This window comes from Sporosarcina koreensis (genome assembly GCF_001531445.1).
GTDB classification, from domain to species: Bacteria; Bacillota; Bacilli; order Bacillales_A; family Planococcaceae; genus Sporosarcina; species Sporosarcina koreensis_C.
Window position 1 is genome coordinate 115,343 of sequence record NZ_LQYA01000004.1, and the last position, 43,233, is coordinate 158,575.

Here is a 43,233-nt window from a genome sequence, read left to right on the forward strand (position 1 = left end):
CGAATAATTTTAGCGTCTGCTGGATGAAATGGACGCCGACTTCAAGGACAAAGCCGCCTTGCTCTCGCCCGCCGACCCAGTCATTTTTCTGCCAAGCACGCGGCCATGCCGGAAAATGCATCGAAAGCTGGAGGCGGCGCAACTTACCAATGTAGTTTTCGTTGATTAGCTCAGCAAATTTCGAGGCCGCTTGGCCATAATTCAGTGGAAAATTCATGGCATGCACGACGCACGCTTCTTTCACAGCATCCGCCATCTCCCTCGCCTCTTCCAGCGAGTTCGCCAACGGTTTTTCACAAAGAATATGTTTTTTCGCCTCAATGGCATCCATCACGATGGCGTGGTGGAATTTCGGCGGCACCGCTACGTAGACGAGATCCACCTGTGTGTTGGCAAGCAGCTGTTTATAATCCGTATAGGCTTCTACGTTGCCCAATTGTTCGGATGTTTTCTTCGCAAGTGATTCATTCCGGTCGCAAACCGCAGTTATCACGACTTCATCATGCTCAGTAAATTGCTTGATCAACCTTTGACCAATGGCTCCTAGGCCGATGATGCCGATATGTATCATAGTAATTCCCCCTTTTTTCTATCGTTTAATAGGCGAGGCAGGCTGTCATTTATTCATTGCCAGAGAGAGAATGGGCCCTTGTGCGAAAGAATGGATCCTGACGCGAAAACGAGAACTTCTCACCTATCTATCCGGTAAATCCCTTTCCGATCCCGCAACCGGCAGCCGTTCCGCTCAAAAATACTGATCATATGACGATTTGCTTCATCGGTGCTGCCGACATAAATCGACGCGCCAATTTCCTTCAGCACGCTTAATGAAATCCGATGAAGGACAGTTCCATATCCCTTCCCTCTCCATTCCGGCACGACGCCGAAATAAAACAGGCGCCCCTCATCGACAGTGCCTTGCTCAATAATGGGGATGCTCAATCCGATAGGCTCGCCTGATTTCCGGAAGATGAAACAAGATGCCCTCCATTCAGAACCAAGTTCATTTTCGAGCGACTCCATCACTTGCTCGATTGTGAATAGCTTGTTTTTATTCGCGGATCCACTGCGGCAACGCTCGTACAGCTCCGCAAAATCCGAATTTGGCATTTCACTATCTGTTAAAGCTTCCGATGTAATTTCAGGGTCATCGGTAAAACTTTCATCCAACGCCCGGGTATATTCCACGATCGTTGAAATCTTGCGGAAGCCCTGTTCCAACAACCATTCTTCATTCGTAGCATCCATTAAAAGAGACAAATACTCAACTTGATTGTCCCGCCAATCGCCAAGTAAACTCTTAAAAGCATCTCTATATTCCAGCTCGGATACTCCCTCTACTTTCACTTGGTCAACAAGCCAATACTCTTGATCCTTCTTGATTGTGTTAAATAAATTCACATTGCCACCCCCTAATTAGTCCTCTTCCAACCAGCCCAATGAGTAATAAATATTGCAAAGGCCGTCATGATACCCCCAACCTACCCCGTCACTTTCTTCCACGACTTTGAATAGGCGATCACTAAAAAGGCCATATAAATGTTTATCATCCTCGCACGCTTCCACTACTTTTTCGTACATCGAGAGCATGCTATTGTAAAATGGGAGGTCAATATCCCCGTATGTATTCGTAAATTCCGTCCCAAGCTCTACGTAATAGAGCATTAAACCTGTCGCTCCCTCAGCATCTCCTGTTATTTTCTTATATTCGCTTATCGTCTTCTTCGCAACGGACAGGCGCAGTTTCACATAACCTTTAGTAGGGAAAAATTCATTAGTAACCTCTTCCGCCGCCTTTTCGTACAGCTCCTCAATCGCCGCCTCGCCATTAATTTTAACAGCAAAATAATCTTGTACCGGCTTATTGGCTTTAAAGAGTTCCGTAATGATTCCAACTAACTCCTTATGCTCCAAATCCTAAACATACCTTTTTACATCTGTCACTTTCACCATTATTGTCCGTTCCTTTCTTTTTAGGGTATTTCTAATTTAATTTATTCGATGAAAACATACCAATCCCTTCTTTTTCAAAAAAGCAGCCTCCTATCGTCTAGGTCCGACTGCTGCACTTTACCTATAACCATCCTATTTCAGTTTAGTTGCATCCACAACGTACAACGAATAAAAATCGGTGCCTTCCACGTTAACAACTAATGATCCTTCAGGCGTAAACCTTGGCTTCACAAGGCGTTCCTGTATATGATCCAACACCGGCAACGCATGTGCTTGATTATTTTCGATCCTATAAAGTTTGATAGTACGGGAATCCTTCACCGGGACATCGAGCGCAAGAATGTCTTCGAACACGGCATACGCAAAAAACTTTGGCGTCTCCACTATGTAGAACTGTCCATCCGTCAAGTCTACATAGCCCAAGACCGGCCCCGTATCCCCTTCATTAAAAAGCTCGGCAAACACCTTATTTCCTGAAATGGAGAGATTAATTGCGTTTTCGTATGGAAATGAGTACTCGCCTATTTGACGCTGCGATTTAAGATCATGCACTGTAAATTTAAATTGTGAAGAATCGGATTCTCCGTAATCTGTGATGATGAATTTCCCTGTTGCTCCCCTTGTATATTCTAATTTTAACCTTTGCGAATGCAAATCAATTAGCTGGGTCTGCTCAAGCGTCTTCAAGTCCAGTTGTGTGAACCATATATTCCCCTGACTTACAGATGTATAGTTCAGCTGATCCCCATCAATCTGCATACCATGCAATTCATCGGGAATGTTTCGGACTTCCCCGTTCAACCGATTCAATATTGAATAACCCTCTATATCATCCTGCTTCCAAACGATCCAACGCTCATTTGCCGCGACATTATATCCCGATATATTCGCATCCTCTTCTCGTTCTACTAGGATCTCTTTTATTTTAGATTCCGTATTATACGCATAGATTCTATACCCATCCGTGAAAATCATTTCCTTCGTTTTATCCACATAAATCGCAGTAATCAATGTAGCAAGATTCTCGCCAAGTATGGAAACTTTATGGACAACTTCGGAAGGCATTGATTCTACAATTGCCTTCTCTCCCATCTCATGCTGGATATACGGCACCGCAAGGAATCCGGCAATCCCGACAACGGCAACCGCGGATATTAGCGGCTTCAAGGCGGGCTTCCTCGTAGGCGATCCTTTTTCGAGCCGGCGATGCGCTTCCGCCACAATCGCCCTCTTCCGCTCATCCCTTAACCTCACCTGTTCAGGAATCGATTGGTCCAAGCTTTTTCGTATGTGCTCATGCATAATCATTCCCCTCCTCGAAGGCTATGCGCGCCAGTTTTCTTCCTCTCGCAAGCCTTGTTTTGACAGTATTCACTGGACAGTCCAACACATTTGCAATTTCTGCGACGGACAGTTCGGAATAATAATGAAGCCAAATGACTTCCCGATACTTCAGCGGCAGCCCCTCAATCAGTTTCGCAACATGATCATCTGATTCCTTTTGGATTATCTCGCATTCAGGCGTATCCTTGTTGATTAGCAAATGACCGAATAGATTTGAGATTTCCATTTTCCTATAGGCCCAGCTTTTGAAATAGTTATGGCACTCGTTGATGGCAACCCTGTATAAATATGTTTTAATGGACGAGCGGCCCTCGAATTTATCGAGATTCAAATAATAGCGGATGAACACTTCCTGAACGATATCTTCCGCCTTCTTTTCATCTTTCACAATGGCGTATGTAAGCCGCATCAAGTAATCCCCATAGGAATTCATGGCAGTTAAAAGTAATCGGTCCCGTTCCTGTTTCTCCACCCCTCCGCCTCCCTTCCCTACTTGTTAGACAAAGCAAATGATGAAACGGTTTCATTTTCTGTCATCTTTCATTCTAACGTTAAGATTTCAATGGATATTTTTAACTTTAACATGTTTGTTTGGGCAGCAGACACCCGGGTATGAATAAAAGGATCATCTCTTTCGTTATGTTAGGCAGGTGTTCTTCATGTTCGGACTTTCTGATTTAGCTTCGCTGATCATCTCCGTCTTCATCATTCTGCCAGTCGTCACATTTCTAAGGGAATCCGGTTACCTTATCGCGAGTGTTATTTTTGGCGTCAAAAATCCAAGGCTGACGATCGGATCGGGTCCCCGTTTTAAAAAAATCGGCATATTTGATATACGGAAATATTATCATTTGTATAGCTGGTTTTCTTTTGATTCTCTGAAAAGGGATGGAAAGTTTGCGTATATATGCATTTACGCGGGCCCCATCCTCATCAATTTGGTTGTGGCGTTTGCCATTAATGCGTTACTGGCGAATGGTTTCCTTGAGGACTACAGGATCTTCTGGGAACGCTTCATTTTTTATGTATTCTACTATGTACTTTTGGATATTGTCCCGATGTTCACCCTGAACGGCAAGCCGAACAACGGGATGATCTTATACGAAATGCTGCGCTATGGGAAACGTATCGATTATAATAACGATCCTTTCATTCCCGCTACGACTGATGTGGAAGAAGAGGTTCAAGAGCAAATGGAAAAAATCGAGGAAATGATTGAGGAAGAAAATAAGAGTGACAGCCACCCTCGCTCGTAGGTTGACTGTCACTCTTATTAGTCCTCGTCTTTTTCAGCTAATTTCCGTTCCCTTGTGAAGTCCGGTTCATCGCCAAATTCTGTATTGAAGTTAGGATTAGAGATTTGCCGGCGGGTCGTTACGACTTCCCTGTCTTCATCCGGACTGAATAAAATTGCCAAACAGATTAGACCGCTAATCGCTACAAGGGCATAAACCACCCTTGCCATAAATGCATCCTGTCCGCCAAATAAAGAGGCAACCAAGTCAAACTGGAAAAAAGCAATCAGGCCCCAATTCAATGCTCCAATGATAACCAATGCCAATGCAATCCGTCGAACTGCTCCCATTTCATACTCCTCCTCATGTTAACAATTACTATTATCTTTTGCTAAATGAGGATTTTCATACATCCCAGAAACATTTTTGCTTCTTCAGATGAATAAAACTTTCGTATGGACTATCCGTACATGAAAGAATAAAGGAGTGTGTAACGTGAACAATAAGCCTGTCTTGGATATCCCGAAAACATTATTCGAAAAATTGCTGGATAGTATTACAGCAATCGTCTATTTGGCCGGCATCGTCTACACAATCGTCATTTGGAGCCAGCTTCCTGATCAAGTGCCTGCGCATTACAACGCCGCTGGTGACGTGAATCGATGGGGATCCAAATGGGAGCTCATCCTGTTGCCTGTCATCGCTGCCCTCCTGGCTGTTTTCATGTCCTTTCTGGAAAAGCATCCCGAGTGGCATAATTATATGAAGCTGAATGAGAACAACATCGAATTCCAATATAAAAATTCACGGATGCTATTGAATGTCCTAAAAAATGAATGCGTCCTCCTATTCGTCTTTCTTACGTACAGTACAGAGCAAGTCGCATTAGGGAACATCGACTCACTAGGCATTGTCTTCCTACCTGTTTTTCTTATTATCATTTTCGGGTCGATGGCATTCTTCATTGCCCGTTCATTAAAATAAATATTGTCTTTCCATAGTTTTTTAGCAAAGGGCATATCAATTTAAAATTGACTTTCTCATGTTGATACAGAAATCCTACCAAGCATAACGCTTGGTTTTTTCGTTACTTTTTGATAAAATTGAGAGGTGAGCATTTTTATAAGAAGTTTGATTAAAAATATGCCTAAGGGCTGAAGGAGTGAGCGATTCACAATAAGGAGCTGGAATCTATGACAACAGAACAAACTACTTTGCAACAAGACACTGGTGTTGAGGTCGTCCGGGATTATTCTTTGGACCGTGTACCTCGTGAGGATCGAACGAAAGGCTGGCTTAGCATTACCAACATTACATTTGGCATCGCTACAGCTATTTTTTACTTCCAGATGGGAAGCGTGATGGCTCTCCAATTCGGGGCTCCGAACGCCCTCATTTCCGCTGGCTACGCAATCATCGTAGCAGGCTTGCTCGGTACAGTCATCGTCTATTTATCGGCCAAGTCGGGAATGAATGTGAACCTATTATCCCGGGGCGGCGGCTTCGGCTATATAGGAGCATCGTTGACTTCTCTCATTTACGCATCGAATTTCATTATGTATTGTGCGTTTGAAGGCCTGATTCTCATATCGGCCGTCCACCATTTTCTCCCTTCCTTTCCGAAATGGGTTTTAATCCTCGTATTTGGACTCATTGTTATTCCTCTTAATTGGTTTGGTATTCAACAACTGGACAAGCTGCAAAAATGGTCATTACCGATTTTTCTTCTTTTCTTGATTACTGCAATTGTTGTTTCCTTCATCAAACCTGCTATTTATACGGGTCCTGTTTTCTCTTATATGCCGGAAGGAGTACAGCTTGGCGGGACTGCGCTGCTGTTCTGCATCGGTATGCATAATGGGATTATGGGCTTGACCGCTCTTCTCGCTTCTGATTATGCCCGTTTTTTACGCCCTAAAGATATCAAAATCGGATCTTTAGCAATCGGGTTCATTCCTCAAATTTTTTGTTACGGCGTTATGGGAGGATTAGGTATCTGGTTCGGTGTCCGTTACTTGGAATCGGATCCAGGCGTTTATATTGTACTGCTGCTCGGAATCGGCGGTGCGTTATTTACCATGTTGACGCAATTGCGTATTAATGTCACAAATATTTATAGTAGTTCACTCTCCTTATCAAACTTCTTTGAAAATATCTTCCGTTTCACCCCCGGCCGACGGTTTTGGGTCGTTGTCTCCGCGTTGACGGCGATTGCTCTAATGCTTGGCGGCATTGTAGACCACCTCACTACGGTCATGACATTCCAAGGCGTCTTCCTGTTTGCATGGGCGTCCATCTTAGTGACGGATGCGCTCGTCGTCAAAAAATGGTTGAAGATTGGACCGAATTATTATGTCGCGACACAAGATTATTTATATAAATGGAATCCTGTCGGTGTTGTTTCCCTCCTGGTTTCAAGTGTAATCGGCACAATTGCCGCACTTGGCTATATGGGAGTATTCCTCCAATCGACAGCTGCGTTTTTCGCTGCTGTGCTCGCCGCTATTTTGACGGTCATCATGGCGGTACTGACAAAAGGGAAATATTATTTACTGCAGGAACCAACTCATATTGTCGAAGAAGACAAACTGAAACGATGAATGATAAAAGCCATGCCCGATTGCCAACGGGCATGGTTTTTTTATGAAATTCTGATTCATCATAAATTCCGGAATGGCAATGAATGTTGGGAAATGATCGATTAACATAACGCCTTATCAAGCTAGAAAGAGGTTGATGGCATCCCCCTGCTCTCCTTATGGATCGGTTGGAGCGAATCAGCATTCATCAGGATGACGGATGAAGAGTTGCATACAGAGTATTAGAGGCGTATGGGGGAATAAATCTTTGGAAAGTAGAAAAACGTGCAAAAACAGCCAATTCAACATTGGCTGCGCTTGTCCAAGGTAATAATCAGCTGTTCATCATGGATCTACATGGCAAAAATTTTCCCACGGTTTGCAGGGACCTATCCAATCAGCTGAAGCAGTGCCTACACCTGACAAAGTAACTGAAAGAATCAATGCAGAAAAAGTAAGAAAAAATTTCTTTTTCAAATTAGCACCTCCTTTTAAAATATTGTAATAATTATAACATCAGTTGTTTGAGTGATGAAAGGAGACTAAGGTACGGAAAAATCTTTATAATTCGACAAAATTCTATCATATTTTCAAAGTAATAAAAAAACAAATGGGCAAAATGTCTTTTCAACGGGGAGGGGAACTATGAGCCCTAGAGAGAATTGCCATAATTGTGGTTTAGAAAATGGTAAGAAAGAGAGTAATTCAATCATTTTGAGCCGCGAATACGGCAATGAAAAATGCTATTACTGTCACGATTGCAAAACAAGTTTAGGTACGCATAATAACAGCAAACAGCTTGACATAATACGTAACAAAAGATATTCAGATTTTACGAAAAGTGCGCTACAATATTTTCGATATACCTTTGGTCAGTAGATGAAAAAAGCCATTCCTGTTATAAAAATAACAGGAATGACTCTTTCACCTTATTCAAACGCTGGAATTGCGGTTTCGTCATAGTTCTCTTCTAAAAACTTACGTACTTCCGGACTTGTCATTGCATCAGCCAACTTTTGAATCGGCTCCCAGTCCTTGTTGTCCTCGCGTGCTACTAATGTGATTGCAAAATCATTTTCGACGCCTTCTGTAAGCAATGCGTCGCTTTTCGGTGTCAATCCGAGCGGAGCCGCGTAAGCAGGTGTCATGACAACTGCATCCGCATCATCGTACATGCGCGCAAGCATGAGCAAATCGACTTCCTCGAACTTAAAGTTTTTCGGATTGTCGACGATATCCGCTTGCGTATAATACGTGTCCGTCTTTTCCCCTAATGTAATGATTTCGTGTTGTGCAAGCAATGACAACGAACGGTCAATATTGGAAACGTCGTTCGCCATTGCGATGACAGCACCTTCCGGCAGTTCTTCCATAGAGCTGAAGTCTTTCGAATAAACACCGTAATTGGCAAAATAGATCGGTGTGATCGGAACTAAGTTTGCGTCATTATTACGGTTGAATTCCTCCATGTACGGCACGTGCTGGAAGAAGTTTGCATCTACTTCTTTCGCTGTAAGCGCACTGTTCGGCTGCACATTGTCGCCTAATACAACAATTTCAAGATCGATGCCTTCCTCCGCAAGCTTCGGTTTCACAAGCTCAAGGATTTCCGTCATCGGTGGAATCAAAGAAGCGACTTTCATCGTCACTGCTTCGTCTTTCTCTTGTACGTTAGCAGGGGTATCCGCTGCTTTATCTTTGCCGCAGCCTGCCAATAAAACCATCAGCAATGCCGTCAGCAACAGTAGTTTTCTCATTTTGTTTCCTCCTGTTATCGTTTATCTATCATTCTTGATACAGTCGTCCCGGTAAATTGGATGAACTGCACCAGTATGACCATTATGATAATCATGTACATCATCAAATCCGTCTTGAATTGCTGGTAACCATACCGGATTGCAAAGTCGCCGATACCGCCGCCTCCAACAACACCCATGATCGTCGAATAGGAAATGAAACTGATGATCGACGTCGTTAACCCTAACACGAGTCCGGAGCGGGCTTCGACATATAGGAATTTAAAGATGACTTGCCTGACCGAAGCCCCCATAGCAATCGCCGCCTCTATTACACCTTTTGGCACGTCGAGCAACGATTGTTCAACGAGCCGGGAATAATGCGCGATGGCGATGATGGATAATGGCACGGTTGCAGCTGTCGTCCCAATGGCAGTTCCGATGAGCATCCTTGTGAACGGGATGAGGAAGACGACCAATAATAGGAATGGGAACGAACGGATGATATTTACGAATAAATTCAAAACCGAAAAGACGATACGGTTCTCATATATTTGCCCTTTCCTGCACAAAAAGAGCCATGTGCCAACTGGAAGTCCGATTATTACGGCCGCAGCAATCGAAACGCCGACCATGATGAAAGTTTCCTCGATCGAACTCAAGATCTCGGCTTGATATTGAAGTAAAATATCAGGCATGACCCATTTCACCGTCCTTTGTTAGCTGTTCCACAAAGAAACTAGGGCTGTTCTCAATGATGCCAATCCCTTTCGGCTCAATGGAAACCGTCTCGAAGACTTGTCCTTCGTTCATAACAGTGACGCGGCTGCAAATGCTTTTGATCACATCCATCTCGTGACTGACAATGACAATCGTAACTCCGAAGGTCCGGTTAATGTCTTGCAATACAGTTAGAAGCTCAGCAGACGTATTCGGGTCGAGTGAAGATGTCGGTTCATCACATAGCAAAACTTGCGGATTGTTTGCCAATGCCCTCGCGATCGCCACACGCTGCTTTTGTCCGCCGCTCAATTGCGCTGGGTATTTATCCATGAAACTCGAAAGGCCGACAAACTGAAGACACTCCTTCACACGTTCACTGCGCCCTTTCCTCGGAAACTTCGCCAGTTTCAATGAAACAGCAACGTTTTCAAACACCGTTTTATTCGCGACCAAGTTAAAATGCTGGAAGATCATACCGATCGATTTCCTAGCTTGCCGAAGTTGTTTGCCGTTCAAATTTGTCAACGTTTGACCATTGACCTCCACTTCTCCTTCATCCGGGACTTCCAATAAATTCATAAGCCGCAACAGCGTCGACTTTCCAGCCCCGCTTGCCCCGATGATGCCGTGGATTTCGCCTTTTTTTATCGATAAGGAGACTGATTGAATAGCCTGAAAACGCAAGAAACTTTTACTCACATTATGTAATGTAATCATAAAAAAATCCCCTTTCTATCATTTGAAGGGTGATTGCGACGCTATTTATTATAACCCAATCTGACTAGGTTGTCATTTTAGGATATTTTTAACAATTCGAAAGTGAAACCTTTTTTGGTTCCATTCGACAAATGACACATAAAGAGCAAAGACTTCAGGAGGTCATCATGAGAAAAATCAGCATTGTATTGGTAACAGTCGTTTTAATGATTATGGTCGGTTGTACAAAACAATCCGATAGCGGCAATAATGAAACAACAAACGCGTCATTCGATTCAATCGTAAACGCTATTAAAGAACAAATGGCCAAGGATTTAAAAGAAGCTGGGATCGAAGAGGAAGTGCTAGTGGACGGCAACATTATGAACTACTTTCACACTAACCTAACGGCAAGTGAGGAAAGCGACCCTGCTATTCCGGTCTGGCTTGAGAAGATGCAATTGCAGCAAGAGGACATTGCAAACGGCACCGTCATTGCTGCAATGATGAGTGTTAATGCGGATGAAATCATTGTTCTGGATGCTAAGGAAGAATCAAAAGTGGATTCATTAAAGGCTTCGCTCGAAAAAGAACTGCAGGCACAGGAGCAAACATGGAGCCAATACTTGCCGGATCAATATGAAAAAGTGAAACAGAATGTAATTAAAACGAAGGGTAAGTATTTGATTTATATCACCTACTCCAACCCAGAACAAATTGAAAAGGTTTTTGACGATCAATTCTAAGTAGAGTGTTCGTCACCCATGGAATTTTAAAAGCGTGTCTCGGGCTTCCTTACATAGCCTGGGATCCGCTTTTCCCTAATAGAGGTGCCATATGGTTTTTAGTAGTTTAACCTTTCTATTCTTCTTTCTTCCGCTCGCTTTATTGCTGTACTATAGCTGCCCCAAAAGAATGAAAAATATCGTATTATTGGCGGTCAGCCTGTTCTTTTACGCATGGGGTGAGCCTATCTATATTTTCCTGATGATTTTTTCGGCAGGAATTGACTATGTCCATGGACTTATAATCCATAAAAATCGAATGAGTCGACCATCTCTTGCAAATATAGCTCTTCTTTCATCTATGGTCGTTAATATTGCAATCCTTTCCTTTTTCAAATATGCGGATTTCCTTGTAGAGAATGTGAACCTGCTCTTCGGAACAGCGATCATGCCACTCGATTTACCGCTGCCGATCGGGATCTCATTTTACACATTCCAGACGATGTCTTATTCCATTGACATCTACCGGGGAAAGGTGGAGCCGCAGAAAAACCCGCTCACTTTAGCCCTTTATGTAACTCTATTTCCGCAATTGATCGCCGGTCCCATTGTTCGGTACGAAACGATTGCGAAGGAACTCTCCAACCGTAGATTCCAACTGGATCAGTTTGCAGAAGGTGTCCGTTTTTTCATTGTCGGGCTCGGGAAGAAAGTGCTTATAGCGAATTCCATCGGAGGGCTATGGTTCACTATTCAAGGTCAGGAGCTTAGCGATTTGTCCATGTTGACGGTATGGTTAGGTATCATCGCGTTCTCCTTTCAAATTTACTTTGACTTCAGTGGATATTCGGATATGGCGATTGGGTTAGGGAAGATGTTCGGTTTCAATTTCCCCGTCAACTTCAACTATCCTTACATTTCAAAAAGCGTGACAGAATTTTGGAGACGATGGCATATTACTTTAGGTTCCTGGTTCCGCGATTACGTCTATTTCCCGCTTGGTGGAAGTCGTAATGGAACATGGCGCACTATACGGAACTTGCTGATCGTTTGGGGGATTACCGGTCTTTGGCATGGAGCGAGCTGGAATTTTGTTTTATGGGGGCTCTATTTCGGTTTCCTCATAGGCATTGAAAAACTAGGTCTGTTGAAACTGCTAGAGAAAATGCATCCTTTCTTCCAGCATGCCTATTTACTAGTGATCATTCTATTCGGTTGGGTTTTATTCGTTTTCGATGATCTTCACAAGGGGGTTGCTTACATAAAGGTCATGGTAGGGGCAACGACGAATAAACTCTATGACATGCAAGCCCTCTATTTTCTATATACACATGGAGTCCTACTTGTCATCGCTGTCATTGCTTCTACGCCTTTGCTTAAGCATTTGAAGGGGAAAATCAAACGAGCGTTCCCTGCTTCATTTCAAAGAAAAGCCGTTGAGCTGCTGTCGATCGGTTGCCTCATCATTCTATTGGTCGTATCCACCGCTTATTTAGTCAATGGCAGTTATAATCCATTCCTATATTTCCGTTTTTGAGGAAATGAAAGGTTGAGTTTCATGAAGGTAATGAACCGAATACTTATCGGGCTGTTTGCCGTATTTATTGGCGGAATTTCTATCTTGCACCCTCTCACGAAGGACATCTATTTCTCCGAGTCCGAGAACCGCGTGCTCGCTCAAATGCCGAAGTTCACGTGGAAGCAATTGGCGTCCGGAAATTTCACTAAAGAATTCGAGTCGTATGTAAGCGATCAATTCATTAAAAAGGGGTTCTGGACGGGAACGAAATCCGTTGTTGAAAAAGCAGTCGGAAAGCGGGAGAATAACGGTGTTTATTTCGGAAAAGACGGGTATTTGTTTGAACGCTTTGAAAAGCCTGGCGAGCAATTGAATTCCAATGTTGACTACATGAATCGCTTCTCAGGTAAAATAAAAGGCGCAAATACATTTCTCATGCTAGTTCCCACTTCAATTGAAATGTACCCCGAGAAGTTGCCGCGCTTTGCTTATACTGAAAGTGAGAAATATTGGATGGACGTTATTCAACAGCTGCTCAACCCTTCTACAACTTGGCTTAATGCATACAATCCTTTATGGGAAGCGAAAGATGAGCCTATTTACTTCCGAACGGACCATCATTGGACAACGCATGGCGCATTTATTGCCTATCAAAATGCCGCGAACGCGATGGGTTTTCAAGCTTTTATGAAAGAGGATTTCACGATTGAAACGGTTTCTAAAAATTTCTTTGGAACCTATGATGCGAAAGCGAATGATTTTACGGTGAAAGCCGACAAGATTGAAATGTATGTACCGAAATTCGACGTTTCCTATCGTGTTGAATTCAATGATGACACCCAAGTGATGGATTCGCTATATGCACATGATTTTTTGCAAAAACGGGATCAATATTCCTTTTTCCTCAACGGGAACCATGGAAAAGTCGTTATCAATTCATCTGTGAAGAATGGGCGGAAACTTCTGGTTGTCAAAGACTCGTATGCTCATGCACTCGTGCCATTTTTGGCGAATCATTATGAGGAAATCCATATGATTGATTTGCGGTATTATCATGAGAAACTTGATAACTATATTGAGAAGGAGACGATTAGCGACGTCTTGTTTCTATATAATATCGCCACTTTTTCAGAGGATCCGAATTTAATTTGGCTTAATCAATAGCTAGCAAACCATTGTGAATTCAGGGAAGCTAAAAATGAGCTGACGGAGGGAATTCAATTCTCCTCTGTCAGCTCTTTCTTATTATTCCTCTTTTTTAGGCTCTTCTTCTACGATCAATGTATCATCTACGTTCGGTACTTCACGGTCTACTCCCAGAGCGGCATCTTGCTCCGTCTCTCCAGTTTCAACAACAACGGATTCCTCTTCCAACTGAATTGCTTCTTCAGTAGATGATTCTGGCACATCCGTAACAAGTCCGAGCGCCTGCGCGGTTGTTGCATGGATTTCCTTTAAGAGCTCAGGGTTGTTGACGAGTGACACGCCATAAGAAGGAATCATTTCTTTGAGTTTCGGCTCCCACTCTTTTATTCGTTGCGGGAAGCATCTATTAATTATTTCAAGCATGACGTGAACAGCAGTGGAAGCACCCGGAGAAGCGCCAAGCAATGCGGCGATCGAACCGTTCGCACCGCTGACGACTTCCGTACCGAATTGAAGCGTCCCTTTACCGCCTGCTTCCGTATCTTTTATGACTTGAACACGTTGGCCGGCTACGACAATATCCCAATCCGTAGCTTTAGCGCTCGGAATGAAGTCACGTAGCTCTTCTATCCGCTGTTCTTTTGATAACATCAGTTGCTGGATCAAGTATTTCGTCAATGACATTTCCTTCGCGCCTGCCGCCAACATCGTAAAAACGTTGCTCGGTTTGACTGAAGTAATCAAATCCATATTGGACCCCGTCTTCAGGAACTTCGGTGAGAAGCCGGCAAACGGTCCGAATAGCAATGATTTTTGATTATCAATATATCTCGTATCAAGATGCGGAACCGACATTGGCGGCGCACCTACAGAAGCTTTGCCGTATACTTTCGCATGATGTTGCTCGACAATTTCCGGATTTTTGCACACTAAAAAGAGCCCGCTCACCGGGAATCCTCCAATATGTTTTCCTTCAGGGATGCCTGATTTTTGCAGGAGATGCAAACTTCCTCCGCCAGCACCGATAAATACGAATTTCGCAGTATGTTGTTCAACAGCTCCGCTATCAAGATTTTTCACTTTCAATTCCCAAGATCCGTCGGCTGTTTGTTTTAAATTATTCACACTGTGGTTATAGTTTATATCGACATTATTATTCTGCAAATGGTCAAATAACATGCGTGTCAACGCACCAAAATTGACATCCGTTCCGGTATCAATCTTTGTCGCTGCAAGTGGTTCATTCACAGTCCGGTCTTTCATCATAAGCGGAAGCCATTCTTTCAGCTGATCCGGATCATCTGAAAACTCCATCCCTTGGAATAAAGGATTATTGGAAAGCGCTTCAAAACGCTTTTTCAAAAACTCTACGTTGTCTTTCCCATGCACATAACTCATATGAGGCAATGGCATGATGAAATCCTCAGGATTATGGATCAATTGGTTGTTCACGAGATAAGACCAAAATTGCATGGAAAGCTGGAACTGTTCGTTGACTTTGATTGCCTTGCTAATATCTAAAGTTCCATCAGGCTTTTCATTCGTGTAGTTAAGTTCGCACAGGGCAGCATGCCCCGTTCCGGCATTATTCCACTCATTCGAGCTTTCTTCACCAGCGCCTGGGAGTTTCTCAAACACTGTAATCTTCCAGTCCGGTGCCAATTCCTTCAACATTGTCCCCAAAGTTGCACTCATGATTCCGGCGCCAATTAAGATGACGTCTGTTTTTGTTTCTCCGTTGCTCATTTTTATCATCCTTATACCCTGATTTTGCAGAAAGGATGTAGACGCTCCTTCTTAGGCGTCACAGCAAGACAAGACGCGATCTAGGAACACACCTTTTCTGTACAATTATTACCTTCTTGTAGTGTATCACAATTATTTCATGTTTAAAATATCTACTGCCTTTATGTCAATCTGATTGGAGGTAGTAGATGAGAAGGCAATAAGGGTATCCGAAAGATGTGAGAACTGCAAATTCACCAATTTGCACTGTCATTTCATCATTTGCTGCACCAATTCTTTATTCCGCGATTTGAACAAATCATTATGCGACGAGACCATCCCGTATTCATTCGCCCCTGGTTCGATAAATAGCTTCGCCCTGTTCACAGCGTTAGCGGCATCTTGAAACGCACCAGCAATTAAATTGACCTTGCCCTTATAAGATATAATATCTCCCGCCCCATACAAACCTTCTATGGAGGATTCGCTAAAGGTATTGCCGGCAATATAATAACCTTCCGACATATCAATATTCAATTCGCTGTCTTTCAGTAATGCTGCATCCTGTTCAAATCCGTGATTAATGACGATGTCATCAATCGGCAAATGCAAAATCTCGCCGGTTTCATGATTCGTCAATTCTACTTTTTCAATTACTTCGTGGTTGCTGCTGGCAATCAATTTCGTAATGGATGTATTTGAAAAACAAATTGCAGAGCTGTTCATCAGCTGCGTTGCTTGGGCTTCATGGCCTTTCATTTTATCTTTTCGATACGTTACATATACTTTTTCAGCAATCGGCTCCAGCTCATTCGCCCAATCGATTGCCGTATTGCCGCCGCCAGATATAAGCACAGTTTTATCTTTGAAATGCATCAATGACTTTACGGTATAATGCAAATTTGATAACTCATACCGTTCGGCTCCTTCAATTTCTAGTTTTTGCGGCTTTAATATACCGCTACCAATCGAAACAATAACCGTTTTCGAATAATGCTTCTCTCCCGATCCGCACTGTAAGACAAAGAGACCTTCTTCCTTCGAAATCGATTCCACTTTCTCATTCAGCACGACTGTAGGATCAAACGTTAACCCTTGCACAACAAGCTGCTCAATGAGTTTCGCTCCCGAAATTGGCGTCTGTCCACCAATATCCCAAATAATTTTTTCAGGGTAAATATGAACTTTGCCTCCTAGCTGAGGTTGAAATTCGATAATCTTTGTTTTCATTTCCCTTAGTCCACTGTAGAACGCAGAGTAAAGCCCCGACGGTCCGCCGCCTATTATTGTAACGTCAAATATTTCCCGCATTTGCACACTCTCCAGCCATCTCTATTTTTATTACAATAACTGCACAATCATCATCAAAATACATTGGAATAAATCCTTCTCCTACAAGGATATTCTAATTGATAACGATTATCAATATCAATTATTATCATTTTTAACTGTTTAGCTGATGTTGTTTCTTCAAAAAATTATTGACATCACAGGACGTTGAATTTATAGTTGTAATGAAAATGAGAATCATTATCAGTTACCCAATACCCTATAGCGAGGAGGCATATCATGGTTCGCCTATTTACAAACCAACTGAATATTGGTTACGGAGAACAGTTAATTGTGAAAAATCTTAGCGTGAACATTCCTGACAAGAAAATCACTGCAATTATCGGAGCGAACGGCTGCGGAAAGTCCACTTTATTAAAAGCCATTACACGCATCGTTTCCCAGCAATCCGGGACAGTTGTGTTGGATGGAAAAGACATTTTGAAAGAAAACACGAAGGTACTTGCAAAAAAAATGGCGACGTTGCCGCAAACGCCTGAAAGCGCAAGCGGTTTGACTGTCGGCGAGCTTGTGTCTTACGGACGCTTTCCGTATCAGAAAGGCTTTGGCCGTTTAACGAAAAAAGATTACGAGATTATTGACTGGGCACTTGAAGTGACAGGAACAGCCGATTATAAGTTTCGACCGGTGGATGCCTTGTCCGGTGGGCAGCGTCAAAGGGTTTGGATAGCCATGGCACTCGCTCAGGAAACAGATATTATTTTCTTGGATGAACCGACGACCTATTTGGACTTGGCCCACCAGTTGGAAGTATTGGAACTGCTGCAAAAACTGAACGTTGAACAAGAGCGAACGATTGTAATGGTTCTGCATGATTTGAATCATGCTGCCCGTTTTGCGGACTACTTGATCGCCTTAAAGGATGGGGAAATAGTCAAAGTCGGCACTTGCGAGGAAGTCATCACATGTGATGTGTTGGAGAAAGTTTTTCAAATCGATGCCGAAATCGGCAGAGATCCACGAACTAACAAACCGATGTGCATAACATATAACTTATCAAAAGGAGAAACTCATAATGAAAAAAATGCTATTCCCGATTGTTCTGCTCTTCGTGCTGCTTATTAGTGCTTGCGGCAATAAAGCATCTGAAGATACGAATGATGCTGCTGATACACCGAAGGAGACTGCTTCAGACACGGTTACATATGAATCGGAAACCGGTCCTGTGGAAGTGCCGGCACATCCGAAACGCGTCGTATTGCTTTCCGGCTTTACCGGTAACGTTATTTCCCTTGGAGTTCCTGTTGTTGGTGTAGATACTTGGTCTAAAAACAATCCAACTTTTAAGGATGAATTAAAAGACGTCGCTGAAATTTCTGACGAAAATTTAGAAAAAATAATTGAGCTTGATCCAGATTTAATCATCGGCCTGTCGAACATTAAGAACATCGACAAATTACAAAAGATCGCTCCAACAGTGACATATACATGGGGCAAATTGGACTACTTGGAACAGCATATTGAAATCGGAAAGCTATTAGGAAAAGAACAAGAAGCCCGGGATTGGGTCGATGACTTCCAAAAACGTGCCCAAGCCATCGGGGATGAAGTACGAACAAAAATCGGTGAAAATGCCACTGTATCCGTTTTCGAAATTTACGATAAGGAACTGTACGTATTCGGCGATAATTGGGCCCGCGGAACTGAAATCTTATATCAGACGATGAAACTTAAAATGCCGGAAAAAGTGAAAGAGATGGCGTTGGAATCAGGTTATTATACAGTTTCCACTGAAGTGATTCCTGAATTCGCAGGCGATTATATTGTCATGAGTAAATATGCCGAAGCGGATACTTCTTTCGAACAAACCGAAACATATAAAAACATTCCCGCTGTGAAAAACAATCATGTATTTACTATGGAAGGCAATGGGGCTTCCTTCAGTGACCCTGTGACATTAGAGAACCAGTTAGCTTTCTTCAAAGAATCTTTTTTAGGAAAATAATGATCCATTCATTGAGGAATTCTTATGAAAGAAAAGAGAAGATCAGAAAATGACAACTTTAAAGAGATGGCAGACAACTCCATTTATCTATAAAATCGCAATCGCTTTACTAGCGCTCGCAAGTATGTTCATAGTTGCCTGCTCATTCGGCGCAGCTGAAACAACTTTCAGGGATGTTTGGCTCGCCCTGTTTTCTAATGTGAAAAATGATGCGACAGTAATGCTTCGGGAAATCCGATTCCCTAGAGAAGTTGCAGCGATTTTCGTCGGCGCTGGGCTGTCTGTTTCAGGCGCTATTATGCAAGGCTTGACGAGAAACCCTCTTGCCGACCCGGGATTATTAGGACTTACTGCAGGAGCGAGCGCTGCGCTTGCAGCAACGATTGCCTTTATGCCATCGGCGAATTATATTATGGTGACCATCGCATGTTTCATTGGCGCAGCTATAGGGACCGTTATGGTGTTTAGTATCGGTGCCATGAAAAAAGGCGGCTTTTCCCCTTTGCGAATCGTATTAGCCGGAGCTGCCGTTTCTGCATTTCTATTTGCAATATCCGAAGGAATTGGGCTTTACTTCAAAATCTCTAAGAGCGTCTCCATGTGGACAGCCGGTGGAATGATCGGAACTTCATGGAATCAGCTCCAAGTACTCATTCCTATTATTGCAATCGGCATAGCGGGCGCGTTGATGCTCTCCAGACAGCTAACGATCCTCAGTTTAAATGAAGAAGTCGCGGTAGGCTTAGGGCAAAAGATTACACAGGTAAAAATGATCCTATTTGTCATTATCGTCATCTTAGCAGGGGCATCTGTCGCTCTTGTCGGAAATATGGCGTTCATAGGTTTAATGGTTCCGCATATCGTCCGGGCAATCGTCGGAACGGATTACCGTTTCATCATCCCGATGTCGGCTATTATCGGCGCTATCTTCATGTTGTTAGCAGATACCGTCGGGCGGACGATTCATGCCCCTTATGAAACACCTGTTGCAGCCATCGTGGCAACTGTTGGCCTGCCATTCTTCCTGATTATTGTTCGTAAAGGAGGTAATCTGTTCTCATGATCCAACCTTCCTTACGCAAAAAGCAACGTCTATTGTTCGGTATTCTCTCCTTCCTTATCCTGCTTACAATCGTGATAGGCATGGGGATCGGTCACGCTTCACTATCTTATGATCGATTGTTGCCGACACTTACGGGAGACGGGACGTTCAAAGAAGAATTTGTCCTATTTTCGATTCGCATGCCAAGAATAATCATCACAGTATTGGCTGGCATGATGTTGGCGCTATCCGGTGCCATTTTACAAGGGATTACGAGGAATGATTTAGCGGACCCCGGTATTATAGGCATTAACTCTGGAGCAGGGGTTGCAGTGGCGGTATTCTTTCTCTTTTCCCCAATTGAGCCCGGGGCTTTTGTCTATATGATTCCTATCGTCGCCTTTATTGGCGCATTCCTCACTGCTTGTCTGATTTATGTTTTTTCCTATGATAAGACGACAGGTCTCGCACCTGTCCGATTAGTGCTTGTCGGTATCGGATTTTCCATGGCGCTTGCCGGGTCGATGATTGTACTGATCTCATCGGCGGAAAAGGAAAAAGTGGACTTTATAGCGAAATGGCTTGCAGGGAGTATTTGGGGAACGGATTGGCCGTTCATTTTGGCGCTCCTTCCGTGGCTGCTCATTCTGCTTCCATTCACATTGTACAAAGCCCATCGTTTAAATCTATTAGGGCTTAGTGAGCCTGTTGCAATCGGTGTCGGAGTTTCGATTGAAAGAGAACGCATTATCCTGCTCTTGACGGCAGTCGCCTTGGCAGCTGCCGCAGTATCGGTGACTGGCGGCATTTCGTTCATCGGATTAATGTCTCCCCATATCGCTAAGGCAATTGTCGGTCCGAGACATCAGCTGTTTCTGCCCATTGCCATTCTCATTGGAGGCTGGCTTTTACTGATTGCCGATATAATCGGAAATAACCTGATTGAACCGAACGGTATACCCGCAGGAATTATGGTAGCTCTAATCGGCGCTCCATACTTTATGTATTTATTGTTGAAGAAATAATAACAACAGGACCGTTCCGAATGGGGCAGTCCTGTTTTCGGCTTTCTATTCAAGACATTGACTTTGCATCATTTGAATCGTTTTTTGCACGGGTACCTTTACAATCGGCGAGTCACGTTTTGGAGATGACCAAACGACTGCCATGCCTGGGTAATCATGCTCATAATCTGCAATTATAAGTGGGACTCCTTCCCCGTTCATAACATATGGATCGTTTTTCACGGTATAGTCAGGGCCGATGGTAATCGCCAAATTTTCCATAACGGAGTTACGGATGGCATCCATGTTGTTTGTGGTGAATAAGATATGCAAGGGGCCGAATTGGGCGGAGAAGTCATTAATAAATTCCCACATACGGTCATCATTATAGATGACAAGCGACTGTTTCCGGATTTCCTCTGATGTAATTGATTCGGCAAAAGCTAATGGGGAGTGCTTGTTTACGACAGCTACCATTTTTCCTCGCAATACAACTTCCAATTCAATCTCTTTATCACGCTTTTCCGTTCCCTCTCTCGTTAGTCCAATCAAGCCAATATCAAGTTTATCCTGTTTAATATCATCCACTATTGCTTGGGAGGATTTTTCAGTGACCTGAATTTGGATATTCGGATAGTCTGCCTTATAGGACGACAATATTTTCGGTAGATACATGGCAGTTCCCGGAACGGTTCCGATCCGTAATTCGCCAGTAATATTGTCGGCATATGCATCGGCTTCTTCCTTTATTTCCCGTAGCTTCTCCAAAGCTTCCATTGCTTTTTTGATAATCTGCTTTCCTGCTTCTGTTGGTGTTGCCCCCATCCTTGATCGTTGTAAAATTTTCACACTCAATTCAACCTCAAGATTTGTAATGGATTGGCTGAGGGCAGATTGAGATATATGCAATTTTTTGGAGGCCTCTGTGAGGGAGCCAGATTTGGCAACTTCAATCACATACTCCAATTGTTCAATCTTCATATGAACTCCTTTCCATTAGTGAAACTTATGACAATATCATTTTAATTAAGTATACATAAAAGATTATCATTCGTATAATGTAATCAGAATATTTAACCTTCACAAACATTAAATTGAAGGATAGGACTATCGTGATGAAGCAGGTTGAAGAGATTATTAAAAGGACTGGGAGAGGATTCAAATGACAAGGTATTTGAAAGAGTTTTTCGGGGATATTCATGTTTTGATTATGACTGTGCTATTGATTGCAGGATTCGTATTTATTGCGCAGGACATGGGTAAATGGACAACTTGGTTGGCCTTAATCCTTGGGTTGCTCACCTATACTGCTGCAGAGTATTTCAATCATCGGTTCATTTTCCATATGAAGACGCCCCAAAATCCGTTACTGCTGAAGTTCATCAAACGAATTCATTTTGATCATCACGTCGATCCACGCAATTTGAAACTGTTGTTTTTACCTGTATGGTATAGCCTGCCGCAAATCGTTGTTGTTGCAATCATTGTTTACGCCATTTTCGGCAATATGACCGTGACGATTGCTTATGCATGCGGGATTGCCGCAATGCTTCTATATTATGAATGGGCTCATTACGCGGCTCACCAGCCGATCAATCCGAAAACGCCCTGGGGAAAGCGCATGAAAAAAATGCACCTCTGGCATCATTTCCAAAATGAAGACTACTGGTACGGCGTCACCAATCCCGTCTATGATAAACTGTTAGGCACATACCGCGACCAAAAAGAAGTCGAAAAAAGCAAAACCGCCCGCAACCTAGAGAAGCGCACGTGAATTGTTTGGGTGCCTGTGCAAGGAGCATTTATGACAATTCTACTTCATGAATGAATATGCAGATTAGAGAAAACCTGGCTTCGGAGTGAGTGGGTTTTCTTTTTTCCGCATGCAATTGTAGTGCATAATCTGAATAGTTTGCTGCACAGGCACCAAAATGATTAGGTGTTATAATAGAGGCACAGCTTTATAGAAGTCAGGAGATGTGAAAATGAAATATGATATGTTTTTATTCGACTTGGATGATACATTGATGGATTTCGGGGAGACGGAAAAACATGCGTTTATGAATGTATTCACTACACACGGTTTACCGAACGCATTGGCCGATTTTAGGGATACATACCGGGCAGTCAGCACGGTGCTTTGGGAAGATTTGGAGCAAGGCAGAATTACGCTTGCGGAGCTGAAAACGGAGCGGTTCAAAAGGTTGTTCCTTGAACATGGCCTTGAAATGGATGCCGAACAGTTCGGCCAAATGTACCTTGATTATTTAGGGAAGGAAGTCCATTTGATCGACGGGGTTACTTCAATGCTTCATTCTCTGAAGGGCGCAAGGATTGCAGTATTGACGAACGGCTTTAAAGAAGTTCAATTGGCCCGCATCGCCGCTTCCGGTCTAGCCGACACATTTGAAGCGATCTTCACGTCTGAAGAGATTGGTTTCCAAAAGCCACAAACCGAAATTTTCGAGCATGTATTCAAGCAGCTGCAAATCAAAGACAAATCACGTGTCTTGATGGTCGGCGACTCGCTATCGTCAGACATCCGCGGCGGCAATAACTTCGGCATTGACACATGTTGGTATAATCCGAAACGAAAAGAGAATAACGGCTTGGTCCAGCCTACATTTGAAATTCATGATTGGAATGAATTCCAATCCATAGGTGCTCAAACGATCGCGTCCAGTTAAGGGATGCGATCGTTTTTTTGATTACTGTAAATAGGACTGCACAGACACGGTGGCGAAAAGTCCACTCTCCTTCACGAAATTCTTGAGGATGCTCACATGCGAGCCGCCAACGATGAAGAGAATGCGTTCGTCCGGTGCAGTGGCCAAATCCGATAAGTTTGAAAATAGGATGAGGTTGCGTTGATACCACCAGATCAACCAGTCCATGCCGACGTATTGTTCGGTGTCTTTGATACGCGCCATATTCACATAGCTGCGATGAAGTTGGTCGACTACATCTGGCTGGTTGTAATAAAGGAGTAGATTATTGATACTCTTTCCGGCTGTCGTAAACTCAAGTTGGTATAACGGCTTGAATAATTCTTCATACAACTTGGGCTGATGCTCTTTCGCCCACTCAGTAACTTCACTGATCTCTCTCTGTAGTGCACCCTGTTCCATCCAATCCACAGCGTAAACTTCCTGATGCCCCATCTCTTTTGCCAGTCTGTATCCTATCTGATCTATTTCGTTCTCTTGCAACTGATAATCTCCCTTTAGATAGCGTGTGAATTCCTCATTGAGAGTTCCATTCCGCTTCTTCTCTGCTTCTAAAGCGATTTTCGTAGGTTTGAAATCTTTTAGGCGGTTGACTACCTCTACGATCTCTTTCTGTCTTTGTGGTGACAGCATGCTGTCCTTTTCTACTTCAATCATATCTGCAGTGGTGCCCATGTGAAATGTTCCCAAAATCATAATTTTAGGCTTGCTTTGCATTCGAATTTCCCCCTTTTGTATGCTAGATTTCCCACTTATTGTCCTCTTTATTTTTCATGGTGTCCAGCAATTCTGAAATTATCGATCATTTCTATAAGCAAATCTCAACAACTCAAAATAAAAATATGAGAACATTCTCAGTTTGGTACGATGTATTTAGTGTAAAGGCCTTTACGGGAGACGAAGGAGTTGATGGTATGAAGATTACACCTGAAAACTTTATTAAACATTTTAAAAGAGGAAACGAAGTTGCGCTAGAGTTTGTTATTGATGAATACAGCGGGATTGTGAAAGCGATCATCTACAATTCATTGCAATCCTATAATGATTCGTTTGTCTTAGAGGAATGCATCAGTGATACATTCCTAGGCGCCTTTGAGAATGCCAAGCAATTTTCAGGGGGGCAGGAGGACTTTAGGAAATGGATTTGCACAATCGCGAAATTCAAAGCGATCGATGCACAGCGGAAATTAGGCAATCAACCCATTGCCACAGAATTTGAAGCAGACATCATGACGGTCAGATCGGCAGAAGATGAGTTTCTCGTACAAGCATCAAGCGATGAGTTGCTTCGCATGATGGCAAAATTGCGGCAAGTCGATCGCGATATTTTTACAATGAAGTACTTTTTGAATATGGGTAATAAAGAAATCGCCGACAACCTCGGGATGACCAAAGCATCTGTAGACAATCGACTGTATCGAGGGAAAAAAAGATTGATGGAATTGGGAGGGGCCTTGACTTGAAAACACTTTATAAGCAATTTGACAGACAAAAATTGAACATTGACCAGGACATTCAGCCGATGGAAGTGACTGACCTTGAAAAGGCGAACATTAAACGAGCAGTCATGAGAGGCAGGAAGAGGAAAAATCATTTACCAAGGAATCTATCTGTTGCCGCAGCCTTTTTCATCGCTTCAGGGATAACGTTAGGCGCAGCTTTTCCTACCTTGGCGGCTAAACTGCCGATTGTCGGGAACTTCTTTGAGTTATTCGTGGACGACGATAATTACGTGTTTGAGAAGTTTGATTCGTTTTCGACGGATATTGGGGTGACGAAAGAGAGTAATGGCATCCGTGTAACTGTAACAGACGCGGTGTATGACGGAGAAAATATCGCCATAGCCTACACAATTGAAGGTGAACAAGAATTTGGAACAAAACCAATCTTGGAAGGTGCTTTTCACGCCGAAGAGTTTGGCGATAGTTATGAGCATTATGGATTCCATCCGGAGTACATTACTAAGAAAATTAGTGATACTGAATATGCAGGGTTGTTTATTTACCAGCTGATTGAAGGTCCTAAACCTGACGAGATTCATGCAACTTGGAAGGGCGATAGCATCTTGGATGTATGGAATGTTAAAAATGAATTCCCCGGGGATTGGACATTCAATCTGACTTTACAGGCACTTAATGGTGAAGAGACGAAAAGTTTTACAGACGCTGGCATTACCTCAGAAGCCGATGGAGTCCATGTTGCGCTTACGAAGATGACAAAAACACCTATAACCACGACTCTTTATCTTTCGGAAAATGTTGACGTACGTACCGCTGCGTTGGAGGATGAAGAATGGCGTGGAGCGCTACTCACTTATGTCGTGACAGACGATCTGGGCAATGAATACAATGCAATCCATTATAAAGACACGGGCCATAGCACGGATTTCCGAAAGGAGCACAGAAGTGTGCCAAGAATTACGACGACAACATTCCATGAGGATGCCACATCCATTACGATAACGCCGTATGTAAATGTCTATAAGTTCATAAATGACGAGGACGTAAACGAAGGACCGCTTGAACTCGCCAAGGAGCCGTATGCGATCGAGTCGATGGTATTTGATTTGAAGTAATAATAAGGTTGGTGCAATGCCTGTCTCTAGCATTGCACCTTTTTTATCTGTTAAAGGGCTCTTAGTGTAATCTTCTTGCCTGCTCGACTAGAAAAAGCTTTGTTCTCATTCGTCGCGCGTGAAACAACATGCGTGGTTCCAAGGTCCCGAAATGACGATACATCTTGGAAATGATCGATAGCAATAAGATCGGTCCCTCAAGAGAGCCTACCGTCTTCGCAAAAGCCTCATTTTCAACGCTTCAAAGAGGTAAAACACAGTTTAAATACTCTTTAAAAAGAACATCGAGCTAACGTATCAAAAGACCGCACTAAACGAATTGCAGCTAAACAGGCAACAAACAAATCATTAAGCTACTTCCACAAGACTCCTGCTACTGGTGGTCTTGCTTTTCATTTTCTGGGCTGGACACTTCTACAAAGTTTAGGTGACTCGCTTGGTACATTTCATCTCGATATTCATAAACGATTAAAACGTCTCCAATGAAGCCCGCCGGAGAAATTTGCGCTCCGATTTTGGCAATAAACCGATTGTCACTCACCTCAAATGTAATGATATTCCCAAAGTAAATATTATCGAATAAGTTAGGATTAATTCCAAGCCGCTCAATATCCATTGTAAAGTGCCGGTCGTCAATACTTATCTGTGCTTCTGTCTTAGTCAATGTCGTCCTAACAGTTTTCTTTATGATTGCCAATGGATTATCAACGAGAACCTCCATTGGAACCTCCATAATTTCCTTGCCAATCGTTTTCTTTTCAATATGAAAAACATGGGCTTCTTGCTCCAAAACACCAGTTCCATATCCTTTAGTCAATATAATAATAAGGTCTTTCTTGTCATCATCATTAATATCTTCACATATTATTTTTGGGGAAAAGGCAGGATTTGTATCGTTTATCCAAAAAGGTCTGGAAAGAACGGCTCCGTTATATTCAATTTTGAAGTCTTGGTATACATCATTTATTTTTCTAGCATAGACGACAATACTTTCTTCACTTGACTTGGAAATAATTTTATATCCTTCAATCATGTCTGCTTTAGCGGGGGTAATGAATAATAGAAAAACTGCGACGATGACAACGTATCTCGCTATTTAGTATTTCCTAAGTTGTCACTTCTAACCGACGATGCGCACACCGAATATCTCCACAATAAATCGCTTGTTGAAATAAAAGAAATTTGAAATAATTATTAGTGCGCTAGGGTCTATAAATTATGATTTCAAACTAAAGGGGGAATCAATTTGAATAGAATAATGGGAAACGTAGTGGGATTTGAGTTAAGTAGTCAAGAACCTGAAAAAGCGGCGGAATTTTATTCAACCGTTTTCGGCTGGGAAATTGCTGAGCCTCATTGGGATTACTGGGCTATCTCGACTCATGAAAGAGAAAATGGAGGAATCAATGGGGGAATTGGAAAAGGTCCAAATGATTTTCCTCACGGGACACGGATACAGATCGCAGTAGACGCAATTGACGACGCAATTTCTAAAGCAAAAGAAAATGGCGCTATGGTCGTTCGGGACAAAATGGAGTTCGATGAATTTTACCTTGCCTATTTAGTGGATCCTACAGGAGTTGGCTTTGGACTAATTCAAAAGAAATGAGCTTGAAAAAACAGACGAAGAAAACAACGTTTTTCCCTCGTCTGTCTCTCATGCTCACTAGAAAAGCTGTTCTTCCACGACACTTACCTTCTCTATAATCAAAGGCAATTCCGCCAAATCATCAATGATAAAATCAGCATCCACCGCGCTCCATTGAAAATCCTTTTTCCAAACCCCAATCATTCCGACACTTTTAGCAGCTTCCACGTCATTTACAGGATGATCCCCTACAAATATGCTTACATTAGGTGAAACATTTAACCGCTCCAATGCTCTTTCAAATATTTGCGGATCAGGTTTTTGGATGCCTTCCCTTTCAGACACTAAAATGGCGTCAAAATAGTTTTCAATGCCCAGCGCTACTATATTGTCCATCTGAAACTGCCCTCGGCCATTCGTAATCATCCCTAGCTTCAATTTTTTTCTTTTTAGTGTCTCCAGCATTTCAATGAGATTAGCAAAAGGGACACAGTTATTCTTGAATTCACCAATATAATCCTGAAGCAGCTCTTCCCACGTTATACCATTAATTTCAAACTCATCGACCAGCTGTTGATAAACTTTATCTTTCCATACATAACCGCGGTTATCCAAATCGATGAATCTTGCTGCAAACCTCTCCCTTGGAATATGGCCTACAAATTTGTGCAACCTGTCATATTGCTTGTCGATGAATAGTTTGACCGATTCATCTCGATTCAACAATGTCCCGTCTAAGTCAAAGATCGCTGCTTTAATCATTGCTTTCCCCTAAACTTTTTTTAGGAATGCTTAAGATCTTCCACTCTTTATCCCTAATTTGCTTTCCGATGTAAAGAATCTGCCCTACGTGATAACCAATATGAGCAACTTCCGTTTGAATTGCTTGAAGAACACTAAGAGGCTGTTGTCTCAAGGTAACTGATCTTACTAAATCCTCCGCTTTAAGGTTTTCAATCGTATTAAAAAGTAATGTCCAACCTTCATTCCAAATTTGCATCAGATGCTCTTTGGATTCATTCCCCTCTATAAATTCTCTATCTCTTTTCCGATAAGTCTTTTCACCATCCGTAGTCAAAAAATCGACCCACCGGGAATGCATATTTCCGCTTAGATGCTTTATGAGGATTGCAATATTATTAGACTCGCCACTCGGCTTCCAGTGTAATTCGTCTTCAGACAATTGCTGCATTCCATCTTCAGCACGTTTTTTAAAATGTCTAAACTGCTCGATTGTAATTCTGAGATACTCCTCTTCAAACCTGCTCATAATGTCCCCCTCAAATAACTCCGAACTTTTCCAACGCAAAAGCAATACCATCTTCACTGGATTTTTTCGTAACGAAATCGGCAACCATTTTTAATCTTTCATGTCCATTCTCCATTGCAATACCTAACCCGACCAGTTCTAACATATCAATGTCGTTTTCTCCATCACCAAATGCGATGGCTTCACTCTTATCAACATTAAAATACTCCAACACTTTAATGATTGCTAAAGACTTTGATATGTCTTCCTGCAATACATTTAAAATAAATGGGTGCCACCTTTTAAATGTTAAATGAGGAAACCTTTCAACATATCTTTCAACGGTATTGTCATTTGCAAATAGACACATTAAAAATAACTCTTCCTCAAAAATTTGTTGATTGACGTCGGGATAATCATTCAATGATAATGTTTCCTTCAACGCTTGTAATATATTTTCATTTTTAATCCCATTCATACTAAAACCCTCGGAGTAGAACGACAATACATCGTTATACAAAGACGCGAACTCAACAACATCTCGGACTATTCTTCTATCCATCGGTACTTTATGTATAATTTTTTTATTATGTTTAACGTAGGCTCCATTTGCGGTAATGAAAGTATCAATTCCTAACGTTTCTATTTCAGTGCACATAGATAATGGTCTGCCTGTTGCAGCGACAACTTTTATTCCTTTATCGTGTAACTCTTTAATCGCTTCTTTTGTACTGTTTGAAATGCTCCCGTCCTCGAAGTTTGTAATCGTTCCATCCACATCAAAAAACACAATCTTATAACCCATTCGAAACAACCTTTCAAGTTAATTCGCGAAAAAATTCAACATAACTAAATTTTATCATATAATTGAAATTTGAAACCACTATTGTTGTAGAATTAATTCTTAAAGGAGCGAGTGCATTGCTAGATATGTTTTTATACAATTGGCAAGTAAGAGCTGACTGGTTTACATGGTGTGAATCACTTTCTGAAGAGGAGCTACAAGCCGAAAGAATTGGCGGTATGGGGAGTATCCTAAAAACTCTATCTCATGTGATTGATTGTGAATTAATATGGGTGAATAATATGCTTGAAAAGCCCGTTGTTTATGCTGAAAAGGATACTACCTCCAATTTGCATGATGTAATAAGGTATTCAAACTTCATGAAAGAAAAAACCATGAACTTCCTCCGGGATTGGACTGTTGACTCTGAGAACAAAATAGTCGAGATAACTAGTAGGAACGGCAATACCTATTCATTTACATACGGCAAGATCATCCGCCATATTATCTCCCATGAAATCCATCATATTGGTCAACTATCTATTTGGTCGAGAGAAATCGGTATAAAACCAGTCTCATCGGATTTGATTTTCAGATCATATTTATAACAGAACAGGCTCCCCTTTAATGAAATCTTAAAGCGAGAGCCTGATTTGTTCTGGTGCCTGTGCAAGACACATTTATGCCAATTCACAAGAATGAATAATAATGTCGAATTAGGACTGCTAAATGTTTATACTATGCAATTCGCCATCCACACATATGCAGTATTAGTGTATAATCTGAACAGTTTGTTGCACAGGCACCGAAAAATACTGAAAATCAGGACTTCACAAACTGGACGGATTGCATAAGCAATTTCCAACACATTACCGCGATGAACAATAAGAGAGTGCTGAACAATATGGAAACCGGGATGCTTAACATGGTTGGCACTGAGCCATAATCCCAAATATCCATCCGGAAACCGACACCAAATGTTCTTGCAATCCCTCCAATGAATGAAATGATCGCACATACGAACAAACCAACCGATAATACGCTTAATACTGGACAGGCGAACATACATATAAGACCTTTATAAATTTTTTTCATTTTCACTTTCCCCCTTTTTATGAATAGATCCAATCGTCGCCCCCGGATAAATGGTCAAATCCTTTGTGTAATGGACCTCTTTTATATGGCAGCCCTTTCCCACATAAACTGTTTCACCCACTATTAGGTCAGCAACAGTATGCTCAAGGCGGATGACATCCCCTTCGATCCGTAAACATCTCAAGCTCTTCTTCCCCATACCAAAAAAATTCAAATAAGAGACTACATGACTGCCGATTGTTATTTCTTTCGCTCCACTTATTTTCTGAATGTGGCTCGTGGACGTCATGACAATATCAATGAATTGCGCATCCAGTTCTTCCTTTATAGTTACATGCCCCTTTGCCTGAAACGTCTTTGTTTTCACAGACTTTTTCACTTGAAGGGAACCGGAAGAATTGACCTGTTCCGCTACCAACATATTCATAGTGGCACTGCCCAAATTTGTCATCGTCTTCGTTGTACATTTGCCCTTCACGAGACAAGTTCCCGAGTTTTTAAATACATCGGTACAGACAGACTGCATGAATATAGATTGGCCTACACTTGTAAACATTTCGGCAGAAATATCTCTGTCATATTTGGCGTATCCCTTTACATTGATTTTTTCTTCCAATATCCATACTCCTTTCTATTATTAATCTTAATTATTAAGGTAACTTAACAATTGGATATAAGTTCACCTACCTTCATACCAATTAAAAAATCAGTTCTCCTTCTGATTCAAGTCCTTTTCGATGATGGACTTCAGATTTTTGAATGTATTTTTCATATGTAAAACATCTTCAAAATCCAATTGAGAATAGTATTTCTCAATTATAGTTTGATCGATCCGATCTCTTGCCTCGAAATATCGGAACCCTTCTTCGCCTAACAAAACCATAATTTCTCTTCGATTATTCGGATTGATCTCCCGGCGGACATAATTCTTTTTATCAAGCTTACTAATAATTTGACTAACGGCGCTGGAAGTCACTTTCATCAAATCAGCAAGTTCACTGACAGTCAATATATTGTGCTTATGTAGTATTTCCAGCAACACAGCTTGCTTCGATGTAATTTCATTGTCTATTTGGGACTCATACTTCTGCATCAGCGTTAAGTTTATCTCGTATACCGTCCGATTCAGTTCCTTGACTGTTCTTATCAAATCTAAATCTTTATTCATTTAATGTAACCACCTTTATAATTTAGACGACTTAATTATATAGGTTACTTCAGGTTAAAACAACCCGGTTTGAAAAATTGTTTCGATGCCTGTGCATGACACATTTATGACAATTCAATAGTATGAATAATAATGCTGAATTCAAAAACAAAATGTTTATACTATCTAATTCGTAATCCCCGCTTATACAATTGTAGTGTATAAACTGAATAGTTTGCTGCACAGGCACCGAAAATATTCTGAAAATTTATCAATTGTCCCGGTTGATGATGTAATGTAAGAGGTGTTTCAGGTAGGTTGTTTTGTGTTGCATCTGTTGCAGTGTTTCCATTGCGGTGCAGTAGTGGTCCCACATCGCTTTTCGGGCGCCGTCAATGCCGAGGATTGAGACGAAGGTTGAGTTATTGTTTTCGAGATCCTTTCCGGCTGGCTTTCCAAGCGTTGCCAAGTCACTTTCTACGTCGAGCAAGTCATCCTTGATTTGAAAGGCGATGCCGGCATGATAGGCAAATGACTTCAAAGCTTCCAGTTCCTCTTCCTGCTTCCCCGCTAGAATTGCGGGCATGACGAGGGATGCCTCGAAAGCTATACCCGTTTTGTAAAAGCACATTGTATTTAACTGTTCCAATGTCAATGGCTTGCCTTTGGAATTCAAGTCCATCGCCTGGCCTTTACACATATCTGCTGTCTTTCCAGCCGAATATTGGATTAAGCGGAGCACGGCTTTCGGATCAAACTGGTCGAGTGATGCTTGCTCCTGAACCGCTTTCTGGGTCAAATAAAGCCCGGTTAATTCCGCCACAGCCGTATTATATATGTGATGCAACGTAGGACGCCCCCTTCGGAAAGACGAATTGTCTTGCGATGGCAAGTCATCGAAAATGAGGGACGCTGTATGCATATATTCCAATGATTTCAGTAAGGGTACGATCGCAGACGTATCCAATCCGTATTCATGTACGCCCATAATCCATGTAACAATCGGTCTAATCCGCTTTCCATCACCTTGCAAGCTATAATTTGCAGCATCGATAATTGGATCTTCCCAAATAGAAGCATCATCGTTCTCATGGATATGTAAAGCGTCGTTAATCTGACCACGAACGGTTGTAACCGTGTCCAAAAAGGCTTCCCGCTCTTTCTCTTCTTCTTTCATATTGGCAATGATATGATCTCGGAGCAGTTTATCAAAGAATTCAACATCATCCGCTTTTCGGACCATCTTTTGGATGAGTTGATCGAATTTAGAGTTTCCGGTGGCAAATAACTCCATCACGTCATTGTATTTTTTGTCTCCCATACGTTCTTTAAAGCGTTTCAAACCGTTTATCGCACGGTTCAACATCACTTCACATGTCTTCGGATCCGAGTGATACACGTTATGAATCAAGTTCGAGATGACCGTCCAATACAACTCAAATGGGTTTATGAGATCCGGACGCGTTTGATGGTATTTCATATAGTAGGTGTACGGAGTGACCGCGCCAGCCTCCAAGTCATCAAACATATCCGCGAAATCGTCGGCCAGCTGATTGTAAATGCCGTAATAGAATGTTCGGTTGTCAAACCCGGCATCCTCTTCTGCACTAAGCACCGAACGGACAATCAAACGGGAAGAAGCGGATTTTAAAATGACCGGAATGTAAAGTTCTTCATTCGAATAACTTGCGTTCACTAAATCCTTTTCACGGTCCACTTCCTGGGAATGAAAAAAGACATAGGATTGCTCGAAGAAATTGTCATTTGCCTCTTGTCGCAAATGACCTTGAATATACGTAAAAGCGTCACGAAGTTCAGAATGAATATAGTGTATCAACTCTTTATTCTTATCGGTCCACTGCCCTAATTCGGGCACGGACCCTGTTACAAGTGTAGTTCGTATCAAACTTGAATACTGCTTCTTCTCTTCCTCGGATAAGACATCCGAATCCAAAAGATCGTCGATAAAAGGATAGGTAAGACCATAGGAATAGCCCAATCTCATCGCTTCATCCAATTTCCGCGTGCGCTCTTCATCAGGCACCTCATCGCCCATCTCTTCAATCTGATGCAAGATGACTCCAGCAATGATCTTCATCAACTTCCGCTTCGCTTCTTCTGCGTTCATGCCCTCTGGAATATTGGCGGAAACCGTCTTCAGTTTGTTCAGCAGCCAAATCATCGTCGACTCCACGCCTTCCTTCTGAGCCCAACGGTATAACCCCGACATGCTGAACATCTCGGATTTCTCTCCATTGCCGATTGCAGCGGAAAGTGGAAGATGCTTTTTTAAATCGGCCACAACATGCCGAATCCTCTTCTGCGTATGCGGTGAATGCAAGGATTTGCCCAAATCTCTCAGGAAAATATAGGAGATGCTCCGATCCAAATAATTATCCAGTTTCCCTGTGAATTCAAGCCATTGAATATAACCGAAATACCCTCGTGGATTGGATTTTCCCTTTCCACGCGAAAAAAATGAATACTGACGAATATGATTTTGTTTCCAAGCAGTAATATCTTTCGTTAAGGTAGTAGCATAAATCTCGTTCGTGAGCTGTCCGGAAAGTGATGCAAGATAGTCGGCAGCCTTCTTCTCGGCAAATCGATACGTCTTTTGTAACCTATCATTCATACTACATTACCTCTACTTCATGTTTTTGAGTATCCGTGCAATGAATCAATCTACTATATGCAAAGGAATAAACTTTTTTCCCGACAATGCTCTAAAAACAAATACTAACATATTATCGGGAATTACTATTATGATTAGATTGGAGTGAATTGTGAGGAGCCGACGAATATGATTCAACTACATAAAAGACCTAGTAAAAACCCTCATCTTCAACCTACTATTATGATTAGCTTCAAAATGAAAATGGTTTTATTAGTAGGTACCCTCATCATTGCGATAATCACGGTGATCGGGCTTTTTATTGGTCATTTCATATCTGTGACGATGGAAGCTCAAGTTGGGGATCAAGCGCTCAGTGTGGCGGAAAGTGTAGCATATATTCCTGAATTAGCCGAAGCATTCGGGCATGAAGATCCTGCATCCATTATCAATCCCCTTGTCACACCTATCCAAAAAGCGACAAACGCCGAATTTATTGTCGTCGGCAATACGGAAGAAATTCGGTATGCGCATCCTGACACGAGCAAAATCGGAAAGAAAATGGTCGGGGAAGACAATGAAAAGGCGTTGGTATACGGCGAATCATATGTCTCCAAAGCAACTGGGTCATTGGGCGACTCAGTGCGCGCCAAAGTCCCTGTGTATTTGGACGGGAGAATTGTGGGTGTCGTATCGGTCGGTTATTTAGTGAATGATATCCAATCCATCATAACGTCTTATAATATCCACCTATGGATTGTTTTGATCACAGTCGCTATTGTTGCAGTGATGATTGCTATTCTGATTGCATCTTATCTTAAAAAAACATTGTTCGGTTTGGAACCGGAGGAAATTGCACATTTATTTATACAAAAAGAAACGATTCTTCAATCGACGCATGAAGGCATTATCGCTGTAAATCAACATGGCATGATTACGATGCTAAATTCTGCGGCGCAACGTCTATTGTTCAATCAAGTCATTCAACCTGAACAATACGAAGGAATGGCAATCAAGGATCTAGCACCCGCCCAGCAATTGCTCCGTTTGCTTCATGACGAAAATAATCGAATCGATCAAGAGATGATGATCGGTAATACAATCGTGTTTGCCAATAAAGCACCTATCTACTTTGAGAATTCGTTGGTAGGAACCGTTTTCACTTTCCGGAATAAAACCGAAATTGATTTATTGACAAAAGAATTGACGTCGATTAAACAATATACGAATGCGCTACGCGCCCAAACACATGAATTCTCAAACAAGCTCTATACAATCCTCGGTTTATTACAGCTCGGTAAAAAGGAAGAGGCGATTCACTACATTCAACTGGAAAGTTCACTTCAAAAAAGCTGGATCCGTCTGCTCATCCAGAAAGTGTCCGACCCACAGGTGAGCGGCCTTCTACTTGGCAAACTAAATCAGGCAAGTGAGGTTGGGATCGATATTGCGATCCAAGAGGATAGCAGACTCGAAACCCGCCTAAGCGAAAAGCAAAGGGAGGCATTATTGACGGCCATCGGAAATTTGATGGATAATGCGATAGATGCAGTGAATCAAAAACCATCTGCTGACCGTAAAATAGAAATCTCTTTTACCGATATCGGGAATGATATCATTTTTGAAATAGACGATGCAGGCGAGGGTGTACCCGATCTATATGTGAGGTTGGTTTTCGAGCAAGGATTCACATTAAAAAAAGGCGAACACGGCGGTTTTGGCCTTGCACTTACAAAACAATTGATCGAGGGAGTCAACGGAGAAATCTATTTGGAAGAAGGAGATCTTGGCGGCGCAAGCTTCGTGCTATCTATACCAAAAGAAGGGAGAGAATCGGATGCTTGAGCCGATTCAAGTATTGATTGTTGAAGATGATTTTCGGATTGCAGACATCAACCGTCAATTTGTCAATCGTGTGGAAGGATTTGTCGTGGCGGAAACTTTGAAGACAGGTGAGGACGCCCTCACTTATTTACAAAGCGCAAGCATTTTGCCACAACTCATTCTGTTGGATGTCTATATTCCAGACGTTCAAGGTTTGAATTTATTTTGGACGTTGCGAAGCGAGTTTACTGAAATCGATGTCATTATGATGACAGCCGCAAAAGAAGTGGAAACCATTGCGGAAACACTGCGCGGCGGGATTTTCGATTATATCGTGAAACCAGTGGACTTTGACCGATTCGAAAGGACACTATTGAGCTTCCGAAACAAAAAGCAATTGTTAACGACAAGGACAGAGCTCAAGCAAGAAGAAATCGACCTTCTGACAGGCTTGCAGCTCTCCGCTCCAACAAAAGAAACCGATGATGAAAGATTACCTAAAGGAATCGATCACCTGACATTGGAAAAAATAAAAGTCATATTACACGAGAGTGATGAATCCGGCATCGCAGCATTGGACGCAGGAAAAAAAGTAGGCGTGAGCCGATCGACCGCCAGGCGTTATCTGGAATACTTAGTGTCCATCAATGAAGCAGATGCCCAGTTGAAATATGGGGATATTGGACGTCCGGAACGAAAATATGTACCGTGGACAAAATGAACAAAACGATCAGAATAGTCAATAGTGTTTTTAATTACATAATCTTATCCTTATAGCCTCTCTATGATAAATTTCTAACTATAGAATATTTTGAAATAGAGATGGTTATTTTTTATAAAGGCGTTGCTTGTTTTTTTTATCAAGTATGTATCCGCTTACACAATGAATACCTCTCTCTTTCAAAAGTGCACTCCGGTTCACTGGAAAGGAGACAATATGCTAAGTATTATAGGTTTGATAACAATTGTCATAATCATAGCACTACTCATTAGCGGGAAAGTTTCTCCCATTGTCGGTCTTGTGTTAGTGCCAGTTGCAGGAGCATTTGCTGCAGGCTTTGGTTTCGATGAAATCGGTCAGTTTTTCACGGAAGGAACTACTAAAGTGGCAAGTGTTGCCATTATGTTCATCTTTGCAATTTTATTTTTTGGAATCATGCAGGACGTCGGTTTATTTGACCCGCTGATTAACAAGATGATTGCCATTTCCCGTGGAAATGTCATTGCAGTTGCTGTTGCAACCGTTGTCATTGCTGCAATCGCACACTTGGACGGTTCCGGCGCGTCGACATTCCTCATTACCATTCCGGCATTGCTGCCTTTGTACAAACGTTTGAAAATGAATCCCTATTTACTCTTGATGCTTGTCGGAACGGCTGCCTCGATTATGAATATGGTACCGTGGGCGGGTCCGCTCGGAAGAACGGCTTCTGTATTGGATGTGGATGTGACAGAGCTTTGGAGGCCGCTTATTCCAATTCAAATTATCGGTCTCGTTTTATTACTCCTCATCGCCGTTGCTTTAGGCTATCGTGAGAAGCGTTTGATTGCGAAAAAGGCGGCGTTAGGCGAAGCGGCGTCGGAAGAAGAAGTATCTGAAGATGTAATTGCTGGAGCACAATTGGCGGCTGCTGTTGCGGAAGAGAATAGTGTAAAGCGTCCAAAACTTCTTTGGATCAATGCCCTTCTCGCAATTGCTGTCATCGGTGTTCTTGTGTGGGGCATTATTCCGGCAGGTTTTGCCTTCATGATTGGTGTTAGTATTGCATTACCACTCAACTTCCCGAAAGTTCAAGATCAAATGGAGCGCATTAAAGTGCATGCGCCAGGCGGAATTATGATGGCGACCATTATTTTGGCGGCTGGTTCCTTCTTGGGAATCTTAAACGGTACAGAAATGCTTACCTCTATCGCTACAGATCTTGTGACAGTTTTACCGGCATTCGTCGCTCCGTATTTGCATGTCATTATCGGTATGTTCGGCGTACCTTTCGATTTGCTGTTAAGTACAGATGCTTACTATTTTGCCCTGTTGCCGATTATTGACCAGGTTGCACTTACATTCGGCATTCCATCGCTTTCCACGGCTTATGCGATGATCATCGGAAACATTATCGGAACATTTGTCAGTCCTTTATCACCGGCGCTTTGGTTGGCGCTCGGACTTGCTGGATTGGAAATGGGGAAACATATCCGTTATTCCTTCATGATGATGTGGGGATTGAGTATTCTCTTATTAATCATTGCGGTTTTACTTGGTGTGATAATCATATAAAAGTTAAAAGGTATCGGCCACTCCTGGAATTTACTGGGCAGCGGCGATACCTTTTTTATTTTTCAAAAAACACTTGCACCTTACGTTACGGAAGGTCCTATAATGAATACAACGTAACGGAGGTGGAGAAATCATGTATTCAATTGGAAAACTCGCAGAACTCAGCAATATTTCAGTGCGGACATTGCGCTATTATGATGAAATCGGATTATTGCCACCAGCTGAAAGAACTGCACATGGTCATCGGTTTTACTCGGAAGAGGACGTGTCGAAGCTCCATTATATACTGACCTTACGGAATCTGGGATTGCCGCTCGATACAATCCAAGAAGCAATAGATGGCAAGCAATTGAATAGCAGAAACCTGTTGGAAATGCGTTTGAAGTTGATAAAGGAGGAGCAAGAAAAACTTATAAGGATGGAGAGCTCTATCAATTCTCTATTAGCTTTAACTGAAATCGAAGGAAGAACAGACTGGAAATCAATATTTGGAACGTTCTACACCGCTCCGAATAATGAAGAGGTTTTGAAAAAAATATGGAATCAACATTTTTCCGCGGAAGAGCAAGCTCTATTAAAACATTTTCCGAGGCTTGGAGATGACAGTGAATTGGCGGCAACAGCATTGGCATTATTCAAAGATGTCAGGGCCCATATCAAGGAAAGTCCAGCGAGCGAAATCGCCCAGCAATTAGCGAAGCGATGGATTTCCCTCGTGGATGTTATGTATAAAGGTAATCTTGAACTTGCGAATAAAGTATGGAATTTGAACAAACAGCAGGAAGTTACTGGATTTTTATTTTTCCAAGACGATCTTATCAATTTTATTGAGAAAGCGATTCAACATTATAATGACACGAATGGCATAGAGTTATCGATATGAAGAAGCTGATGGTGTTCGACCTCGTTTTTTACATGATTATTCCTTTTCTCTTATGGAATTATGGTCGCGAACTATTCGGAGATTATTATGCAATACTACTTTCCACTGTCCCGGGTTTCATTTATACCATCTATCGCTTCATTCAAGAACGACAATTTAACGTTGCTGGTATTTTTATCATTCTTTCGCTTTTCCTAAGTACGACAATTAATCTGCTTTCGGGAAATGCGGAAAACTTGTTGTGGAATAGTGTGTATCTTGGCTATGGGTATGCTGCCATATACTTGCTATCCATGTTGCTGCGGAAACCTTTGGCACTCTATTTCGCTGTGGATTTTGTCTACTTGCAGGGCCACCCACGAGAGGAGAGCAAAGCTTTGTTTTCTAGCAAAGGCATTTTCAAATGGTATCAAATGATGACAGGATTGCTTTTCATCAGAGGCCTATTCCAGTCATCCTTAAAAGCCTGGCTCATTTATTCATACGGCGGCGTCCACGGCTATGGTCACATGCTGATTTACATGCAAATTAGCGGATGGTTTTTTGCTGGCTTGATTGCAATGGGATATTTCTATATCGGCTCGAAAGTAAAGCATTACGTTAAGGAACATTACAGCGAAAATCCGGTCTCCCCAGCGGAACAAGCAGATGGTGCACGATGATGCAGCATCTGCTTACTGCCAATCCCGTGGGCAAAAGGTCCCAAAACGACAATAACTCTTGGTCAATGATCGATATATGTCGGGAAATAATCAATATCCATCTCCAACTGATCGATATATGCCGGGAAATGATTGATATCTTTCCGGGGCGGACTGTTATTCGAAATCTTCCTCCGAAAGCAATGTAAATCCTTCAATCATCGTGTCCTCTTCCACTTCAATCAGTATGCAGCGCTTGCCATTGACGTTCACTTGCCTTACAAATCGCAAGTCTTGCGGGCTGATAGCGATGTTTGCCACTTTCGTTTCGATCTTGATGGATTTCGATGTGTAACTTGGAACGATATGGCTTGCTTTCATCTCGTACGTGTCATCATCAATCACTTTTCGGAAGGCCATCTCCACTTTTTCCGTATCGACATTTTCCACGCCGCTCGCCTTGAGAACGCGGGTCACTTCCTTCGTATCCAAGGTAGGTGTGCTTTCTTCTTCCTCCTCTTCGTCGTCAACCTCCATCATGCGTTGGATTTCATCATACACGCTAGCAAGGGTTCGCGTATCCATCTCCTCACCGACGACCGATTTGACAATTTCTTCAAAAACAACTTTGTCTTCCTCGGCAGTCATGATTTCCTCCCCATCCAACACATTCTCAATAAAATGGAAATTCGGCTTGTTTGCCTTTCCCGCAGCGTATAGGACATGATTGACGTCTGCCGCGTTATCCGTAAAGCATGGGAATAAAAACCCGCCGATCGGTGAAGTCAGGTTGATGACTGGGTCAAGTGTTATACGCGACTTGAACTTCTTTTCATTGAAATCAAACACTAGCGATTGTTTCGGCAGATCGGTCTGGTTCATGCTACAGAGGATGAACGGATTCTTGTACACTTCATCCCGATCCGCCACTTCCGCTTCTTCACTATGCCGTTTCGTCGCTTTGTAATAATTCCCTCGGATGAACGTGACGACGATGTCTTTTTCATAGTGGACTTCCTGCACCATCTTTTGGGCGACTTTTTGCATTTCCTCCTTCCATTCCTCTACATTGTCCGACTGGAGACCATCATATAAAAGCTGCTGTGTATGATTCGTTTCCTCCTCCGTTTGACGTCGGAACTTCACTTCAAACAGCTTCACATCCAGTTTGCCGCCTAGCACTTTTTTGAAATTGGCAAGGAATAATTCCTGCTGCTCCCGATCCAACAGGGCAAATGGCTGACTCACCTCGTGATAGATTTCATTGTTCTCCTGCCGAATATACACATTGTAAATATCAATGATATTCAATAAATCCGTATCCAACTTAAAACGTTTGCGAAAATCCGCAATGGCTTTCTTGTTCATTTATATTTCAACTCCCAGCTAATCTGTTCTATCAAACGCGCAAAAAAGAGCGTCCAAAGCACCCTCTCAGCTTTTGACACTCCTTTATTATAACAATGATTCGTAACCTGGCAGGGCAAATGTTTATGATCATCACGAATTAACCATAAATGTCCCTTTTGCTATACCCAATAAACCCTGCAACGATGAGCAGAGCCCCAATGACCGTAAGGACTGAAACGCTCATAAAATCCATATCCCCAACAGGTAGTTCAGGAATATAACCAAATGGTGATAGTTTACCAAGCCATTCCGGAAACTGAAGCAACCCTCCTAAATAGAGAACAAAGAAAGAATAGGTCAAGTAAAGCCATGTGAATCCGGATAGTTTTGGCGCAAATCCGATCAATAGCATTGCAATGCCAATCATGATCAACAGTGCAGGAAAATACACAATTGCAGATTGGAAGAACACGCCGAAAGGGATCACCTCATCCATGACCGAAATTGCGACTGCACCTAAACCGACGGATGCAAGTGAAAGCATGACGAATCCGCTTATTATAGAAACCGTCAAATAGTTTCCCATCAACCGCGAACGTGATACAGATCGACTTAACAAATGCTCCGTAAAATTCCTTTTCTCCTCCCCTTTAAGCTTAAACACAGCCAATAAAGGCGGTATCGTACAGATCATTGCGATCACTTTCATCAACGTCGATAAAAATTGTTCTGTTAACGAAAATCCCTCTGCTTGTGCAAACATTTTTACCATCATTTCATTAGTAGCAAAAAAAGACTCTAAATCACCAAAAACCGAACCATACGACGCGCCAAGAATAAACATCCCGATTGCCCAAGCAATGAACCCTGTACGCTGAAGTCTTAACGCAAGACCAAGGGGGCTCTGTAAAAAGGAAGAGGCGTGTTTCCTTCCGGGTCTTGCCGGGATGAATCCAGCCCCCAGGTCACGAATGGCATTTAAATAACAGGAAATAGCAATCACAACTAGCGCAGCGCCGATTGTCAATAAAACCGGCCACCAATTATTATTCACATAGGTTTCTGTACCTAAGATCCAGCCGAATGGTGAAAACCAAGAAAGTGTTTCATTACTGACATCGCCAATTGCACGAATCAAATAGGAAAGGAGCAATACAGTAATCGAGAACCCTATCGTTCCCCGGGAACTTTCCGTTAGCTGTGCAAACAACGCCGTTATCGCGGAGAAAACGATGCCTGTTGCGCCTAATGCTGCACCGTACAGAAGAGAACCTTCCAAATCCATACTTTCAATGTTTAGCGCATACAGTCCAAATCCAGTTACAAGCGCCAATAAAATATTGACTCCAAACGCTACGACAATAGTCGCTTGCAGCGTAGCTAAACGTCCGACAGGCAAAGAGCGAATCATTTCGAGACGCCCGTCTTCTTCATCTGCCCGTGTATGTCTCGTAACAAGTAAAATACTCATGATCCCGACAGCCATGGCCGTGAACAGTAACATTTGATGGGCCATCATCGCTCCGTTTGTATAATTGGATAGGCCGTACCCTTGACCAACCATCGCGATCATTGCAGGATTCTTCATCGTTTCTGCAATCGCTTGCCTTTCGAGGTCGGACGGGTACAGATTCGTAAATGCATTTGCGACGACCAGTGTAAGAAGGGAAATTGAAAGGATCCACACCGGAATTTGAATACGATCTTGCCGTACCATCATCCTTGCGAGTCTCCCCGAATTATGGACAATCAGCTTTGCC

At 42.4% G+C, this 43,233-nt stretch carries 45 protein-coding genes (1 of these 45 running past the window's edge); 21 read left to right on the forward strand and 24 right to left on the reverse strand.

The genetic code is table 11. The features are described 5' to 3' along the window. The 5 genes from AWV70_RS01695 to AWV70_RS01715 form a co-directional block, all read right to left on the reverse strand. Positions 1-571: the 5' portion of a Gfo/Idh/MocA family protein gene (locus AWV70_RS01695; RefSeq protein ID WP_060203711.1), read on the reverse strand. 377 nt of this gene lie to the left of the window's left edge; 571 of the gene's 948 nt are visible here — the first part of the coding sequence; the start codon lies at positions 569-571; the stop codon falls past the left edge of the window. Between the two features lie 119 nt (positions 572-690). Next, entirely contained in the window at positions 691-1,401 is a 711-nt protein-coding gene (locus tag AWV70_RS01700) for a GNAT family N-acetyltransferase (RefSeq protein ID WP_060203714.1), read from the reverse strand. Between the two features lie 15 nt (positions 1,402-1,416). Beyond that, on the reverse strand, positions 1,417-1,914 hold the full coding sequence (locus AWV70_RS24090; RefSeq protein WP_235588510.1) for a DUF6155 family protein: 498 nt from the start codon (positions 1,912-1,914) through the stop codon (positions 1,417-1,419). A gap of 171 nt (positions 1,915-2,085) precedes the next feature. Beyond that, on the reverse strand, positions 2,086-3,255 hold the full coding sequence (locus tag AWV70_RS01710) for a hypothetical protein (protein WP_060203716.1): 1,170 nt from the start codon (positions 3,253-3,255) through the stop codon (positions 2,086-2,088). Next, entirely contained in the window at positions 3,248-3,769 is a 522-nt protein-coding gene (locus AWV70_RS01715) for a sigma-70 family RNA polymerase sigma factor (protein WP_153009874.1), read from the reverse strand. The genes AWV70_RS01710 and AWV70_RS01715 overlap by 8 nt, the downstream gene beginning before the upstream one ends. 187 nt (positions 3,770-3,956) lie before the next feature. On the opposite strand from AWV70_RS01715, the gene AWV70_RS01720 reads away from it, so the two are divergent. Continuing rightward, positions 3,957-4,553 (forward strand): hypothetical protein, encoded by a 597-nt coding sequence (locus AWV70_RS01720; protein ID WP_060203717.1) that lies wholly within the window; start codon positions 3,957-3,959, stop codon positions 4,551-4,553. Between the two features lie 17 nt (positions 4,554-4,570). Here AWV70_RS01720 and AWV70_RS01725 read toward each other — a convergent pair whose 3' ends face one another. After that, complete coding sequence (locus tag AWV70_RS01725) at positions 4,571-4,882, reverse strand: DUF378 domain-containing protein (protein WP_060203719.1); 312 nt, start codon at positions 4,880-4,882, stop codon at positions 4,571-4,573. Positions 4,883-5,027: 145 nt separating this feature from the next. Here AWV70_RS01725 and AWV70_RS01730 point away from each other — a divergent pair, with 145 nt between their 5' ends. Further along, positions 5,028-5,516 (forward strand): DUF1648 domain-containing protein, encoded by a 489-nt coding sequence (locus tag AWV70_RS01730; RefSeq protein WP_060203721.1) that lies wholly within the window; start codon positions 5,028-5,030, stop codon positions 5,514-5,516. 209 nt (positions 5,517-5,725) lie between these two features. After that, positions 5,726-7,132: a purine-cytosine permease family protein gene (locus AWV70_RS01735; RefSeq protein WP_060203723.1), complete on the forward strand. Its 1,407-nt coding sequence runs from the start codon at positions 5,726-5,728 to the stop codon at positions 7,130-7,132. A gap of 324 nt (positions 7,133-7,456) precedes the next feature. Here AWV70_RS01735 and AWV70_RS25045 read toward each other — a convergent pair whose 3' ends face one another. The 4 genes from AWV70_RS25045 to AWV70_RS01750 form a co-directional block, all read right to left on the reverse strand. Further along, positions 7,457-7,588 (reverse strand): hypothetical protein, encoded by a 132-nt coding sequence (locus AWV70_RS25045; RefSeq protein WP_268776950.1) that lies wholly within the window; start codon positions 7,586-7,588, stop codon positions 7,457-7,459. Between the two features lie 452 nt (positions 7,589-8,040). After that, positions 8,041-8,868, reverse strand: a complete 828-nt coding sequence (locus AWV70_RS01740) for a MetQ/NlpA family ABC transporter substrate-binding protein (RefSeq protein ID WP_060203725.1) — start codon at positions 8,866-8,868, stop codon at positions 8,041-8,043. Between the two features lie 14 nt (positions 8,869-8,882). Next, the gene (locus tag AWV70_RS01745) at positions 8,883-9,545 is read right to left on the reverse strand and encodes a methionine ABC transporter permease (protein WP_060203727.1); all 663 of its coding nucleotides are present in this window, start codon (positions 9,543-9,545) and stop codon (positions 8,883-8,885) included. Continuing rightward, positions 9,538-10,287: a methionine ABC transporter ATP-binding protein gene (locus tag AWV70_RS01750; RefSeq protein ID WP_060203729.1), complete on the reverse strand. Its 750-nt coding sequence runs from the start codon at positions 10,285-10,287 to the stop codon at positions 9,538-9,540. Before AWV70_RS01750 ends, AWV70_RS01745 begins: the two co-directional genes overlap by 8 nt. Before the next feature lie 167 nt (positions 10,288-10,454). Between AWV70_RS01750 and AWV70_RS01755 the strand changes: the two genes are divergently transcribed. The 3 genes from AWV70_RS01755 (at position 10,455) to AWV70_RS01765 (ending at position 13,674) form a co-directional block, all read left to right on the forward strand. Further along, the gene (locus AWV70_RS01755) at positions 10,455-11,012 is read left to right on the forward strand and encodes a DUF4358 domain-containing protein (protein WP_060203732.1); all 558 of its coding nucleotides are present in this window, start codon (positions 10,455-10,457) and stop codon (positions 11,010-11,012) included. A gap of 91 nt (positions 11,013-11,103) precedes the next feature. Next, on the forward strand, positions 11,104-12,528 hold the full coding sequence (locus AWV70_RS01760) for an MBOAT family O-acyltransferase (protein ID WP_060203735.1): 1,425 nt from the start codon (positions 11,104-11,106) through the stop codon (positions 12,526-12,528). A gap of 21 nt (positions 12,529-12,549) precedes the next feature. After that, on the forward strand, positions 12,550-13,674 hold the full coding sequence (locus AWV70_RS01765; RefSeq protein ID WP_060203809.1) for a DHHW family protein: 1,125 nt from the start codon (positions 12,550-12,552) through the stop codon (positions 13,672-13,674). Between the two features lie 81 nt (positions 13,675-13,755). Here the strand turns inward: AWV70_RS01765 and AWV70_RS01770 are convergent, their stop codons facing one another. Next, positions 13,756-15,402, reverse strand: a complete 1,647-nt coding sequence (locus tag AWV70_RS01770; RefSeq protein ID WP_082713415.1) for a malate:quinone oxidoreductase — start codon at positions 15,400-15,402, stop codon at positions 13,756-13,758. 249 nt (positions 15,403-15,651) lie between these two features. Beyond that, positions 15,652-16,692 (reverse strand): NAD(P)/FAD-dependent oxidoreductase, encoded by a 1,041-nt coding sequence (locus tag AWV70_RS01775; protein WP_060203736.1) that lies wholly within the window; start codon positions 16,690-16,692, stop codon positions 15,652-15,654. A gap of 258 nt (positions 16,693-16,950) precedes the next feature. Between AWV70_RS01775 and AWV70_RS01780 the strand changes: the two genes are divergently transcribed. The 4 genes from AWV70_RS01780 to AWV70_RS01795 are packed head-to-tail and all read left to right on the forward strand — an operon-like array spanning position 16,951 to position 20,743. Further along, a complete protein-coding gene (locus tag AWV70_RS01780) occupies positions 16,951-17,796 on the forward strand; it encodes an ABC transporter ATP-binding protein (protein ID WP_060203738.1) in 846 nt (281 codons plus the stop codon). Then, entirely contained in the window at positions 17,747-18,676 is a 930-nt protein-coding gene (locus AWV70_RS01785; RefSeq protein WP_060203740.1) for an iron-hydroxamate ABC transporter substrate-binding protein, read from the forward strand. The genes AWV70_RS01780 and AWV70_RS01785 overlap by 50 nt, the downstream gene beginning before the upstream one ends. Positions 18,677-18,725: 49 nt before the next feature. Next, the gene (locus tag AWV70_RS01790) at positions 18,726-19,739 is read left to right on the forward strand and encodes a FecCD family ABC transporter permease (RefSeq protein WP_060203742.1); all 1,014 of its coding nucleotides are present in this window, start codon (positions 18,726-18,728) and stop codon (positions 19,737-19,739) included. Continuing rightward, complete coding sequence (locus tag AWV70_RS01795) at positions 19,736-20,743, forward strand: FecCD family ABC transporter permease (RefSeq protein WP_060203744.1); 1,008 nt, start codon at positions 19,736-19,738, stop codon at positions 20,741-20,743. Before AWV70_RS01790 ends, AWV70_RS01795 begins: the two co-directional genes overlap by 4 nt. 45 nt (positions 20,744-20,788) lie before the next feature. Here AWV70_RS01795 and AWV70_RS01800 read toward each other — a convergent pair whose 3' ends face one another. After that, positions 20,789-21,703, reverse strand: a complete 915-nt coding sequence (locus AWV70_RS01800; protein ID WP_060203746.1) for a LysR family transcriptional regulator — start codon at positions 21,701-21,703, stop codon at positions 20,789-20,791. A 181-nt stretch (positions 21,704-21,884) separates the two neighbouring features. Between AWV70_RS01800 and AWV70_RS01805 the strand changes: the two genes are divergently transcribed. Next, positions 21,885-22,496, forward strand: a complete 612-nt coding sequence (locus tag AWV70_RS01805; RefSeq protein WP_060203748.1) for a sterol desaturase family protein — start codon at positions 21,885-21,887, stop codon at positions 22,494-22,496. Between the two features lie 211 nt (positions 22,497-22,707). Further along, entirely contained in the window at positions 22,708-23,409 is a 702-nt protein-coding gene (locus AWV70_RS01810) for a YjjG family noncanonical pyrimidine nucleotidase (protein WP_060203750.1), read from the forward strand. A gap of 21 nt (positions 23,410-23,430) precedes the next feature. On the opposite strand, the gene AWV70_RS01815 is transcribed toward AWV70_RS01810, so the two are convergent. After that, positions 23,431-24,165 (reverse strand): DUF5694 domain-containing protein, encoded by a 735-nt coding sequence (locus tag AWV70_RS01815; protein WP_060203752.1) that lies wholly within the window; start codon positions 24,163-24,165, stop codon positions 23,431-23,433. A 197-nt stretch (positions 24,166-24,362) separates the two neighbouring features. On the opposite strand from AWV70_RS01815, the gene AWV70_RS01820 reads away from it, so the two are divergent. Further along, positions 24,363-24,911 carry a sigma-70 family RNA polymerase sigma factor gene (locus tag AWV70_RS01820; RefSeq protein ID WP_060203754.1) on the forward strand — a complete coding sequence of 183 codons (549 nt, stop codon included), beginning with the start codon at positions 24,363-24,365 and terminating at the stop codon, positions 24,909-24,911. Continuing rightward, complete coding sequence (locus AWV70_RS01825; protein WP_060203756.1) at positions 24,908-26,023, forward strand: DUF4179 domain-containing protein; 1,116 nt, start codon at positions 24,908-24,910, stop codon at positions 26,021-26,023. Before AWV70_RS01820 ends, AWV70_RS01825 begins: the two co-directional genes overlap by 4 nt. Positions 26,024-26,396: 373 nt before the next feature. Here AWV70_RS01825 and AWV70_RS01830 read toward each other — a convergent pair whose 3' ends face one another. After that, positions 26,397-27,056, reverse strand: coding sequence for a hypothetical protein (locus AWV70_RS01830; protein ID WP_060203758.1), 660 nt, complete (start codon positions 27,054-27,056; stop codon positions 26,397-26,399). Between the two features lie 225 nt (positions 27,057-27,281). On the opposite strand from AWV70_RS01830, the gene AWV70_RS01835 reads away from it, so the two are divergent. Further along, entirely contained in the window at positions 27,282-27,632 is a 351-nt protein-coding gene (locus AWV70_RS01835) for a VOC family protein (RefSeq protein WP_060203811.1), read from the forward strand. Positions 27,633-27,689: 57 nt separating this feature from the next. Here AWV70_RS01835 and AWV70_RS01840 read toward each other — a convergent pair whose 3' ends face one another. Genes AWV70_RS01840 through AWV70_RS01850 form a run of 3 tightly spaced genes read right to left on the reverse strand, consistent with a single transcriptional unit; the run spans position 27,690 to position 29,665 of the window. Then, entirely contained in the window at positions 27,690-28,373 is a 684-nt protein-coding gene (locus tag AWV70_RS01840; protein ID WP_060203760.1) for an HAD family hydrolase, read from the reverse strand. Further along, complete coding sequence (locus AWV70_RS01845) at positions 28,366-28,881, reverse strand: DUF1572 family protein (RefSeq protein ID WP_060203762.1); 516 nt, start codon at positions 28,879-28,881, stop codon at positions 28,366-28,368. The genes AWV70_RS01840 and AWV70_RS01845 overlap by 8 nt, the downstream gene beginning before the upstream one ends. Before the next feature lie 10 nt (positions 28,882-28,891). Continuing rightward, a complete protein-coding gene (locus tag AWV70_RS01850) occupies positions 28,892-29,665 on the reverse strand; it encodes a Cof-type HAD-IIB family hydrolase (protein ID WP_060203764.1) in 774 nt (257 codons plus the stop codon). A 125-nt stretch (positions 29,666-29,790) separates the two neighbouring features. Between AWV70_RS01850 and AWV70_RS01855 the strand changes: the two genes are divergently transcribed. After that, positions 29,791-30,252 (forward strand): DinB family protein, encoded by a 462-nt coding sequence (locus AWV70_RS01855; RefSeq protein WP_235588517.1) that lies wholly within the window; start codon positions 29,791-29,793, stop codon positions 30,250-30,252. A 214-nt stretch (positions 30,253-30,466) separates the two neighbouring features. On the opposite strand, the gene AWV70_RS01860 is transcribed toward AWV70_RS01855, so the two are convergent. The 4 genes from AWV70_RS01860 to AWV70_RS01875 form a co-directional block, all read right to left on the reverse strand. Then, on the reverse strand, positions 30,467-30,739 hold the full coding sequence (locus tag AWV70_RS01860) for a hypothetical protein (protein WP_060203768.1): 273 nt from the start codon (positions 30,737-30,739) through the stop codon (positions 30,467-30,469). After that, the gene (locus AWV70_RS01865) at positions 30,723-31,355 is read right to left on the reverse strand and encodes a hypothetical protein (RefSeq protein WP_060203769.1); all 633 of its coding nucleotides are present in this window, start codon (positions 31,353-31,355) and stop codon (positions 30,723-30,725) included. Before AWV70_RS01865 ends, AWV70_RS01860 begins: the two co-directional genes overlap by 17 nt. 90 nt (positions 31,356-31,445) lie before the next feature. Then, positions 31,446-31,907, reverse strand: a complete 462-nt coding sequence (locus AWV70_RS01870; RefSeq protein WP_060203771.1) for a MarR family transcriptional regulator — start codon at positions 31,905-31,907, stop codon at positions 31,446-31,448. A 250-nt stretch (positions 31,908-32,157) separates the two neighbouring features. Beyond that, entirely contained in the window at positions 32,158-34,521 is a 2,364-nt protein-coding gene (locus tag AWV70_RS01875) for a polyprenyl synthetase family protein (RefSeq protein WP_060203773.1), read from the reverse strand. Between the two features lie 168 nt (positions 34,522-34,689). On the opposite strand from AWV70_RS01875, the gene AWV70_RS01880 reads away from it, so the two are divergent. From AWV70_RS01880 to AWV70_RS01900, 5 genes are all read left to right on the forward strand, one after another. Continuing rightward, complete coding sequence (locus tag AWV70_RS01880) at positions 34,690-36,345, forward strand: ATP-binding protein (protein ID WP_060203775.1); 1,656 nt, start codon at positions 34,690-34,692, stop codon at positions 36,343-36,345. Continuing rightward, complete coding sequence (locus AWV70_RS01885; RefSeq protein ID WP_060203778.1) at positions 36,338-37,045, forward strand: response regulator; 708 nt, start codon at positions 36,338-36,340, stop codon at positions 37,043-37,045. The genes AWV70_RS01880 and AWV70_RS01885 overlap by 8 nt, the downstream gene beginning before the upstream one ends. A gap of 216 nt (positions 37,046-37,261) precedes the next feature. After that, positions 37,262-38,599: a CitMHS family transporter gene (locus AWV70_RS01890; protein WP_060203780.1), complete on the forward strand. Its 1,338-nt coding sequence runs from the start codon at positions 37,262-37,264 to the stop codon at positions 38,597-38,599. Between the two features lie 133 nt (positions 38,600-38,732). After that, positions 38,733-39,482, forward strand: coding sequence for a MerR family transcriptional regulator (locus AWV70_RS01895; RefSeq protein ID WP_060203782.1), 750 nt, complete (start codon positions 38,733-38,735; stop codon positions 39,480-39,482). Further along, on the forward strand, positions 39,479-40,144 hold the full coding sequence (locus AWV70_RS01900) for a VC0807 family protein (protein ID WP_082713416.1): 666 nt from the start codon (positions 39,479-39,481) through the stop codon (positions 40,142-40,144). The genes AWV70_RS01895 and AWV70_RS01900 overlap by 4 nt, the downstream gene beginning before the upstream one ends. A gap of 156 nt (positions 40,145-40,300) precedes the next feature. Here AWV70_RS01900 and AWV70_RS01905 read toward each other — a convergent pair whose 3' ends face one another. Together AWV70_RS01905 and AWV70_RS01910 are read right to left on the reverse strand one after the other, a co-directional pair. Beyond that, positions 40,301-41,491: a DUF4317 domain-containing protein gene (locus tag AWV70_RS01905; protein ID WP_060203784.1), complete on the reverse strand. Its 1,191-nt coding sequence runs from the start codon at positions 41,489-41,491 to the stop codon at positions 40,301-40,303. A 139-nt stretch (positions 41,492-41,630) separates the two neighbouring features. After that, positions 41,631-43,226: an ABC transporter permease gene (locus AWV70_RS01910; protein WP_082713417.1), complete on the reverse strand. Its 1,596-nt coding sequence runs from the start codon at positions 43,224-43,226 to the stop codon at positions 41,631-41,633. Between the last annotated feature and the right edge of the window lie 7 nt (positions 43,227-43,233).

Bases quoted from the DNA above. Each gene is read 5' to 3' on its own strand.
- AWV70_RS01840 (WP_060203760.1), bottom strand. From the start codon at position 28,373: ATGATTAAAGCAGCGATCTTTGACTTAGACGGGACATTGTTGAATCGA.
- AWV70_RS01805 (WP_060203748.1), top strand. From the start codon at position 21,885: ATGACAAGGTATTTGAAAGAGTTTTTCGGGGATATTCATGTTTTGATT.
- AWV70_RS01745 (WP_060203727.1), bottom strand. From the start codon at position 9,545: ATGCCTGATATTTTACTTCAATATCAAGCCGAGATCTTGAGTTCGATC.
- AWV70_RS01735 (WP_060203723.1), top strand. From the start codon at position 5,726: ATGACAACAGAACAAACTACTTTGCAACAAGACACTGGTGTTGAGGTC.
- AWV70_RS01890 (WP_060203780.1), top strand. From the start codon at position 37,262: ATGCTAAGTATTATAGGTTTGATAACAATTGTCATAATCATAGCACTA.
- AWV70_RS01835 (WP_060203811.1), top strand. From the start codon at position 27,282: ATGGGAAACGTAGTGGGATTTGAGTTAAGTAGTCAAGAACCTGAAAAA.
- AWV70_RS01710 (WP_060203716.1), bottom strand. From the start codon at position 3,255: ATGCATGAGCACATACGAAAAAGCTTGGACCAATCGATTCCTGAACAG.
- AWV70_RS01900 (WP_082713416.1), top strand. From the start codon at position 39,479: ATGAAGAAGCTGATGGTGTTCGACCTCGTTTTTTACATGATTATTCCT.
- AWV70_RS01765 (WP_060203809.1), top strand. From the start codon at position 12,550: ATGAAGGTAATGAACCGAATACTTATCGGGCTGTTTGCCGTATTTATT.
- AWV70_RS01800 (WP_060203746.1), bottom strand. From the start codon at position 21,703: ATGAAGATTGAACAATTGGAGTATGTGATTGAAGTTGCCAAATCTGGC.
- AWV70_RS01760 (WP_060203735.1), top strand. From the start codon at position 11,104: ATGGTTTTTAGTAGTTTAACCTTTCTATTCTTCTTTCTTCCGCTCGCT.
- AWV70_RS01845 (WP_060203762.1), bottom strand. From the start codon at position 28,881: ATGAGCAGGTTTGAAGAGGAGTATCTCAGAATTACAATCGAGCAGTTT.
- AWV70_RS01870 (WP_060203771.1), bottom strand. From the start codon at position 31,907: ATGAATAAAGATTTAGATTTGATAAGAACAGTCAAGGAACTGAATCGG.
- AWV70_RS01720 (WP_060203717.1), top strand. From the start codon at position 3,957: ATGTTCGGACTTTCTGATTTAGCTTCGCTGATCATCTCCGTCTTCATC.
- AWV70_RS01770 (WP_082713415.1), bottom strand. From the start codon at position 15,402: ATGAGCAACGGAGAAACAAAAACAGACGTCATCTTAATTGGCGCCGGA.
- AWV70_RS01795 (WP_060203744.1), top strand. From the start codon at position 19,736: ATGATCCAACCTTCCTTACGCAAAAAGCAACGTCTATTGTTCGGTATT.
- AWV70_RS01855 (WP_235588517.1), top strand. From the start codon at position 29,791: ATGTTTTTATACAATTGGCAAGTAAGAGCTGACTGGTTTACATGGTGT.
- AWV70_RS01815 (WP_060203752.1), bottom strand. From the start codon at position 24,165: ATGCAAAGCAAGCCTAAAATTATGATTTTGGGAACATTTCACATGGGC.
- AWV70_RS01775 (WP_060203736.1), bottom strand. From the start codon at position 16,692: ATGCGGGAAATATTTGACGTTACAATAATAGGCGGCGGACCGTCGGGG.
- AWV70_RS01860 (WP_060203768.1), bottom strand. From the start codon at position 30,739: ATGAAAAAAATTTATAAAGGTCTTATATGTATGTTCGCCTGTCCAGTA.
- AWV70_RS01830 (WP_060203758.1), bottom strand. From the start codon at position 27,056: ATGATTGAAGGATATAAAATTATTTCCAAGTCAAGTGAAGAAAGTATT.
- AWV70_RS01740 (WP_060203725.1), bottom strand. From the start codon at position 8,868: ATGAGAAAACTACTGTTGCTGACGGCATTGCTGATGGTTTTATTGGCA.
- AWV70_RS01875 (WP_060203773.1), bottom strand. From the start codon at position 34,521: ATGAATGATAGGTTACAAAAGACGTATCGATTTGCCGAGAAGAAGGCT.
- AWV70_RS01850 (WP_060203764.1), bottom strand. From the start codon at position 29,665: ATGGGTTATAAGATTGTGTTTTTTGATGTGGATGGAACGATTACAAAC.
- AWV70_RS01790 (WP_060203742.1), top strand. From the start codon at position 18,726: ATGACAACTTTAAAGAGATGGCAGACAACTCCATTTATCTATAAAATC.
- AWV70_RS01785 (WP_060203740.1), top strand. From the start codon at position 17,747: ATGAAAAAAATGCTATTCCCGATTGTTCTGCTCTTCGTGCTGCTTATT.
- AWV70_RS01885 (WP_060203778.1), top strand. From the start codon at position 36,338: ATGCTTGAGCCGATTCAAGTATTGATTGTTGAAGATGATTTTCGGATT.
- AWV70_RS01780 (WP_060203738.1), top strand. From the start codon at position 16,951: ATGGTTCGCCTATTTACAAACCAACTGAATATTGGTTACGGAGAACAG.
- AWV70_RS01810 (WP_060203750.1), top strand. From the start codon at position 22,708: ATGAAATATGATATGTTTTTATTCGACTTGGATGATACATTGATGGAT.
- AWV70_RS01820 (WP_060203754.1), top strand. From the start codon at position 24,363: ATGAAGATTACACCTGAAAACTTTATTAAACATTTTAAAAGAGGAAAC.
- AWV70_RS01750 (WP_060203729.1), bottom strand. From the start codon at position 10,287: ATGATTACATTACATAATGTGAGTAAAAGTTTCTTGCGTTTTCAGGCT.
- AWV70_RS01880 (WP_060203775.1), top strand. From the start codon at position 34,690: ATGATTCAACTACATAAAAGACCTAGTAAAAACCCTCATCTTCAACCT.
- AWV70_RS01905 (WP_060203784.1), bottom strand. From the start codon at position 41,491: ATGAACAAGAAAGCCATTGCGGATTTTCGCAAACGTTTTAAGTTGGAT.
- AWV70_RS01725 (WP_060203719.1), bottom strand. From the start codon at position 4,882: ATGGGAGCAGTTCGACGGATTGCATTGGCATTGGTTATCATTGGAGCA.
- AWV70_RS01895 (WP_060203782.1), top strand. From the start codon at position 38,733: ATGTATTCAATTGGAAAACTCGCAGAACTCAGCAATATTTCAGTGCGG.
- AWV70_RS01755 (WP_060203732.1), top strand. From the start codon at position 10,455: ATGAGAAAAATCAGCATTGTATTGGTAACAGTCGTTTTAATGATTATG.